Genomic DNA, 55,145 nt, shown 5'->3' on the forward strand with positions numbered 1-55,145 from the left:
CGGCGAGACCGGCCTTGACCAGGGCGAACGTCCGCCCCTTCGTGCCCTTCTTGAACTTTCCGGCCTTCCAGGGCTTCACGATCCACTGATAGGTCGCCCCGGCCGCGAGCCCCGCGTTCGCCACGAACCGCGTCTTGGCGAGCCGCTGCCGCTCGACGGTCGGTGTGGGGCTCGGGTCACCGGCGGCGACAGCGGCGGCCACGGTGTCCTGTGCGGCGCTCTTCCCGCTGCTCGAACACGCGGTCCCGCCCACCAGCAGGGCACAACACACGCTGAGCGCCATGAGAAGGCGCCGTATCGGTACGGCCACGGGGTCCTCCGGGATGTGTGGACTTCCCCCCGAACTGTCCCGGCCAGCCTCACCCGGCGGACGCTGGTCCGCCACCCGGGGAGGCTCACACCGGGTGATACACGCAGGTCAGACGCGTCAGGTTTCATCGCCGGGCGACGGGATACCCGTACCGCATGTCTTCAGATCGCAAGGGCAGCGGCGTCGGGTCGCTGGTCGCGGGAGTCGCCGACATCCTCGCCCTCGTGCTGGCCCTGTGGATCGCGCTGGATCTCCTCGACGCGAACCACGCGAACAAGTTCGTGCAGTTCGTGCACGACGCGGCGAACTGGCTGGCGGGCTGGTCCCGCGACCTGTTCACGTTCGACGACCGGTGGGCGCGGGTCGTCGCCGGGTACGGGCTCGCGGCGGTCGTGTACCTGGTGCTGGGGCACGCCGTCGCGAACCTCGGACGGCGCCATTAGGAGCTAACAGCAGTCAGCTAACAGCAGTCGGGGTCCAGCCCCACCGGCAACTGCTCCCCGCCGAACACCGCGCACGTCGCCTCGTGGCCGCCGAGCGCCGCGACCGCGAGCAGCAGCGAGCCCGCCGTCCACGTCGTCAACTCCCGTGGCCAGACGGCGTCGTCGGCGAAGACGTACCCCGTCCAGTACAGCCCGCTCTCCGCGTCCCGCAGGTGCTGGATCGACTGGAGGATCTCCAGCGCCCGGTCCGACTCGCCCATCGCCCAGAGCGTCAGGGCGAGTTCGGCGGACTCGCCGCCGGTGACCCAGGGGTTCGGCACGACGCAGCGCACCCCGAAGCCGGGTACGACGAACCGCTCCCAGCCCTCCTCCACCCGGGACTTGGCCTCCTGGCCGGTCAACGCGCCGCCCAGCACCGGGTAGTACCAGTCCATGGAGTAGCGGCCCTTGTCGAGGAACCGCTCCGGGTGGCGCCGGATCGCGTGCCGCAGTGCGCCGACCGCCAACTCCCAGTCGGGCTGCGGCTCTTCACGCTGCTCGGCGATGGCCAGCGCGCACCGCAGCGCGTGGTGGACCGACGAACTCCCGGTCAGCAGCGCGTCGTTGGTCGGCGTCCCGTCGTCCTCGCGGCGCCAGCCGATCTCGCCGCCCGGCTGCTGGAGCCGCAGCACCCACTCCACAGCCGCGTACACGACGGGCCACATCCGGTCCAGGAACGTGTCGTCGCCGGTGGCGAGGTAGTGGTGCCAGACGCCTACGGCGACGTACGCGACGAAGTTGGACTCGCGGGCCCGGTCGGTGACGTCGTCGTACGCGCCGTCGGCGTACGCGGCGTACCAGGAGCCGTCCTCGGTCTGGTGGCGCGCGAGCCACAGGTACGCGCGCTCCGCCGCCTCGTGCTCACCGGCCGCGTCCAGCGCCATCGCGGCCTCGGTGTGGTCCCACGGGTCGAGGTGGTGGCCCCGGAACCACGGGATCGCGCCGTCCTCGCGCTGCGCGCCGAGGATGCCGCGCACGGTCGCCACGGCCTGCTCGGCGGTGAGGACCCCGGGCAGGACGAGGTGTTCTGTCCGGGGAGTGGTCACTTGGCGTCCAGCCGGGGGAGGTGGGGCTTGGTCGCGTACGCCACGAAGCTCTTGCCGATCAGCGGGTTCAGGGCCTGTTCGGCGACCCGGGTGGCCAGCGGTTTCTTCATGATGTCCCACACCAGCAGCTTGTGGTACGCCTTCACCGGGAGCACCTGGTCGTTGTCCACGCCGAACGCGCACTTCAGCCACCAGTACGGGGAGTGCAGGGCGTGCGCGTGGTGCGTGCCGTACGGCTTGAGACCGGCCTCGCGGATCTTGGCGAGGAGTTCGTCGGCCTTGTAGATGCGGATGTGGCCGCCCTCGACCTCGTGGTAGGCGTCGGACAGCGTCCAGCACACCTTCTCCGGGCCGTACCGGGGGACGGTGATCGCGATCCGGCCGCCGGGCCTCAACACCCGTACCATCTCGGCGAGTACGCCCTTGTCGTCCGGGATGTGCTCCATGACCTCGGAGATGATGACGACGTCGAAGGACTCGTCCGGGAACGGCAGCGCGAGCGCGTCCCCCTCCATGGCGGTCGCGGTGGCCCCCTCCGGCGCCTCCCCGGCCTCCTTCATCGCCGCGAACCACTTGGCGACCTCGCGGATCTCCTCGCCGTTCTGGTCCAGCGCGACGACCTGCGCTCCCCGCCGGTAACACTCGAAGGCGTGCCGTCCGGCTCCACATCCGAGGTCCAGCACACGGTCCCCCGGGGCGAGCGGGAACCTGGAGAAGTCGACGGTCAGCACGTGGCCCTGCTTTCGGGGGAGCTTTCGGGGGAGGTGGAACGGGGGGAGGGAAGGCCGGTGGGCAGGGGGCCGAGGGTGGCCGGGTCCCGCGCGTCCGCGCGCTCGTCCGGGGCGGTACGAGGGGCTCCGCCGGTCGGCTCAGCTGTCCCGGCTTGCGCCGTGGCGTCGCTTCCGGGGCGCTCGGGTCCTGCCGGCCGTACGCCTGCGCCGGGGCGCGTCGCGGACGTACCGCTCCTGCCCCCGCTTCTCTCGATCGCCTCGCGGTATCGCTCGACCGTCCCCTCGGCCGCCCTCGCCCAGGTGAAGCGGGACAGGACGCGCTCTCTGCCGGCCGCGCCCAGGCGTGCCCGCAGCTCCGGGTCGCCCAGCAGTCGGCTCAGACCGGCGGCCAGCGCTCCCGCGTCGCCCGGTGGTACCGCCACGCACGTCTCGCCGTCGGGGCCCGCCACCTCGGGGATCGCGCCGCCCGTCGTCGCGACCAGCGGGGTGCCGGTCGCCATCGCCTCGGCCGCCGGGAGGGAGAAGCCCTCGTACAGGGACGGCACGCAGGCGACCTCCGCCGAGCGGACCAGGGCGACCAGTTCCTCGTCCGAGATGCCCTTCACGAACTCGACGGCGCCCTGGAGGCCGTACCGCTCGATCGCCCGCGCGACCGGGCCCTCGGTGGGCTGCTTGCCCACGACGACGAGATGCGCGTCGTCGTGTTCCGTACGGACCTTCGCGAGCGCCTCGACGAGGTACACCAGGCCCTTGAGGGGGACGTCCGCGCTGGACGTCGTGACGATGCGGCCCGGGACGACCGGGACGGAGGCGTCCGGCGCGAACAGGTCCGTGTCGGCGCCGATGTGGACGACGTGGATGCGGTCGTCGCGGACGCCGAGGTGGTCGACGATCTCCTGGCGGGACGTGCCGGAGACGGTGAGGACGGACGGGAGGCGGCGGGCGACCCGCTTCTGCATCCGCGTGAACCCGTACCACCGGCGCACCGAGTACCGCTTCTGCCAGCCCTGCGCCGCGTCCAGCTCCAACTGGCGGTCCACGGTGATGGGGTGGTGGATCGTCGTGACCAGCGGCGCGCCGACGTCGCCCAACAGGCCGTACCCGAGCGTCTGGTTGTCGTGCACGACGTCGAACTCGCCGCGCCGCTCGCGCAGATGGCGGCGGGCCCGCAGCGAGAAGGTCAGCGGCTCCGGGAAGCCGCCGGTCCACATCGTGCCGACCTCCAGCGCGTCGATCCAGTCGCGGTACTCGTCGCGTTTGGGGGTGCGGAAGGGGTCCGGGTGGCGGTACAGGTCGAGGCTGGGGAGCTCGGTGAGGGTGACGCGGTCGCCGGTGTTTTTGTCTTCGTCGAGCACGGGGTACGGCTGCGAGCCGATCACTTCGACGCGGTGGCCCAGGCGGGCGAGTTCGCGAGAGAGGTGCCGTACATAGACGCCCTGGCCGCCGCAGAACGGGTTCCCCTTGTACGTGAGCAACGCGATCGCGAGCGGGTGCTTACCGTCCGTGGCCGGTTCGGCCCCACTGGCCTCAGCGGTCACTCCGGGCCCCCTTCTGCCTGCGCGAGACGGCGAGACTACGCCGGGCGCTAATCTAGAACAAGTTTCAGACTTGGTCGTCCGGGAGGCTTTGAATCTACCGGCAGGTAGGGGGCCCGTGAGCAGTGGATCAGGTGATTCACGCCACGGCCGCGCACCGCACGATCACCCGGCCCCACGGACGGTACCCATGCCCCCGGAACCACCCTCCCCCTCCCTCACGGAACGCCAGCAGGCCCGCCGCAGCAGGATCCTCCACACCACCGCCCAACTCGCGAGCCGCGGCGGCTTCGACGCGGTCCAGATGAGGGAGGTCGCGGAGTCGTCCCAGGTGGCGCTGGGGACGCTGTACCGCTACTTCCCGTCGAAGGTCCATCTGTTGGTGGCGACGATGCAGGACCAACTGGCGCAGATGCACGGCACGTTGAAGAAGAAGCCGCCGACGGGTGACTCCCCCGGTACGCGCGTGGCGGAGACTCTGATGCGCGCTTTCCGAGCACTCCAACGCGAACCGCATTTGGCCGACGCGATGGTCCGAGCGCTGACTTTCGCGGACCGCAGCGTAAGTCCCGAGGTGGACCAGGTCTCCCGCCAGACGACCTCGATCATCCTGGACGCGATGGGAGAGCCCGACCCGACTCCCGCGCAGCTCTCAGCAGTCCGGGTGATCGAACACACCTGGCACTCGGCCCTGATCACCTGGCTCTCGGGCCGTGCGTCCATCGCGCAGGTGAAAATCGACATCGAGACGGTCTGCAAACTGATCGACACGCCGACTATTGACAGGCAGTAGCTTCGAACTCCTCCATGGAGGTGGTCACTACGGCATCCTCGCCCTGGTACCGAACCTCCCCGGTCCGAATACGATCCCGCAGGCTGAACGAAACGTCCGCCGCCGACCAAGAATTGTCCTCGGTCCATCCGTAGAGCGTGTAAGTGACCCCGGCGAAAAGAGGGGTGGACAACCCGCTTCCACTCCACCCGGCGGCAGGGGTTTCGAGAGGCCAGGTGACGAGCCCAGGAGCAAGAGGCTGGTCAGCACTCCACCTCCCCACTCTCCTGCCATCGCTGGTGCCATCGCTACTCACATAAAGAGTCGCACCGTCGATGTGATGCCCACACACCAATATGACCCCGATCAACTTCCCATCAGCACCGACGGAAACCACGACGAACCCGCCCCCAACCGACGACAGTCCCCACCACCAAGGGGCGCGGAGAACTGCGCGAGAAACCACAACGAACCCGCACTCTACTGACGACAGCACCACCCCCAGGGGCGCGGGGAACTGCGCGACCAGCCACAACGGACCCGCACCCGCCCCCCAGACCCCCTACTCCTCCGGCGGAAACACCGCCTCCCCGCTCCCCGCCAGCGTGATCGAGATCGCCTCCACCGGGCAGTTCTCCGCCGCCTCCAGGACCCCCTCGTTCGCGTCGGTCTCCGTCTCGGACGGCCGGGACTGGCGGTCGGTGTCGAGTTGGAAGAAGCCCTGGGTCCGGTGGACGCACTGGGCGGAGCCGATGCACAGGGACCGGTCCACGTCGAGCCGCCAGCGGTCGCCCATGGTCAGGCCCCGGCCGGCAGGTGGATCATTTTGTGTTCGAGGTATTCCCCGAAGCCTTCGGGACCGAACTCCCGCCCCAGGCCACTGTTCTTGTAGCCCCCGAAGGGCCCCAGCATGTCGAGGCTGAACGTATTCACGTTGTACGTCCCGGTCCGAACCCGCCGAGCGATATCGATCCCGCGCTCGACATCCCCGGTCCACACGCTCCCGCTCAACCCGTACTCGGAGTCATTGGCGATCCGCACGGCCTCGTCCTCGTCACCGTAGGGCAATAGGCAGATCACCGGCCCGAATATCTCCTCCCGGGCGACCCGCATACTGTTGTCGACGTCGCCGAGAAGCGTGGGAGCGACGTACCACCCGCGTTCGAGCCCCTCAGGACGCCCGCCCCCGATCAGAACCTTGGCCCCTTCTTCCTGACCGATCCGGATGTACTCGAAGCTCCGTTCCTGCTGCCGCCGGGCGACAAGCGGACCGATCTGGGTAGCAGGGTCGAGCGGATCGCCGACTTTCAACGCACGGACGGCGGAAACAAACGCCTCGGCAAACTCGTCGTACCGCTCCCGGGGCAACAGAATCCGAGTCTGCGCGACACATGCCTGCCCATTGTTCATCCACGCGGCGGGCCCGATCCCCCCGACCGCGGCATCAACATCGGCATCGGGCAACACAATGGCCGCAGATTTCCCCCCCAATTCCAAAGTAACCCGGGTCACATTCCGAGCGGCAACCTCCATGACCCGCTTCCCGGCAGCCACAGACCCGGTGAACGCCACTTTGTCGACCCCGGAATGCCCGACGAGATACTCCCCCGTCTCCCGATCCGCGGGCAGCACCGACAACACCCCTTCGGGCAACCCGGCATCCCGGCAGATCTCGGCGAGCACGTACGAGTCGAGCGGAGCCTCGGGCGACGGCTTGAGCACGACCGAGCAGCCACTCAACAGCGCCGGCGCCAACTTGGACGCGGCGACGAACTGAGGCGTGTTCCAGGGAATGACAGCGGCGACCACCCCCATGGGCTCACGCCGCACCAGGATCTTCCCCAGCACCCCGTCCCGCCGCTCCTCGAACACGAACCCCCGGGCAACGGTGATCGCGGAGTCCCACACCATCATGGAAGCGAGCGCCTGCCCGAGCACACTCCACGAGTAAGGCGACCCGTTCTCGGAGGAGATGACCCGGGCCAACTCCTCGTGCCGCGCGGCGACCCCGTCCTTGATCCGCGTGACAACGGCGATCCGCTCCTCCAACGACAGCCGAGGCCAAGGCCCTTCGTCGAAGGCCCGCCGAGCCACCCCGACAGCCCGATCGACGTCCTCGAAGGACGCGTGAGGCACCCGCCCGATCACTTCCTCGGTATGCGGCGAGACGACCTCGATGACCCCGTCCCCGAGCGGCTCGACCAACTCCCCGCCGATGACCAACTGTCCGTACTCCACGACGCCCATCGCCACCACACCCTCGGTATCGGCACCGGTTTCTGACGGTGTTTCAGGAACTGATACCAGTTCTAGTTATAGTGAGCAATGGCCACGGCGCGGCGGCATGCGGAGGGCACATGGCGGGGACCGGCACGAAGACGTACGACCACGGCGGCGGCGTCCGCTCCCTCCAAGTCCCCATCCCGGAGAACCCGTTGGGCCACACGCTGGTGTACGTCGTCGACACGGACGCCGGACCGGTACTCGTGGACACGGGCTGGGACGACCCGGCGTCGTGGGACACCCTCGTCCAGGGCCTCACCGACTGCGGCACGTCGGTGGAGGAGTTGACCGGCGTCGTCGTCACCCACCACCACCCCGACCATCACGGCCTCTCCGGCAAGGTGCGGGACGCGTCGGGTGCGTGGATCGCGATGCACGAGGCGGACGCGGCGATAGTCCGCCGTACACGGGAGACGCGGCCGGAGCGCTGGTACGCGTACATGTCCGCGAAGCTGACGGCGGCGGGCGCGCCCGAGGAACACGTGGCGCCTCTCCGCGAGGCCCCGCGCCGGCCGCTCCCGGGCTTCTCCCCGGCGATCCCGGACCGGGAGATCGTCCCCGGCGAGCTTCTCCCCCTGCCCGGTCGCCGTCTGCGCGCGATCTGGACGCCGGGCCACACGCCCGGTCACGTCTGCCTGCACCTGGAGGAGACCCACCCGCACAACCTCCCCGGCACGGGCCGCCTCTTCTCCGGCGACCACCTCCTCCCCGGGATCACTCCCCACATCGGCCTGTACGAGGACCCGGACGACGCGACCGTCACGGACCCGCTGGGCGACTACCTCGACTCCCTGGAGCGCATAGCCCGCCTCACCCCCTCCGAGGTCCTCCCCGCTCACCAGCACTCGTTCACCGACGCCCCGGCCCGCGTGCAGGCCCTGCTGGACCACCACGACCAGCGGCTTTCAGCGTTGCACGCCCTACTGACAACGCCCCTCACGCCGTGGCGGCTCGCGGTGCGGATGGAGTGGAACCGGCCGTGGGCGGAGATCCCGTACGGCTCGCGGAACATCGCGGTGTCGGAGGCGGAAGCGCACGTCAGGCGCCTGGTGAAGCTGGGCCGCGTGGAGGCGGTGCCGGGGAGCGACCCGGTGACGTACGTGGCCGTCGCGGAGTAAACGTACGGAACGCGGTCCTTCGTACGAGTGAGTACCGGCATGACCCCGTTCACCCTGGGCAGGTCTGCGGCCACAGCGCTCATCACTCTCCGCAGCTTCATGCCTCCCATGAGTCACGGAGAGGCCGGGCCGCACGGACTCCGCGACCGCGCCGGCGCCACGGTCCGGAGGCGAGCGCACCGAGTTCCTGTCGGTGATTTTCAGCTAGAAAGCACCGAAAAGGGCCGTTGACCGGTGAACCACCCCACATGACCCATGTCACCTACGAAGCCGCTTCGTAGCCCCAGACGTGGGCCATGCCCACGCCAATCAGACCCCTGACCTGCGGTTTGAGACCCAGGTCACACAGGGCTCGACCACCCCGAATGCGACCAAAACTAGTAAAGGGGGTGTTTGCGGGCACCGCCCCCTGCCTGCTTACCTGATGGACGTCGCACGGCGCCGACAACCCCCACGGGCTCGGCGCCGACGCTTTGCCGGAGGTGAGACTCCCCCGGCGCGAGCGACCGCCCTGTCCCCGAAGAAACAAGGTTCCCGTGTCTTTCGCCGCCGTCCGCCGCATCGCCCAGTCCCCGAAGAAGGCCCTCACGACCGCCGCCGTGGCCACCGCCGCCGTCGGCATGGCCCTCACCGCGGCCCCCGCCCACGCGGCGACCGCGTCCACGGACTCCGCCTCCGAGGCGCGGACGATCGCGAAGCAGCTGATCCCGGACACGGCGCAGTACAACGCGTTCGCGCACATCGTCGAGCACGAGTCCGGCTGGGACGTCGACGCGACGAACTCCTCCTCCGGCGCGTACGGCCTCGTCCAGGCGCTCCCCGGCTCGAAGATGGCGTCCGCCGGCTCGGACTGGAAGACCAACGCCGCCACGCAGATCAAGTGGGGCCTGGAGTACATGAATTCGCGGTACGGCAGCCCGGCCGCCGCGTGGAACTTCTGGCAGTCCAACGGCTGGTACTGAGTTTTCCGGTCAACCGGCGCTGACTCGCAGCTCCTTGACGCCGTTGATCCACGCCGACCTCAACCGCCGAGGGTCCTCGACCAGCCGGATTCCCGGCATCGCGTCGGCGACGGCGTTGAAGATCAGGTCGATCTCCAGTACGGCCAGCGACTTGCCCAAGCAGTAGTGCGGACCCCCGCCTCCGAATCCGAGGTGGGGGTTCGGGTCTCTCATGACGTCGAACTGGTCGGGATTCTCGAAGACTTCGGGGTCGTGATTGGCGGAGGCGTAGAAAAGCCCCACCCGCGCCCCCTTCTTGATCTGCTTCCCGCCCAACTCCGTGTCCTGCGTGGCCGTTCGCTGGAACGACACGACGGGGGTGGCCCAGCGGACGACCTCCTCGGCCATGGTCGAGGGACGTTCGCGGCAGTACAGCTCCCACTGCTCGGGGTGGGTCAGGAACGCGTGCATCCCGTGCGTGATCGCGTTGCGCGTCGTCTCGTTCCCGGCGACGGCCAGCATCAGCACGAAGAACCCGAACTCGTCGGAGTTCAGGTTCCCTTCGTCCTCGGCGGCGACCAGCGTCGAGACGATGTCCTTCGCCGGGCACTTCTTCCGCTCACCGGCCATGTCCATCGCGTAGGCGATGATCTCGGCGGCGGACTGCTGGCCGACCTCTTCCGTCACGGCGAACTCGGGGTCGTCGTAGGCGATCATCTTGTTGGACCAGTCGAAGACCCGCGCCCGGTCGTCCTGGGGAATGCCGATCAGTTCGGCGATCGCCTGGAGGGGGAGTTCGCAGGCGACCTGGGTGACGAAGTCGAAGGGGTCCTCATGGCCTCGTACGATCTCGACGATGTCGTGCGCGCGATTGCGCAGCCTCTCTTCGAGTGCCCGAATCGACCTCGGCGTGAAGCCGCGCTGGACGATCTGCCGGACCCTCGTGTGCTCCGGCGGGTCCATGTTCAGCATGATCAGGCGCTGCGCCTCGATGGACGCGCGGTCGATGTGGTCGTTGAAGCGGATGATCGCGGTGTTGACGGAGGACGAGAAGAGTTCGGGGTGGGTCGAGACGTACCGGACGTCGGCGTGCCGGGTCACGGCCCAGTACCCCTCGTCCTGGAAACCGGCCACGTTGTCCGACTGCGGTATCCAGCGCACCGGTTCGACGCTGCGCAGATCGGCGAACTCCGGGAGGGGGACTCGGTGTTGCAGCAGGTCGGGGTCGGTGAAGTCGAAGCCTTCGGGAAGCTCTGGACAGGGCATGGGACAGCTCCCGCCATCTGACGGCTCATCAGAAATAGGTGCGGCGACCGTAGTTCAGCGGGCTTGAGGCTGCAAGACCCTTGCGGTGACGTACGCCACATCCGCAGACTGGCAGCCGGAACTAGAACACGTACTAGTTACTCGGCCCCGGAAGGAATCCGCACCCATGGCCGCCGAACCCGTGATCGTGGAAGCTGTCCGCACCCCCATCGGCAAGCGCGGTGGCGCGCTCGCCAACCTCCACCCCGCCTATCTGCTCGGCGAGACGTACCGTGAACTCCTCGGCCGTACCGGCATTCCCGCCGACGCGGTCGAGCAGATCGTCGGCGGCGCGGTGACCCAGGCCGGCGAGCAGTCCGCCAACCCCGCGCGGACCGCCTGGCTGACCATGGGCCTGCCGTACGAGACCGCCGCGACGACCGTCAACTGCCAGTGCGGGTCCTCCCAGCAGGCCGCGCACATGACCGCGAACATGATCGCGGCCGGGGTCATCGACGTCGGGGTGAGCTGTGGCGTCGAGGCCATGTCCCGCGTGCCGCTGGGCTCCGCGTCCAAGCACGGTCCGGGGAAGCCGTTCCCCGACGAGTGGAACGTCGACCTTCCCAACCAGTTCGAGGCCGCCGAACGCATCGCCCGGCGGCGGGAGTTGACCCGTGAGGACGTCGACGAGCTGGGAGTGCTGTCCCAACAGCGCGCGGGGGACGCGTGGTTGGAGGAGCGGTTCAAGCGGGAGACGTTCGGTGTGCAGGTGCCGACGACCGAGGAGGAGCAGGCCGCCGGGCAGGGGATGTGGCGGCTGGTGGACCGGGACGAGGGGCTGCGCGACACGTCCCTTGAGGGGCTCGCGCGGCTGAAGCCCATCATGCCGACGGCCGTTCACACGGCGGGGAACTCCTCGCAGATCAGCGATGGTGCCGCCGCGATCATGTGGGCGTCCAAACGGATGGCCCGCGCGCTGAAGTTGAAGCCCCGGGCCCGGATCGTGGCGCAGGCGTTGGTCGGTGCCGACCCGCACTACCACCTCGACGGGCCGATCGACGCGACGCACGCGGTGCTGGGCAAGGCGGGGATGTCACTGAAGGACATCGACCTCGTCGAGATCAACGAGGCGTTCGCGTCAGTGGTGTTGAGCTGGACGCGGGTGTTCGGCCAGGACCTGGCGAAGGTGAACGTCAACGGGGGTGCGATCGCCCTCGGGCATCCGGTGGGGGCGACCGGGGCGCGGCTCATCACTACGGCGCTGCATGAACTGGAGCGCTCGGACAAGGAGTTCGCGTTGGTGGTGATGTGTGCCGGGGGTGCGCTGGCCACCGGGACGATTCTTCAGCGGCTCTGAGTCCAGGTGAGGAACTCCGAGAACGCCGTGGGGTGGAGGGCGAGTTGGGGGCCTGCGGGGTTCTTGGAGTCACGGACGGCGATGTGGGTGAAGGGAGTTGAGGCGACCTGCACGCAATCGCCGCCCTGGTCACTGCTGTACGAGGAGGTGCGCCAGGTCAACTCGACGCAATCGCCGCCCCGGTCGCCGCTGTAGCTGGACTTACGCCACAGAATCTCCGCGCCCTGTGCCATAGCGTTCCTCCATCACCCGCCGGATCAACTCCGCCGAGTCCTTGATGGAGTGTGCGGCGGCTTGGAGATGATCGTAACGGAGCGAGCAGTCCTTGACGGTGTCCGGGTTGGCGGTGGGATGCCCGTTGCCGTATCCCTCCGTGTAGACGATGTCGGGGTCGTCGACGAAGCGGTAGACGTTGAACGACCCCGTCAGTCCCGCGTGCGCACCGGCCGCGAACGGCAGGATCTGGATGTTGACCCGAGGGTTGTCCTCGAAGGCCAACAGATGCGCCAGTTGCTCTCGCATGACCTCCGGGCCGCCGATTTCCTGGTAGAGCGCGGCTTCGCTGACGATCGCCCAGAAGACCGGCGGCTCCGGCTTCTCCAGGACGCACTGACGGGCGAGCCGGGCGGTCGTACGGTTGTCGAGGTCGACCTGGTCCATCGTGCCGAGCGTGGCGCGCGCGTACGCCGGGGTCTGGAGGAGCCCGTGGATCATGCCGATCTGGAACGTGAGGATCTCGACGGCACGCGCCTCCAGCTCCGCCACCTGCTGAAACCACGACGGCAGTTGGGAGCGCAGGACAAGAATGACCAGCCGCGAAAAGAAACCGTCCGTGTTCAGCGCCGCATCGATCCGCTGGCTGAACTCCAGCGTGGGGACCTTCCGCGCGTTCTCGATCTGGCCGATGAGGGAACCCGTGTAGTTGATGATGTCGCCCAGCTGACCCTGCGTCATCCCGGACGACTCACGGAATCGCCGCAGCTCGAAGCCGTAGTAGTCGAGCGGCGACGCACCCGGGTCGAGAACGTTGATGTGGGTCACCCAAGTCCCCTCTCTGGCAAGAAGTTTCGAAAACCCGCGAACAACCCGACGGGTTGTATTCACTTGGTAGCCCAGAGTAGGTAAGAGGGTCCACGCTCGTACCGTGAACGAACACTTTCCCCCCTTCCTGGTGGGTCCCCTCTTCCCCACGTACTGCCTGATCCTCAAGGTCGGCGACCACTCGCCGCGCCACATCCGCCGCATCACGCGCACGCTGCTGAAGGAGTGGCGGACGGAAGAGGTAGCGGACGCGGTGGAGTTGGCCCTCACGGAGCTGGTCACGAACGTCCACCGCCACGTCCCGGACGGCCGCTGCCAGATACTGATCCTCCGTCAACCGAACGCGATCCGCGTGGAGGTGACCGACCCCAGCCCGAAACTCCCCGCCCCGATCCCCGACTTGCCCCTGGACGCCGAGTCGGGCCGCGGCCTGATCCTGGTGAACGCCCTCACCGACAAGTGGGGAGTCGACCCGGTCGGCGCTCTCGGCAAGACGGTGTGGTTCGAGTGCGCGACGCCGATGGACCTGTGACCCCTGCCTCACGACGGGAGCCGGGCTCGGCACCTACGAGATGAGCCCGGCGCACCCGTCAGCTGGGAGAAGGCGCAGCAACCGTTTTCTGCGGTTCTCTGTCCTGTTCCTCGGACGCGGCCTTCGTGATCGTCCGCGCCCGGGGGCCCATGAACACGTACGACAACCCGAACCCGCCGAGAACCACGGCCGCGCCGCCGACCGCGTCCAGGACCCAGTGGTTGCCCGTCGCGACGATCGCCGAGACCGTGAAGAAGGGGTGCAGCAGGCCCAGGGCCTTCATCCACCACTTCGGCGCGACGATGGCGATGACGAGGCCGCACCACAGGGACCAGCCGAAGTGGAGGGACGGCATCGCGGCGTACTGGTTCGTGAGAGCCGTGAGGGTGCCGTAGTCCGGTTTCGAGAAGTCCTGGACACCGTGGACGGTGTCGATGACGCCGAGGGCGGGCATGAGGCGCGGGGGCGCCAGCGGGTAGAGCCAGAAGCCGACCAGGGCCAGGAGCGTCGCGAAGCCGAGGGACGCGCGCGCCCAGCGGTAGTCGACCGGGCGGCGCCAGTAGAGGACCGCCAGCAGCGTCAGCGGGACGACGAAGTGGAACGACTCGTAGTAGAAGTCGAAGAAGTTCCGCAGCCAGGAGACGCCGACGACCCAGTGGTTGACGGCGTGCTCGATGTCGATGTGCAGGAAGCGCTCGATGTCGAGGATCTGCTGCCCGTGCTCCTCCGCGCGCACGCGCCCGCCGGAGTTCGTCCCGCCGGTCGCCGCGAGGCGGACCTTCTGGTACGCCGCGTAGGTGACGCGGATGAGCAGCAGTTCGAGGAGGAGGTTCGGCCGGGACAGCACCCGCCGCAGGAACGGCAGCAGCGGCACCCAGGAGAAGCGCGCGGGCACGGGCGCGGCGTACTCCGTGGGCGTCGGCGCGGCGTACAGCGGGTCCTTGCGGGACAGGAACGGCAGGAACGTGGCGGCGGCGATCGCGGCGAACAGCACGATGTTGTCGCGGACGGGATACAGCGCGGCCATGTTCGGCAGCATCATCTTCGCGGGCAACGTCATCACCAGGATGACGGCGACGGGCCACACGTACCGGTCGGAGGCCCGCTTCCCGACCCGCCCGACGACGGCGAGCAGCACCCACAGCAGCTGGTGCTGCCACGTGGTGGGCGATACGGCGATGGCGGCGCACCCGGTGATCGCGACGGCGAGCAGCAACTGGCCGTCCCGCGCGTAGCGCACGGCACGCCGCACGCCGAGGACGGCGACGACCGCGCCGAGCGCAAGGAACAAGCCGATTTCGAGCGGACCGTTCACCCCGAGGCGCAGGAGCGCGCCGTGCAGGGACTGGTTCGCGAGGCCGTCGGCCTCGCCGCCGAGTCCGGTGCCGGCGATGTGGTGGACCCAGTACGTGTACGAGTCGTGCGGCATCACCGCCCAGGCGAGCAGCGTGGCCGCACCGAACGTCCCTACGGCCGTCACGGCGGCCCGGCGCCTGCGCGTGAACCACAGCAGCGCGGCGAAGAGCAGGACGGTCGGCTGGAGGGCGGCGGCGACGCCGATCAGCGCGCCACCGGCGTACCGGCCTCGGACGACGAAGCAGCCGAGGAGGACGAGCAGCACCGGGATGATGCTGGTCTGGCCGAGCCACAGGGTGTTGCGGACGGGCAGGGAGAGCATCAGGAGGCTGATGGCGACAGGGGCCGCGAGGAGGGCCGTACGGCGGCTCACGGGCTGCGGGAGGGCGCGAGCCGCTACGACGCCGAGGGCGGCGACCAGGAGCAGCGTGCCGAACGTCCAGCCCCAGCCGAGGGCCTGTTCGGCGGCCTTCGTGAGGGGCTTGAGGACGAGGCCGCCGAAGGGGGTGCCGGTGAACTGCGTGGAGTCGTACAGCGAGCCGTTGACGTGCAGCACGCCGTTCTGGCCGACCCATGTCTCCAGGTCGGTCAGGCGCTCCCCGCGCGGGGTCGACAGGACGGACGCGACCTGCCGTACCGCGAGGACCGCCGCGAGCAGCCACAGGCCGATGCGGGCCGCGCGCAGACGCGCCTGTCGTGCGTCCACGGGGTCGGCGGTGGTCGCCCCGAAGGGTTCCCCCGGTCGCCCGCTGTGCTCCGCATTCGCCACGGCTGGTAGGCCTCCCGCCCCGTTCGTTCGATCCCGCTTGTCTGGTGGTTCTCCCGGAGGCCCACCAGGGGTTTCCTCCGGACGAACCCTACGGGGCACGCCTCTCCCCCTGACAGAGACGCAGGTCACCCCTGCTTCACCTGGCAGCCCATCTCCTTTTGTCCGGAAGACGATAGTGCGTGTCCGGGCAGGTCGCGTCCTCGGGGGCTGTTTTCGCCCGTCTCATGGGCGGGATTTGGAACGGCGCCGAACGGAACCCCCGCTCCGCCCGTACCGTCGTAGACCCGCGCGGGTCACAGCACTACGAGTAGTGACGGATGACTACGGAGGGCTTCGAGCATGGTGGTCGGTTTTCCGTGGAGACGACCGGAAGCGGCGAAAGGTTCATTCACCTCCTTACGTGCGCGTGCGCTGACCGCTCTCCTGCTGCCGGCCGTCCTCCTGCCGGTGGCCCCCGCGTACGCGGGCGGGGCGTTGATCGCCGGGGACGACCGGCGCGCGGCGGTCACCCGGGAGGTCTCCGTCGTCCGGTGGGACGGCGCACGGGAGCAGATCGTGACCCGACTGACCGTCGCGGGCGACGCGCCGGACGCGGGGTGGTTGTTGCCGGTCCCCGCGAGGGCGTCGGTGGAGCTGGGTGATCCCGCTCTGCTCGATCAGCTGGCGGCGGCCACCGTCCCCTCGTACCGCACCCGGCAGCACTTCTGGCCGCAGGACGGCGACTGGCCCCTCACGTCCGGTGCCGATCGGGGGCCTCTCCCGCCGGGTCCGCGTCCCGGCGTCGGTGTCGTCGCCGACCAGCGGCTCGGCCCGTTCACCGTGACGCACCTCTCCGCCACCGACCCCGCCGCGCTCTCCGCGTGGCTGCGCGCGGGCGGCTTCGCCCTCCCCGCTGGCCTCCAGGACGCCCTGAGGCCGTACGTGACGCTGCGCTGGCAGTACGTCGCGATCAAGCTGGCCCCGGCCGCGTACGGCACCCTCAGGGGCGCCCTGGACCCGCTCCACGTCACGTTCGCCGCGCAGGCGCCGGTGTACCCGATGCGGCTGGCCTCGACGCCGGTGTCCCTGTCGCTGTACGTCCTCGCGGCGCACCGCATGGAGCCGGTCTCCGCGATCGGCGGCTCGCGCCCACGCGTGACGTACGCGGGACGGGTGCCGACGACCGACGGCCCTCTGTCGGCGTTCTCCCGCGAAACCCCCTACCTGACGGCGATCGCCGTCGATCTCCCCGCGCCCGCCACCACCGACCCCGTACTCCGCCGCGCCGCCTCCGACACGCCTGTCCGGCAAGTCGTCTACGCCGACCGCCTCCGCACCCTCGCCGGCATCCCCGCGTGGCTCCTCACGGTGACCGCCGTGATCCTCGCGCTGGCCGCGACCGCGATCCACCTCGCGGTGCGCGGCAACCGCGCGCGTACGGGGACCCGCCGACGCGGGCTTCTGACCACCTCACCTGAAGGGAGCACGCCAGCAATGACCGGCACGACGGAGGAGACCCCGCTGACCGGCATCACCGCGCGCGTGGCCGACGCGTTGGCGGCACTTCGCGCGCGTGTGGGGGGCAGTGGGGGTGGGATTCCGCCGATGCCTAAGGAGGCGCCCACAGTGGGAGGGCCGGCGGGGCCGGGGACGGGTGCGGTTCCGGCGGAGCCGGGGGCAGGCGGGATTCCACCGATGCCGAGGACGGCGCCGCCGGGTGGGGCGGCTCCGGGGGACGGGATTCCGCCGATGCCGAGGGCAGCGCCGGCTGTAGGTGCCGACTTTGCCGTGGGAGGGGCGGCGTCGGCCGGGAGCCCCTGGTGGCCCGAGCAGGCGCCCGGGCGTGGGGGTGCTTCGGCGTCGTACGGCGACGGGGTGCCTGTCCTCCCGGAGGAGGCTCCGGCGACCGTGATTCCGCGCAGGCCGAGGACGGCACCGGACGGGGCGTCATGGGGTGACGTGACGGAACGGACGTCCGGTGCTGGGGTCCCGCCGGTGCCGGACGCCGCCCCGACGGTCGGCGTTCCGCCGTTCCCGGAGATGCCCGTCGCGGAGGATGTGTCGGCGGGCGCGGGCCACGGCGTGTACGACGCGCCGCCGGTCCCCCGGTCCGCGCCTCGTGTGCCGCCGATGCCGAGTGTTCCGCCGTACGCGCCTCCTACGCCGACGACGGACGGCGGTACGGCGCACCTCTTCGCGTCTCCCGGGGACGCTCCCCGTGCCGGTGCGTCGGCGGGGCTTCACAAGTACCCCTTCTGCGCGCCGCCGTTGAACCAGAACACGTTCGGTACGCGCCACAAGCACCGCCGTGTGCAGCAGGTGCCGAGGCAGGGCAGGTGAACTCGGCGGACGGGCAGGGCAGTTCGGGAGGCGGGGCGGCCGGGCCGTTCGGCGTCCATGTACGCCGAACGGGTGAAAGCTTCCGATCGGAGAGGCGGGTCGGGAACCTCGGCGACCGTGGCAGCCGTTGGTCGGGGCAGACAGCGTGGAGAGGCAGGGGACTATGAGCGACGAGCAGCTCTGGGCATCGGTGGACGGGTACTTCGAGGAGGAACTGGGGCTGAGGGACGAGGTGTTGACGGCAGCGCTGCGGGAGAACGAGGCGGCGGGGCTGCCGCCGATCAGCGTGTCGGCCGGTCAGGGGAAGCTGCTCCAGCTCCTCGCCGAGATCCAGGGAGCCCGGCGGGTCCTGGAGATCGGGACGCTGGGGGGTTACAGCACGATCTGCCTGGCGCGGGCGCTCCCCGAGGACGGCCGCCTCGTCACGCTGGAGTACAGCCAAAAGCACGCGGACGTCGCCGAGCGGAACATCGCGCGAGCCGGCCTCGACAAGATCGTGGAGGTCCGCGTGGGCGAGGCCCTGACGTCCCTCCCCCTGCTGGCCGACGAGAACCCGCCGCCCTTCGACCTGGTCTTCATCGACGCGGACAAGGCGAACAACCCGCACTACGTCGAGTGGGCCCTGAAGCTCACCGGCGCGGGCGCCCTGATCATCGTCGACAACGTGGTGAGGGGCGGCCGAGTGATCGACGCGGACAACCCGGCCGGCGACATCCAGGGCACCCGCGCGGCCCTCCACCTCATCGCCACCCACCCCCGCCTGACCGGCACGGCGATCCAAACAGTGGGCACAAAGGGCTACGACGGCTTCGCCCTGGCAAGGGTCCTACCCTGAGGAACCGCCCCGGGGCGCGTGGCAAGCCACCCGGTCCACCCACCACACGGACACCCACCGACCTGCTGACCAGCCTCACGCCCTGGCGGAACCCCCGGCGGACGCCCCTCGATGCGGCCCCTTGGCGAACCCCCCGCCGGGCGGGACCCGGCACACCACCCTGGCGGAACCCCATCCGGGCGGCCCTCGGCACGGCACCCTGGCAAAGCCTCCGGCACGCGGCGCTCGGCCCGGCACCTTGGCAGAACCTTCGGTGGAAGGTCCTCGACGCGGCGCCCTGGCGGAACCCCATCCGAGCCGCCCTCGGCACAGCCCCGTTGCGGAACCCCGGGCGGACAGCCCTCAGCCCGGCACCTTGGCGGAGCCTCCGGCTCGCAGCCCTCGGTACAGCAAAGGCGTTCGGCGCGACGAAGGCCCCCGCTGCCGTGAAAACCCTCATCACCTCCGAGGCCCCAGCCGCCGCGAACCCCCTCGCCACCCCCGACCCAACACCCCCCGCCTCAGCGAAACCCCCCGTTCACCGCGATCGTCTGCCCCGTGACGAACGCCGCGTCGTCCCCGGCGAGAAAAGCCACCACCCCCGCGATGTCCGCCCCGCGTCCGAGCCGCCGCAGAGGGGTCACGGCGGCGAGGGCCTCCCGGGCCCGCTCCCCGTGCAGCGCGCGCAGCATGTCCGTGTCGACCGTGCCCGGCGAGATCGCGTTGACGGTGATCCCCCGGGGCCCGAGTTCGTGCGCGGCGGTGGTCGTGAACCGTTCGAGCGCGGCCTTGCTCCCGGCGTACACGGCGGCACCGGGCGCCGACAGCGACGTGGCGATGCTGGAGATGTTGATGATGCGCCCGCCTTCGCCGAGCACCGCCTGGGCGCACTGCATGATGAAGAAGGGTGCCCGCGCGTTGACGGCCATGACGCGCTCGTAGTGCGTGTCGTCGGCGTCGGCGATGGCGACCTGCTCGGACTCGGCGGCGTTGTTGACGACGATGTCCAGCCCGCCCAGCAGCTCCCCGGCGCGGGTCATGAAGGCGCGGACCTGCTCCAGGTCGGCGAGGTCGGCGCCGACGGTGTGCGCCGTTCCCCCGGCCGCCCGGATCTCCTCGGCGCAGGACTTCGCGGCGGACTCGCTCTGGTGGTAGCCGACCACGACGGCCGCCCCGTCGGCGGCGAGCCGCAGCGCGATCGCCCTGCCGACGCCCCGGGAGGCCCCGGTGACGACGGCCTTCCTGCCGTTCAACGCACTCATTCAGTTCCTCCGGTCGAGCGGGACGATGGTGTCGCCGTCCACCAGGTCGGGCAGAGCGGCGAGTTGTTCGTCGAAGACGGCGTTGTCCCCGAGGTGGCCGCTGATGCTGCGCAGCCGGTGCACGCGCCTGAGGACGGCGGCGCGTTCCACGTCGGCGCGCGGAGCACCGTCCCCGTACCCGGCGGTGAACGCGTCCCACAGGACGCCGTAGTCGAGGTTGCCCGGCGCCCGGTGCGCGCCCCGGCAGGCGACGGCGACGGACGTGGACAGGGCCTCGGCGAGGGTGCCGAGGTCGAGCGCGGGAGCGCCGTATCCGGCCTCGGCGCTGACGAGGACGTGCGCGGTCCGGTCGCGCCGGTCGACGACGATCACCCCGGGCGACAGCGTCCCGAGCAGCACCCCGCCCGGCACGGCCGGACAAGCCGCCCACTGCGCGAGCCGCGTGAAGCGCTCCTCGCCGATCCGGCGCAGCAGGCGCGCCGCCACCGGGTCGGGCCGCTCGGCGAGCCAGCGGGCCAGCCCGTCGAGCCAGGGCACGGTCCCGTAAGCCCCCTCGGCGCCCGCGTGCAGGCCGCGCACCGCACCGCCCACGCGCCGGACGACGTCCGCGTACTCCCTGGGCAGAGCGCTCCCCGCGAGCAGGTGCCAGCCGATGCTGACGGCGTCGGGCAGGACCTGCGCGAACCCGCCCTCAGGTACAGGCTCGGGCACGGCGAACCGGACGCCCCCGGTGCCCGCCCGGGCGAAGACGTCCCGCAGCCCGTCCGGCACCGTACCGGCCGCCTTGATCGCGCTCTCCCCGGGCACCCGGTGCCAGCGGAAGCTGTGCGGGCCCTGCCGCAGGACGTGTGTGGTCGACGCGGGGGTGCCGTACGAGACGACGACCTGTCCGGACATGCCGGTGCCTTTCGTCGGGTGGTGCTCCGGGGCCCGGCGCGGACCGGGCCCCGGAGCGTGTGCCGGCTCCGACTAGCAGTCGAAGATCAGCGTGGTGGTGGTGATGACGGGCGTCGCGGTGGTGATGGACGCCGTCGTCTCCGGGCCCTCGACGCCCGCGACCTGGGCGACCTGGTCGCCGTCGGTGTAGGTGCGGTAGCCGCGGACCAGGTTCTCGGCGGGGTTCTCGATCTTCATGGTGGTTTCCTCCGTCGGTTTTCCGGTTCTCCCTCCCGCCGAGGTCCGGCGGGAGGGAAGTCACAGGGCGGGGCAGGGGCTGTCGAGGTTGCGGTGGGGCAGCGCCGGGTCCGCGCCGGCGGCCCGCAGCGCCCGCGCGACGGCGTCGGCGACGGGGATGCCGTACCGCGCGTGGTCGACGAGACCGTCGGCGCAGGCGCGCGCCCGGTGCTGGCCGAAGCTCGGCCGGCGGGCCGCGCCCGCGCGCGGGGCGGGGTCCCAGGCGAGGGAGAGGCCCGGCGCGAGGGCCCGCGTGAACGGCGAGACCGGGCCGGCCAGGTCGAGCGGGGCGCGGGCGACGGTGTCGACGGCGCGCTCCACCTCGTCGGTGACGTAGACGACCATGGCGTCCCTGCGGGGGTACCGGTCCGGGTGGGAGAGGATCTTCGCCCGGTACGGCAGCCCCGCGTCCTCCAGCCCGCGCAGCACCGTGCCCCACACCGCCGGGGCGGCCCCCGCGTCGGGCACGTGCAGGTAGATCCGCAGGACGGGACCGCCCTGCGCGCGGGGCAGCCGCGACCCCACCACGGACAGGAAGCCGGGGGACAACGACGGCCGGTACGGCGGCAGTTCGACGGTGACACCGTCCTCCGTACGCACCCGCGCACGCGGGACCCGCACCCGGACCCCGGCCAGGACGACGGTCACCTCCTCGCCGTCCTCGGACAGCAGGCGGGTGGGGACGCGGACGGCCGGGTGCGGGACGGCGGCCTTCAGCGCCGCCTCCAGCGCCGGGTCCACGAGGTCGCGGGGGTGCACGGCGGCCGGGCGCGCGCCTTGGTGGAACGTCCGGTACAGCTCGTCGGCGAGCCGGGCGCTCAGTTCGTTCAGGGTGCGCGCGCCGATCTCGGTGCCGGCGACGCGCACGGTGAGGTTCGGTACGTCGACGTCGGTCACGCCGGTGACGGTGGCGAGGGGGCCGGTCACAGCGCCTCCAGGCCCAGGACGCCGACGTACGCGGCGGGGCGCGCCAGCGCCGTACGGCCCACGCCGACCGCCGCGCGGTGCACGGGCGTGAGTTCGGCGCCGTACGCCGCCGCGGCCATCACCCGGTCGAGGAGGTGCCAGCCGGCGAAGGCGACCGCGCGGCGAGCCAGGTCGCGGTCGCGGCCGGGGCGTACCGCGCGGTAGCCCCGGGTGAACGCCTCCAGCGTGGGGAGCGCCTCCTGGAGGTTGCGGACGCCCCTCGCGACGATCTCGTCGTCCGCGCCGTCCGTGTCGATCTCCTCGGCGGCGATGCCGACGACGCTGCGGTGCAGGAACTCGCCGGCCGTGGTGCCGAGGTCGCGCGCGGCGTCGCCGTACCGGAATTCCTCCCAGTCCGTGACGATCAGTTCCCCGTCGGCGACGAGTATCTGGTCCAGGCGGAGATCGGCGTGGATGGGAACCTGGGGCGCCGCTTTCTCGTCTTTCCTGAGATTCGCGACCGCTTCTTTCAGGTGGTCGTCGCCCTGGAGAATGCGCCAGAGTTCGATGAGGCCGCCGCTGCTTTCCAGGTACTGGGCCGCCGACAGGGCGGAGAAGACGCGGACCGAGGGCATCGGGAGCGGGCGGCGGTCGAGGTGGTCCGGGGTGAAACGGGCCGCGTGGAGTTCGCCGAGCGCGGCGCCCAGGGCGTGGGCGAGGGCGTCCGGGAATTCCCCGGCGGTCACCGCGTCGGCCGCCGTGCGGGCGTCGCGGACCCAGCGGGTCAGGTGGACACGGCGGTCCGGGTCGGCCGCCAGGACGGCCGGCCAGCGCAGGTGGTGCCAGGTCAGGGCCGGTCCGAGGTCCTCCAGGCGGGCGCCGTGCCCGGTGTGCGGGCCGGCGACGCGCTTGGCGAACACGTCGGTCCCGCTGGTCGTGCGTCCCGCCATGTTCGGATTGCGGCCTGGATAGGTCACCACGGTGTCCGAGACGAATTCCCCGTACCCCCGCTGTCTCACGAATTCTGCTATCTCCGCGTCGGGCATGGCTCGACTCTCGCAAATGCCTTTCGGTGCGGACAAGCATTTCGAAGATCTTCGAAAAGTCTTGTGGCCGCAACCGGCGGAGTTCGTTCCGCGTCTGATCACATGCAAACGAACGGGGGGTTCGATGACCACGTATTCCCAGCTCTGTCTCGGTGACGTGTCCGAGATCCGCATGCAATTCGTGCCGCATCCGGGGGCGAGCCTGCTTTCCCTGACGGCGGACCTGTACGGCGACCGCCGTCACGCCGTGCCGCCGGCGGCGCGCGACGCCGTACGGCGCGAGGTGCCCGCGCATGTGCGCGAGACGCTGCGTCCGCTGTTCGCGCCCGGGCATCCGGCGATCCCCGACTGTCTGACGCCGACCGCGTCCATGTCGCGCGATGGCGCCGAGCACCATCTGGAACAGCTCCTCGACCTGCCCGCCGACCGTCTTCTCGCGGCCCTGGAGGAGGAGTTCGCGGGGGCGCCGCCCGAGCAGTGGCGTCCGGTCGTCGACCGGCCCGGGCGGTGGCTGGACCGGTACGGGGCGGTGATGCGGGCGCTGTGGGAGGCGGTACGGCCGGTGTGGCGGGCGGCGCAGGAGGGGCTGCGGCGGGAGGCCGAGCGGGTGGGCGGCGCGATGGTCCTGGGGCGCCCGGACACGGTGCTGGCCACGCTCAGCCCCCGCTACCGCTACACCGACTCCGTCCTCCACCTGCCCGACGGCCACCCCGAACGCTTCGCGCTGGACGGCCGTCGCATCATCCTCGTCCCCGTCGTCTCGGGCGGCTCGGCGTCCCTGTTCGCCTTCGACCACCCGGACTTCGCCTGGGTCGGCTACCCGCTGCCCGGCCTGCGCACCCTGTGGTCACCCGCCGCCCCACCCGCGCCCTCGCCCACCGACCCCGCCCGCCTGCTCCTCGGCGACGCCCGCTCCGCCATCCTCCGCGCGACCACCCGCCCCACAGTCATGGGCGACCTCGCGACCGCCCTGCGCTACGCCCCGGCGACCCTGTCCCACCACTGCGCCCGCCTGGAGAACGCGGGCCTCCTCCAGCGCCGCCGCGAGGGCCAGTACGTCGTGGTCCACCGCTCGACGCTGGGGAGCGAACTCCTCGACCTGCTGAGCGCGTAGCCGCCGCGCTCAACCCTCGTGGTAGAAGCCCACGTTCACGCTGCGCGGGCTCGTGCGGTCCGTGATGACGATTTCGCCGGAGCCGCCCCGGGGGAGGGTGACGGTGCTGCCGTAGGGGATCGGCTGGGCGTACTGGCCGGAGATCAGGCGGACTTCGGAGGAGGGGTCGTCCTGGGAGCCGCGGAGCCAGGTGACCTGCCAGGTGGATTCGGGGCCGCAGAGGAATTCGAGGTGGACACGGGAGACGAAGAGCCAGTCCTGGGGGGTCGCGAGGCGGCAGACGGTGGTGTCGCGGCCCACCCGCAGCACCGCCCCCGGCTCGCTGTCCGCGTCGGCCATGAGCATCCCTGCCGTGGCCCCCTCCTCCACCGCGGAGACGGAGGCCATGGTGAGTTCGAGCACGTGCGTTCCCCTTGTGTCCGCCGGACGTCCGCCCGGCATGTCCCAGACCCCCCGGACAGTCACAGCGTCCGAAACGGCATTGCACAGCGGCGGAAATGATAAATCGCCCGGCGACACCGCGTCCGGCACAATGGACGCATGACCGAGCGAAAGCCACCGGGCGTGCCGTTCAACTCCTGGGTGGACAAGCAGATCCAGGACGCGCAGGCGCGCGGGGAGTTCGACGGGCTGACGGGCGCGGGCAAGCCGCTCCCCGCCGAGGTGGACTCCTCGTACGACGAACTCTGGTGGATCAAGCGGAAGATGGCCCGCGAGGGCTGGTCCGTGCTCCCGCCCGCGCTCGCCCTGCGCAAGGAGGCGGAGGACGCGCTCGCGGCGGCGCTGGAGGCGCCCTCGGAGTACGCGGCCCGCAAGATCCTCACCGAAGTCAACGCGAAGATCCGGGACATGATGTTCCGTCCGCCGCCGGGACCACCGCTCGGCAAGAAGCCGTACGACGTGGAGGCGGTCGTCGAGGAGTGGCGCGCGCGGCGCAACACGAACGCCCCGCGTCCTGAGGGGACTTGAGAGGGCACCGGGCCCGTGTACGACGGTCCCGGCGCCCAACTCCCCTCACACGTGCAGCAACCGTTCGCACAACTCCCGGTAGTCCCGCAGCGCGAGCCGCAGTTGCTCGGTGTCGCCCGGCGCCGAAGTCCCGCCGTCCCCCGTCTGCCAGGCCCCGCGTACGGTCCGGCGCCTGCGTGTGATCGCCTCGGTGAACCGCGCCGTCAGCTCCTCCAGCACCTGATCGGCCTCGGCGACGGCCTCCTTCGGGTCGTCGACGAACCCGGCGAGCGCGTGCCGCATCTTGAGCTCCAGCTTGTCGCCCTCGTCCTGGGCGATCAGCGGTGAGCCGTGACGGTAACCGCTCTCACCGGTTTTCACCGGCGGCGGCGTGGACGTGCCCGCAGGCATGCCCGTGGGCGCCTTCGCGGGTACGGCCGTGGCCGCCGGCGGATCCCCGGCACCCGTAGCTCCTTGAGGCGTCCCCTTCCGAGGCGTCCCCATCTCCTCACTCATCCCTCACCCCTCCTTGCTGGGCCCTCACTTGGCCTGAATCCGCTGGAACACCGCCGGTACACGACTGCTCCGACCGGCCCGTGCCTTGTCCGTGTCGCGCGAGGCGGCGCGAGGTGCGCGTGCCAGTGCCTTCGACTCGCCGACCAACTCCCGGAACAGCGCCCGGGCTTCGAGTACGGCCTTGCGCGCGTCCTCCGTGTCCTCACCTCCCTCGCCGACCACGTGCCGCACATGCCGGTACCCGTCGACGTGCCCGGCATGGTGCACGGCCAGCGCCGCGACCTGCTCGTCGAAGTCCTCGGCCCGCGGATACCCCCGCGCCCCCGCCAACTCCCCGAGCAACTGGTCCACTTCGGCGGCGGCCTCCCGGGGCGACTCCACGAACCGCTCCTGCGCGGCCCGCCACCGCTCCTGGAACTTCTCCTGTTCCCCGGCTTCGAGGGGCCGCTCGCGCAAGCCCCCGTGGCGTTCGACGAGAGCCGTCAACTCCCGTTCGGCGGCCCGGACATCCCCGTCGTGCCGGGCCACGGCCCGCCCGTACTCGGGCCCGAACCGCCGCTTCAAGGACCCCCCGCCCTGGGTGCGGCGCACTCCGAGGAAACCCGCCGCCGCGACGACGAGCACGCCGACGACGATCAGAACGACGATCACGCCTGTGGACATGGCTGCCTTCCGGTGTCTCGGCCCAACGGGCCGGTTCTCCTTCCGAGTTGCCCGGAACCCGGCATGCAAACAGCCGCTCCGTATATCGCTTGCGCCACCGCCCGGCCGGGTCCGGAAAATGTCCCATGCCCTGGACGATCACCCCGGAACTCCCCGACTCCCCCGCCGCGCGGGCGCTGTGGCGCGCGTACTACACGGAGGTGAGCGACCGCTGGTACCTCCTCCACGAGAACCGCACCACCGACCCGGCCGAGCTGGAACGCGAGATCCACGCCCACACCGGCGCCGAACTCGCCCCGCCCCAGGGGACGTTGCTGGTGGGCCGGTACGACGGTGAGGCGGCCGGGACGGCGGGGGTGCGCTTCCGGGCGCCGGACACGGCCGAGTTGACCCGCGTCTTCGTGCTGCCGGGGCTGCGGGGCAAGGGCGGGGCGGCGCTTCTGGTGGGCGCGGCGGAGGACGCCGCACGGGAGGCGGGGGCCGCGCGCATGATCCTGGACACGCGGAGCGACCTGGTGGAGGCGAGGGCGTTGTACGCGCGGCTGGGGTACACGGAGACGGAGCGGCACAACGACGACATCTACGCGGAGCACTGGTTCACGAAGTCCCTCACCTGAAGCCCGGCAACCCGGCAACCCGGCAAGGGGCCGACTCACCTCGTTCTCAAGCCTGTTGAGGCTGCTCCCGCACCGATCCGCACAGCTCCCCGTTCAACTCCTTCACCAGCCGCACCAGATCGGTCGGCCGGTCCGGCCCCCACCAGTCCCCCAGCATCTCCGCGAGCGACTCCTCCCGCGCCTCGGCGAGCCGCTCGGCGGCCTCGCGTCCCCGCGCGGTGAGGCGCAGCTCCACCCCCTCCCGGCGAGCCAGTCCGTTCTCCTCGATCTGCCGGGCCCCCTCGATGATCACGGCGAGCGGGACGGGGCTCTGGTCCGCGAGCCTCCCCGGCTCGACGCTGCCGTACTTCCTGATCCGCAGCAGGATCCAACTCGCCGCCGGCAGCAGGTCGTAGCCCGCGCGGGCGGTGATCGTCCGGTACACCTCCCGGCGCCCCTCGCGCGTGCCGAGGACGGACAGCGCCCGGCACACCTCGTCGTACGAGGACCGCTCGACGGGGTTGCTGGCGAGGGTCTGGGTGACGTCCGGCGCGGTCACCGAGGAGCGCAGCTTGTCCTCCTTGAGGAACCAGGCGAGCACGAAGCCGAGAAGGGCGACGGGCGCGGCGTACAGAAAGACGTCGGTGATGGAGGAGGCGTAGGCGTGCAGGGCGGGTGGCCGTAGCGCGGGCGGGAGTTGGGTGATGCCGCGTGGGTCGGACTTCAGGGTGTCGGCGTCGAACCCTGCCGGGAGACCCTCGACTCCCCTGAAGGCCGAGGCGAGTTTGTCGGAGAGGCGGCTCGCGAAGACCGTGCCGAACACGGCGACGCCGAACGACGCGCCGATCGAGCGGAAGAAGGTCGCGCCGGACGTGGCGACGCCCAGGTCCTCGTAGGAAACCGAGTTCTGGACGATCAGGACGAGCACCTGCATGACCAGGCCGAGTCCGAGGCCGAAGACGAAGAAGTACGCGCTCATCTCGCCGGTCGGGCTGCCCTCGTCGAGGCGGTGCAGGAGCAGCAGGCCGAGGGTGGTGACGGCGGTCCCGGCGACGGGGAACACCTTCCAGCGGCCGGTGCGGCTGACGATCTGGCCGGAGAGCGTGGAGGAGATCAGCAGCCCGGCGACCATCGGCAGCATGTGGACGCCGGACATGGTCGGCGAGACACCCTGGACGACCTGGAGGAACGTCGGCAGGTAGGTCATCGCGCCGAACATCGCGAACCCGACGATGAAGCTGATGACGGCGGAGAGGGTGAAGGTGCGGATACCGAACAGCTTGAGCGGCAACACCGGTTCGGCGGCCCGGCGTTCGACCACGACGAAGGCGGCGGCGAGCACAACTCCCAGCACCAGCAGGCCGATCACCTGGAACGAGCCCCACGCCCACGTCGTACCGCCGAGGGAGGCGACCAGGACGAGGCAGGTGGCGACGGAGGCGATCAGGAGGGTGCCGAGGTAGTCGATGACGTGCCGGGTGGTGCGGCGCGGGATGTGCAGGACGGCCGCGATGACGGCGAGCGCGACGGCGCCGACGGGGAGGTTGACGTAGAACACCCAGCGCCAGCTGAGGTGTTCGGTGAAGACGCCGCCGAGCAGCGGGCCGAGGACGCTCGTCGCGCCGAAGACCGCGCCGAACAGGCCCTGGTAGCGCCCGCGTTCACGGGGCGGGACGAGGTCGCCGACGATCGCCATCGACAGGACCATCAACCCGCCGCCGCCCAGGCCCTGGAGCGCCCGGAAAGCGATCAACTGCGGCATGTTCTGGGCCGTTCCGCAGAGAGCGGAACCGATCAGAAAGAGCACGATCGCCGTCTGGAACAGTCGTTTTCGGCCGTACTGGTCACCGAGCTTTCCCCACAAGGGGGTTGCCGCGGTGGAGGCGAGGAGGTAGGCGGTCACGACCCACGAGAGGTGTTCCAGGCCGCCGAGGTCGCTGACGATCGTGGGGAGCGCCGTGGAGACGATCGTCTGGTCGAGGGCCGCGAGCAGCATGCCCAGCAGCAGGGCTCCGATCGACACCATGACGTTTCCGCCAACATGCTCGCGGTGCGGATCTTCCGCGGCCGTCCGCGCGTCCAAGGCCATGGAGACCTCCTTCGGCTCTCGTGTCCCTCCCATGGTGGTCGGTGTCACCCGGAACGGCCTGTCGAGGCGTACGGGAGAGCATTTCCGGCCATCTCGCGGCCTGTGACGTGTGGTGCGATGGGGGCGTGCCATGAGTGTGGAGGATCTGCATAATTTCCGGAGTTCCCACGGGGAGGGGTGAAGGCGTGAACGAGCCGACGGAGCGCGAGGGACCCACCGGGCCGCAGGGGCCGTACGGGCACCCCTGCCCGGAGTGCGGGGCCCTGCGTGCCGCCGACAGCACGCCGTCCTGCGACTGCGCGCAGCGGGCCGCCGAGACGCTGAAGGAGGCGCGGCTCGCGGAGGCCGCCGCCGCGGAGGACTTCGATCCGCTGCGGATACGTCCCTATGTGGAGCTGGCGGGTACGGCGGGGGCGCCGGTCGCCGGGGGCAGGCCGCCCGGGGTGCCGGCCGACGCGACGATGCCGTTGCGGGCTGTTCCCGCCGCTGCCGAATCGTTTCCGGACGCGACGGCTACGGCTCCGCTGCCGAGGGTTCCGGGTGGACGTACCGGTGCTCGGGGTGGCTCTGGAGGGGTAGGGGTACCGGGGTATGACGGGGTGGCGAGGGGGGCGGGGCCGGGGAGCGTAGGACCCCTGGACGGCGTAAGACCTGCGGGGGATGCGGGATCGCTGGGCGACGTACGGCCGCTGCGTGACCCGGACGACGTCCCGGAACCCGGCAGCCGTCGTCGCCGGACGATTCTCCTCGCGACCAGCGGCGCTGTCGTCGCCATCCTCGCCGCCGCCGGTTTCGCGAGCGGGCTCTTCGCGTACGACGCGCCCGCGCGCGACGACTCGCCGCCGGAGGACATCCGCGCGGCGGTCCCGGCGCCGTCCCGGACCGCGGCGGCGTCCGTCGAGGCGCCGGCCGAGCGGTCCGCCGCGCCCGCGCCCGCGTCCGAGGCGGCGACCCCGTCCGAGAGCGCGGCGCCCTCGCCCTCCCCGACGCCCTCCCGCTCCTCCCCCTCGCCCTCGTCCTCCGCGAGCGGCTCCCCCTCCGCCGAGGTGTCCCCCTCCGGCGGGGCCGCCGACGACCAGCGCCAGGTCCCGAGCCTCACGGTCGCGGTGCTGCGGCGCGGGGACACGGGTCCGGAGGTGCGGGAACTTCAGCTGCGGCTCAAGGAGTTGTCCCTGTACGCCGAGGACGCGGACGGGGTCTTCGACGAGCAGGTCGAGAGCGCGCTCAAGAACTACCAGTGGTCGCGGAACATCACCGGCGACGAGCTGGGGGTGTACGGGGCGGCGACACGGGAGCGGTTGGAGAAGGAGACGAAGGAACCTTGAAGGGGAGAGCCGGGGCCTTCGGCGTCGGAGGGGGCGAGCGAGGGTACGGAGCACGGTGACTTTCGCGGTGCCGAGAGGTACGGCGGGATCAGCGACGCAGGTCGCGCGGCGGGGAGCAGCGGCCTCAACGCCGGGTCGGAGCGCGCGGAGCGGGGGTGGACGGCTCGGTGACGGGTGCCGGTTCGCGGGGCCTGGGGCGTTGGCGGACGCCGTGGCGTGTGACGCCGGTTCGCAGCGCAGACGGCGTAAGCGCCCCCCGGCGTCAAACGCCGGTTCGCGAGCCCAGCGCCGTAAGTGAACCCCTCAGTATCAGACGCGGGTTCGCAGGGCCGGGGTCGTTGGCGGACGCCTCGGCGTGACGCGGATTCGCAGCGCCGGCCTCGTAAGCGAACCCCTCGGCGTCAGACGCCGGTTCGCGAATCCAGCGCCGTAGGCGAACCCCTTGATGTCAGACGCCGGTTCACAGGGCCGGCGTCGTCAGCGGACCCCTCGGCGTCAAGCGCCGGTTCGCGGCGTCAGCGTCGTACGTATGGCCCCCGCCTCAGGCCCCCGCGCCCCACACATGCAGCCGTACCCCGTCCTCCGTGATCTCCACCGCGATCTCTCGCAGGTCCCGGACGACGACGTCCGCGGCGTGTGCGGACGCCCGTTCGCCCACGCCCACGACTCGCATTCCGGCCGCCTTGCCCGCCTGGATGCCCGCGCCGGAGTCCTCGAAGACGACGCAGTCGGCGGGGGCGACGCCCAGTTCCGCCGCGGCCTTCAGGAAGCCCTCGGGGTCGGGCTTGCTGGCGCCGACGGACTCGGCGGTGATGCGCAGGGCGGGCAGTGGGAGGCCGGCGGCGGCCATGCGGGCGGTGGAGAGGGGGACGTCCGCGGAGGTGACGAGCGCGTGCGGGACGCCGGCGAGGGCGGTGAGGAAGCCGGGGGCGCCAGGGATCGGTACGACGCCGTCCATGTCGGCGGTCTCCTGCGCGAGCATCCGCGCATTGTCCGCGAGGTTCTGCTCGACGGGGCGGTCGGGGAGGAGTACGGCCATGGAGGCGTGGCCCTGGCGTCCGTGGACGACCGGCATGACCTCGTCGCCGTCCAGCCCGTGCGCCTCGGCCCAGCGCCGCCAGATCCGCTCCACCACCGCGTCCGAGTTGACGAGCGTTCCGTCCATGTCGAGCAGAAGAGCACGAGCGTCGATGACAACAGGCTCGGCGACCGACATGCGCACTCCAGACACCCGGCTTCAGAGACCAAGGTGGCCCCGCCCGCCGGTCAGGGAAAACGAGCGGGAACCACTTTGTTCACCCACGGTACAAAACGAACGCCGTCCCCGCCAGCTCCTGCCGGAAACTTCACCGGCTGTTCAGGGGGGCTCACCACATGTTCGGCGCGATGACGTCCCGCCGGGTGGCGCGGCCGGTCAAGCTGTCGGCCCCCCGGGGGGCGACCCGGACCACCGCCGCCGGAGGCCCGCACCGAGGCCCGCCGGGCCGGGACGAAGATGACCGCACCGCACCACGCACCCCGCGACGGCGTCCCGCCGGGTGACACGGCCGGTCAAACCGCCGAGCCTCCGGGCCACGACCCGGACCACCGCCGCCGGAGGCCCGCCGGGCCGGGCCAGGCCGGCGATGGCGATGGCGATCCGGGGCGCGGCCCGCACCCCGCCGCACCACGCGACGGCGCCCCGCCGAGTGACGCCAGCCGGTCAAACCGCCGAACCCCCGGGCCACGACCCGGACCACCCTCACCGGAAGCCCGCACCGAGGCCCGCCGGGCCGGGGCGGCGATGGCCGCACCGGACCCCGGCACCGAGTGGCACCCCGGCACCACACCGCGCCCCGGCACTACACCCCCACCGAGCCGCACCCGTCCGCCCGCCCGCCCGCCCGCCCGCCCGCCCGCGGACAGTCCCGCCGGTGCGGGTGAGCGAAACGCCCCCCAGCCCCACCGAACCCGCCCCGCCGCCCGACCCCCCCGCCCCCGGTCTCAGCCCGCGATCGCCTCCCAGAGGCTCCACACCCCCAGCCCCAGCATCAGCATCGCCGCGACCTTCGTGATCAGGCTCAGCGGCACCCTCTTCATCAGCGCCTTCCCCCCGACGATCCCCAGCCCCGCGACCGCCCACAGCGCGAGGACCGCGCCGAGGCCGACGGAGAGGGGGTCGTCGTAGCGGGCCGCGAGGTTGGCCGTCATGATCTGGGTCAGGTCACCGAACTCGGCGACGAGGATGAGCATGAACCCGGCGCCCGCGACCTTGAGGAAGGACTGGTCCTCGGGGCGGCGGACCTCCTCCTCGTCCTCGTCCTTCTTGAGGAGCAGCATCGCGGCGCCGCCGAGGAAGAGGACGCCGGTGAGGGCGTGGACGAGCTGCTGCGGGAGGAGGGTGAGGACGCTGCCCGCCGCGACCGCGAGGACGACGTGCACGAGGAACGCCGCGGCGACCCCGGCGAACACGTACGACGCCCGGTAGCGCGTCCCGAGCACGAGCCCGGCGAGCGCCGTCTTGTCCGGCAGCTCCGCGAGGAAGACGACGCCGAAGACGAGCGCCGTCACGCTGATGCTGATCAAGGGTTCCTCAATCGGTAGGGGCCGCCCCACCGAGAGTGCTGAGCCTTCAGGACACCTCGGCAGGACAGCACACGAAGAGCCCGCGTCGTACGACACGGACGTGCACTGCTTGCCGAAGGTCTCGCTGGCGGGTACACGAACCCCGCCTCCGGGCGCCGGCTCAGACGAGCTGAGCAGTATGTCGACGGTCCGGCGAAGAGCTACTCCCCTTCTGCGCCGTCCATCGTACGCGACGCCACCGACATCGTCGTAGGGACGAAAGTCCCCCCGCCTTCTTCCCGGCTCCGCCGCCTTCCCCTTTGCCGCAGACCTTGTCTTGCCATGTCCGCGTCACTAACTTCTTACCGCTCGCACACCTCACCGCAACACACCCCCGCGAGCATTCCAACGCCCCCCACTCCAACGCCCCCACACCCCACGGGAGTTCGCATGCGAAAGTTCTACGCGCGTGGACGGCTCAGCATACTCGCCGCCCTTACCGGACTCATAGCCTCCGTCGGTGTCCTCAACGGCCCGACCGCGTCCGCCGCGCTCCCCACGCCCGTCAGCGCCGCCACCGCCCGCAGCTACCTGTCCCAGCTCACCGTGGCCACCGAGAACCGGACGGGCTACGACCGGGACCTGTTCCCGCACTGGATCACCATCTCCGGTACCTGCAACACGCGTGAGACCGTCCTCAAGAGGGACGGGTCCAACGTCGTCACCGACTCCGCCTGCGCGTCCACGAGCGGCAGCTGGTACTCCCCCTACGACGGGGCTACCTGGACGGCCGCGTCCGACCTCGACATCGACCACCTCGTCCCGCTGGCCGAGGCGTGGGACTCCGGCGCGAGCGCCTGGACGACCGCGCAGCGGCAGGCGTTCGCCAACGACCTCACCCGCCCGCAGCTCATCGCGGTCACCGACAACGTCAACCAGGCCAAGAGCGACCAGGACCCGGCCGAGTGGATGCCGTCGGTCACCTCGTACCGCTGCACGTACGTCCGCGCGTGGGTGCAGGTGAAGTACTACTACGACCTGTCCGTCGACTCCGCCGAGAAGTCCGCGCTGACGAGCTACCTCGCGGGCTGCTGATCTTCTGCCGGGAGATGTCACAGCGCGGGGCCCTGTCTCGTCCGTAGGGAACGGAGCACTTTCCCTTACGGAGGAGAAGACGATGGACCTCGCGCTGTGGATCTCGGCCGGACTGCTCGCGTTCGTGGCGCTCGCCGGGGGTGCCACGAGACGTTCGTCCCCCGGGAGAAGCTCGCCGCCGCGCACGGCGGGGGCTGGACCGGGGACGCGAGCAGCGCTTCAGCGAAGTCCCTCGGGATCCTCGAACTCCTCACCGCGGCGGGCCTGTTGCCGCCGGTCGCGCTGGACACGGCGCTGGTCCCGGTCACCGCCGTCTGCTGGACTCTCCTCATGGCCGGCGCGACGATCGCCCACGGACGCCGTGGCGAGTCCGCGCCGGTCGCCCTGACCCTGGTCCACCTCGCGCTCGCGCCGCTCACCGGCCGAGGGGGACGCAGCTGAGCGCGGCACCAACCCGGAAAGCCCCGCGAGCACCCGAAGAGCCACCGAGGACGCCGTCCAGGAGACCTGGCCGCGCTACGACGCCACCCCGGCCGCACCCCGCTCCGCGCGGGCGTTCCTGTCCACCACGGTCACCCGCGCCGCGATCGACGCCCCGCGCTCAGCTCGCGTCCACAGCGAGGCATACGCCAGTCCCCGAGCCCCCGCTCACGGACCCGTACGAAGACCCGGCGCGGACGGCGGAGTTGGCCGACTCCGTGCCGCCGGCCGCGCTGCCACTCCTGGAACGGCCGACCCCGCTGGAGTGTGCCGTGTCCGTGCTGAGGGAGGTCTTGGACTTCCCGTTCCCCGAAGTCGCCGAGCCGTCGCGCCGCCAACTCGCCGTACGCGCCCGGCGTCACCTGCCGGCTGACGGCGTGACCGTGCTGAGCGACAGCGACAGCGACAAGGCGGCCCGCCAGGCCCGCCCGGTCGAGGGCGCGGCGTCCGCGTCCCGCCTCTTCGGCGCCGTCTCCCCGAAGAGGCCCGGGATCGGTGTGACGGCCGAGCCGGGCACCCTGAACAGCGGCCCCGGCGTGGTCTTCCGGGACGCCGGGGAAGGGTCCTGCACACCATGGGTCTGGACGTCGGAGGTGACCGGATCACGGCGATCCGGTTGACCGTCATCCCCGACAAGCTGTGTCATATCGTCACGATGGCTGACACATGGGCGGTCGGCCGGACATTGCGCCGCACCGGACGCGGCCGACCAACCGGGACCGGCGGCGCCGCCCACAGGAACTCGCCACTCTTTTGCCGCCGACATATTCACACGTCCATGACGATCCTTTTCGGTGCATTTGGTTGCGGATCCCCATGGACGTGTTAATTTACGGCGCCGCAACTGGAACCCCCCGTCCGGCATTTCAGGAGCCGGTGCTGTTCCAGTCGGGCGTGTATACGACGACTTCGGAAACGTCACCGGCGCGGACGGCGGAGTGGGTGGTTCCGGCCACGCCGAGGGCGACGGCGAGGGCCACCGCGAAGAGGGCCGCGAGTACGACGGCGCGAAGCAGCATGTTCTTCGACTCGATTGTCTGGTAAGGCATTCGGGTATTCCCATCGCTCAAGATCCGGCTGTCGGGAACACTCTGGCCGGAGCCCGTCAGTGGAGGATCAGTGGACGATGGACGGGAGATGGACGCGCACCACAGTCCGGGCAATTCACCCCGCACCTCGGGATTCCGAGCAGAAGGTGTTCATGTGTTCATGCGTTCCGCCCGGCGGTAATCCCACCGCCAATCGCGTTCAGAAAATGAAAACGTCCGGCTGCGGCTGCTTGAAGCTGCAAGTTCTCGGCTAGGATGGCCCCGCGCTGCGCTCGGTTCGACCAGAGAGGTGACCCGGTGGCGGTCCTCCATGTGTCCCTTCTCGGTCTGCTCGAAGTACGCCGCGACGCGACCGATCTGGACCTGGGAAACCCCCAGCAGCAGGCCCTGTTCACCGCCCTCCTGCTGCGCCGGGGGAGAACCGCGTCGGCGGCGGACCTGATGGAGGCGATCTGGGGCGAGGAGGTCCCCGCCTCGGCACTCACGACCCTGCGCACCTATGCCTGGCGGCTGCGGAAGATTCTGGAAACCAACAGCAAGTCCCCGGAGTTTCTGGTCTCGGTCGGCGACGGATACCGGCTGGTCGTCCGGGACGAACACATCGACTGGTACGAGGCGGAACGGCTCGGCCGCGAAGCACTCGACGCCAATGGTCCACACCAGGCCCTGGACGCCTTGGAACGAGCTCTCGGCCTGTGGAAAGGGGAACCTCTCGCCGGGATTCCCGGCCCGTACGCGGCACTTCAGCGCGACCGCATCGACGAGACCCGGCTCGCCCTTGAGGAAGAGCGCCTCCACACGGTGATCTCACTCGGCCAAGGGCAGTTGTGCATTCCCGAGTTGGTGGAACTGGTCGGCCGTTATCCCTTAAGGGAGCGACTGTACGCCCTGTTGATGCGGGCGCAGGCCGGATCCGGCCGCCGGGCCGACGCGCTGACGACCTATCACGACGCGCGCCGGCTGCTCGTCGACGAACTCGGGGTCGACCCCGGCGCCGAACTCACCTCCGTACACCGCCGGATACTCAGCGGCGAACTGGACTCCGTACCGGACCCGCACGACAGCCCCGACGAGCGGGCGGACCGGGCGCTCGTGCTGCCGCCCGCCCAACTGCCGCCGGAGCCCGCTGACTTCATCGGGCGGGCGCATGTCGCGCAGGCGCTCACCTCGGCGATGAACGCGGAGAGCCGGCCGACGCTCCCGGTGGTCGTGCTGGCCGGGATGGGCGGCGTCGGCAAGTCCTCGCTGGCGCTGCACGTGGCGCACCGGGTGCGCGAGGCGTACCCGGACGGGCAGTTGTACGCCGACCTGGGCGCGATGGCCGCCCCGGAGGCCGCCCTGACGGGTTTCCTGCGGGCGCTCGGCGCGCGCCCCGAGGACGTGCCGGAGTCGCTGGAGGCGCGGACGGCGCTGCTGCGGACGATGCTGAGCGGGCGCAGGGTGCTGATCGTGCTGGACGACGCGCGCGACGCGGCGCAGGTCCAGCCGCTGCTGCCGGGCAGCGCGCACTGCGGGGTGCTGATCACGAGCCGGACCCGGCTCGGCGGCCTCCCGGCCTCCCTCCAGGTCGAGTTGGAGGCGTTCTACCTCGACGAGGCGCTCGAATTACTGACCCACGCGATCGGCGCCGAGCGGGTGCGCGCGGAGCCGGAGGCCGCCGCCGCGCTGATGGAGTCGTGCGCCTGTCTGCCGCTGGCCGTACGGATCGTGGCGGCCCGGCTCGCGGCCCGGCCGCGCTGGTCGATCCGCTCGCTGGCCGCGCGGCTCGCCGACGAGCGGCGCAGGCTCAGCGAGTTGAAGGCGGGCGACCTGACCGTGTCGGCCGTCTTCGACGTGACGTTCCGTCAACTGCCCGCGGACCAGGCGCACGCGCTGTGCCTGCTGTCCTGCGTGAGCAGTCCGGACCTGTCGCTGGCGAGCGCGTCGGCGCTGCTCGGCACGGGCGAGGAGGAGGCGGAGGAGTTCCTGGAGTCGCTGGTGGACGCGGCGGTCCTGGAGACGCCGTCGGCGGGCCGGTACCGGTTCCACAGCCTGCTGCGCACGTTCGCCCGGGAGAAGCTGCCGGCGAGCGCGTACGTCGAGCCGTTCCAGCGGCTCCTGCACTCGCTGCTGGCGTCCGCGGTGGACGCCTTCCGGCACGCGGTGCCCGGCGATCCGATCGAGGACGCCCTGACGCCGGCCAGGATGCCGGGGCGGCGGTTCGGCGGGCTCGGCCAGGCGCGGGCGTGGGCGGTCGCGGAGGCGCCGACGGCGCTCGCGGTGGCGGCGCAGATCGCCCGGGAGTGGACGCGGACGCGGCCCGGCGAGTACCACCACCAGGAGTGGCTGCCCTCGGCGACGGACCTGCTGATCGCGCTGAGCGCCTACTGGGGTGACACGAGCCACGTGGCGTGGAACAGCACGCTCGACGCCCTGACGCAGGCCGCGGTGCTGACCGGGGACGAACGGACCGAGGGGCGGGCGCGGTTCCTCAGGGGCAACATCCACCTCGCCCGCGCCCGGCTCGCCGCGGCCGTCGAGCACTCCACGCTCGCGGTCGCCCTGACCCGGCACACCGGGGACCTCGTGATCCTCCGCCAGGCCCTCAACGACCTCGGTCTCGCCCACCAGTTGAGGGGCGAGTTCCAGGAGGCCGGCGCCTGTTACGACGAGGCGATCGTGCTGGCCCGCAGCCTCGGCCACGCCACCGGCGAGGTCGCCACGACCCTCAACTCGGCGCTCCTGCACGTCAACGCGGGCGACCCGGCGCGGGCGATCGGTGTCTGCGAGCGGCTGCTGGCCGACACCCCGGCGCTGCTGTGCGCGAACCCGGGGGGCGCGGCGTACGCGTTCTACGTCCTCGGGTTCGCGCACCACACGCTGGAGGACCACCTGGCGGCCGTGTCCTGGTACGAGCGCTGCCTGTCCGTCGCGGTGGAGGCGGGCCTGACGAGCCGGGAGGCATGTGCCCGGTTCCGGCTCGCGGACTCGCTGCGCGCCCTCGGGCACCCCGAGCCGGCGGCGGCGGAGGTGCTGCGGTCCGTCGAGATGTGCGAACGGGCGGGCGACGTCCGCAACTTGGCGCAGGCGCTGCTGGTCCTCGGCCGGGTACGGCTCGCTCTCGGCGAGCAGGACGCCGCGCGCTCGGCGCTCACCGACGCCCGGCGGATGATGGCCGAACTGCGGCTGCCGGACGAGGGCCAGGCGGCCCGGCTGCTGCTCGCCGTACCGGTCACCGGGTCACGGTGAGGCGGCCGGGCGGGTGGCCACCGCTAGGAGGTTGGCGCCGCGCGCGCCGGAGTCCGGGTCGATGAGCAACTCCCGTTCCATCTTGAGGACATCGGCGAAGGTGGCCTCCCCGTGCGGGAACCGTCCGGAGAAGCTGGAGGCGGGCAGGACCAGGCCGGGGAAGCCGGTCAGGGCGTCCACCCGCAGGTCGAGCGCCCGGCACAGCAGCCGGATCTGGCCGGGCGTGAAGAGGTGCGCGTGCGGGGCGCCGGGGCCGCCCGGGTCGTGTCCGGCGAGGCTGTGCAGGGCCGCCTGGAGGTCGCCGCAGCCGAGGTACTCGTGGGCGGTGTGCCAACGGCTCGGCAGGAACGACACCATGAGCCCGCCGGGCGCCATCAGGGCCGCCAACTCCCGCAATCCCGCCTCTGGTTGGGAGAAGGCGCTGAGGTACGAGCAGTCGTGGAAGACCAGGTCGTGACCGTGCTCGCCCAGCAGGCCCGCCAACTCGCCCGGCCGCGCGGCGAGATGGCGTACGCGGGGGCCGTGCCCGGCGCGGGCCGAGCGGGCGCCGGCCTCGGCGGCGGCCTCCGGGGTCGGGGCGATGTGGACGCCGGTGCTGTGCGGGTGCTCCGCGGCGATCCGGCGCGCCCAGCGGCCGGCGCGGGCCGAGGCGTCGACGTACGTGAAGGAGGGCGGCAGACGGGAGAAGACCGACTGTTCGAGGGCCGTCCACAGCAACGCGTCCGTGAGCCGGCCGTAGAGGCGGCCGGGGGCGCCCTCCTCGTCCCTCGTGCGGACTGTCCCGTCGTGCTGCGCTGAACTGGTCACTGTGGCCTCTCGGTTCACGTCACCTCGGACCTTTCAGGGCTCGTTCCGTCAGGCCGCCGAGGGCGCGCGGCCCGGCGGACGGCGGGGCGCGGGGGCCCGGTCGGCGGACGGTGGCTGGGGTGCGCCGGAGCGGTCCGGGACGCGCAGCCGGGAGCCGAGCACCATCCCCAGCTGGAAGCGGTTGTCGACGCCGAGCCGGTCCATGAGCGCGCGCAGGATGTTGGTGACCGTCCGGGGGCTGACCCCGAGCCGGTGGGCGGCGCTCGTGTCGGTGTGCCCGGCGTACAGCAGGGAGATGAGCTTGCGCTGCCGGTCGTCGAGGTCGAAGGCCGCGGGCGCGCGGAGCCGGTTCGCCTGCGGGTGGACGGGCCTGACGGCCGCCGGGAACTCGGGAGCTGCCATGGGTACGTGCCTCTTCCCCTCGGGTCCGGTCGTCTTCCCCCCACTCTGACAAGCCACGATCGCGCCACGATCAGCGTGGGATCAGCGGGAGTTCGGCAAAGGTTTCGCCCTCGCCCGCGTGTGGGGGAACTGTGACCGGAGGGGTCCGCGTTGGCTTCCGTGACGGGCGGGGGCAATGATGAGGCGGCCGTCCGTTCCCCCGAACGGGTGTCCGTCCCCTTCCGGGGGCGTCTTTGCCCACTGCGCCCCCACACGCCTGGGAGTCCACCTTTGTCCACTGTGTTCTCTGTGCCGCAGCAACGGGCGAGCGCCGGCCCGGCGCCGCTCTCGGTCGCCCTCGTCGGCGCCGGCCCGCGCGGCACCAGCGTCCTCGAACGCCTCTGCGCCTCGGCGCCGGAGCTGCTCGCCCCGGGCGTACGGCTGACCGTGCACGTCGTCGACCCGGCGCCGCCCGGCCCCGGGCGCGTCTGGCGCACCGCGCAGCCCGAGGACCTGCTGATGAACACGGTCGCCTCGCAGGTGACCCTGTTCACGGACGACAGCGTGAACTGCTCGGGCCCGATCCTGGCCGGACCGAGCCTGCACGAGTGGGCGGACGGCGCGATAGGCCCCGACGACTATCCGACGCGGGCGCTGTACGGCCGGTACCTGGAGTGGGTGTTCGCGCGCACGCTGCGCCACGCGCCGCCTTCGGTGCGCGTCGAGACCCACCGGGCGCGCGCGACCCGCCTCGACGACACGGCGGACGGCCGCCAGCACCTCGTCCTCGACAACGGCCGTACGCTGACCGGGCTTTCGGCGGTCGTCCTCGCGCAGGGGCACCTGCCGGTACGGCCTTCCGCGGCCGGCCTGCGGGACGCCGAGCACGCCGGGCGGCACGCGCTGCGGCACATACCCCCCGCGAACCCGGCGGACGTCGACCTCTCCGTGGTGCGGCCCGGCGAGGCCGTGCTGTTGCGCGGGCTCGGGCTCAACTTCTTCGACCACATGGCCCTGTTGACGACCGGCCGGGGCGGTGCGTACGTCCGTGCGGGCGGCGCGCTGCGGTACGTGCCGTCCGGCCGAGAGCCGCGTGTGTACGCCGGGTCGCGGCGCGGGCTGCCCTACCAGGCGCGCGGCGACAACGCGAAGGGGCCGTACGGGCGGCACCTGCCCGAGGTCCTCACGCCCGAGGCGGTCTCGGCGCTGCGCAAGCGCGCGGACTCCGGGGAGGCGCCCGACTTCCTGCGCGACATATGGCCGTTGGTCGCCAAGGAGGTCGAGACCGTCTACTACACGGCGCTCGTGCGGCACCCCGAGTTCGCGCCGCGCTATCTGGCCGTGCCGTACGGCGATCCCCAGGAAGCCGCGCTGCTCTCGGAGTTCGGGGTGGCGGACGCGGAGCGGTGGGACTGGGAGCGGGTCTCCCGGCCTTACGCGCAGCGGGAGTTCGGGCATCGCGGGGAGTGGCGTCAGTGGCTGCTCGACCACCTCCGGGCGGACGCGGCCGAGGCGCTGCGGGGGAACGTCGACGGTCCGCTGAAGGCCGCTCTCGACGTACTGCGGGATCTGCGCAACGAGTTGCGGCTCGTCGTCGACCATCGCGGGCTGCCGGGGGACTCGCGGCGCGACCATCTCGACCGCTGGTACACGCCGTTGAACGCGTTCCTGTCCATCGGGCCGCCCCGGCGCCGCATCGAGGAGCTGACCGCGCTGATGGAGGCGGGGGTCGTGGAGGTGCTGGGGCCTCGGCTCGAAGTGACGCGGGAGGAGGGGGCCTGGCTCGCCCGCTCCCCCGACGTGCCCGGGTCGGCGGTGCGGGTGACGACGCTGATCGAGGCGCGGCTCCCTGAGCCCGATCTGGGGGAGAGCGCCGATGCGTTGCTGGTGCATCTACGGGAGACCGGGCAGTGCCGGGCGCATGTGGTGGACGGGTACACCACGGGGGGTGTCGATGTCTCCGCCCGGCCGTATCACCTCGTCGACCGGGAGGGGGTGCCTCATCCTCGGCGGTTCGCGTTCGGGGTGCCTACCGAGGGGGTGCACTGGGTGACCGCTGCGGGGGCCCGTCCCGGGGTGGACTCGGTGACATTGTCCGACGCGGACGCGGTGGCCCGGGCGGTGCTGCGGGTGGCGGCGGAGGGGCGGTCGGTGGTGGGTGGCTCCGAGGTAGTACGGGTCTGACGTACTGGGGTGCTACGGGGGTGCTACTACGGGGGTGCTATGGGGGTGTGCCTGCTCAGCTCGCGTCGGTCCAGCCGAACGGCACCGTGAAGCAGCCCACGCGGGCGCCCTTCGTCCCGGGCTCGTCGTGGATCACCACGGACGCCGCCTCGCCCTGCCGGAAGGTCCAGGTGTGCGTGGCGACACCCACGCCGGAGCCCTCGTCGCCGGTCGTGAAGTCCAGCCACACCTCGTTGTCCTCGTTGACGTGCTCGGGTCCCGTGCCCGGCACGTGCTGGTAGTGCCCGCCGGCCGCCGCCGGGTCGGCCCCGCACGCCTTCTGGTGCACATGCGCGCCGAACGCGTGACCGGAGGGGAAACCGCTCACCCGGAGCGTTACGACGGTGGCGCCGCCGGACGTAGTCCGCTGGACGACCTCGATCGACGAGCCCGCGGGGACGAGATCCTGGTCGTACGTGACGGCGTCCGACGGGACGAAGGCGGTCGGCGGCGCGAACCGGGCGTCGGCCCGCAGGACGACGTCACGGGCCGTACCGGGCCCGGCTGCGAGGGCCGCGGCGACGGCTCCCGCACAGATGGCTGCCAGCATGGATACTCACCCTTTCCACTGCCCCCCTTGATCCGCCGATAAGGGACGTTAGGGGACCCGGGACGCGAGCACCGCTCGAAACGTGCCGTTCGAGTGAACATTCCGTGCGCGTCGTACGTACCCCCCTTGGATCTTCTGTCACCCCCTGGGCGTACGCTGTCTGGCTGTCAACGGGGGAGTCACGGGAGTCGTGGTGCTGGAAAGTATGGGGTCGCTGACCGGCGGTCCATGGATCTATGCGGTTGTGGCCCTGTCCGTGCTGTTCGACGTCTTCCTGCCGGTGCTGCCGAGCGGCGTCCTCGTCATCACGGCGGCGACGGCGGCTGCCGCCGGGTCCGGCGCGGCGGTCGCCGGACAAGTGCCCGAGCACGTGCCCGACATCCTCTTCCTGATGCTCTCCGCGACGACCGCGTCCGTCCTCGGCGACCTCGTCGCCTACCGCCTCGCCTGGCGCGGCGGCGAACGCCTCGACCGCGCCATCGCCCGCTCCCGCCGCCTCACCACGGCGCAGGAACGTCTCGGCGAGGCCCTGGCCCGAGGCGGCGGCCCCCTCATGATCCTCGCCCGCTTCGCCCCCGCCGGCCGCTCCGCCGTCTCCTTCCTCTCCGGCGCGTCCCACCGCCGCGTCCGCGACTTCCTCCCCTGGTCGGTCCTCGCGGGGGTCGCCTGGGCGGGGTACAGCGTGGCTCTCGGGTACTACGGCGCGCACTGGCTGGGGGCGAGCTGGCTGTCGACGGGGGTGTCGGTGGGGGCGTTGTTCGTGGCGGGGTCGGGAGCGGCGTACCTGATGCGCCCACCGAAGACGACCTGAGCCTCGCGTACTTCAGGGGTAGAGCGCCTGTCTTACAAGCAGGATGTCGGCGGTTCGAAACCGTCCGCGCCCACGCAGATCGAAGGCTCCTCGGCGCTGGTCGGAGGGCCTTTGTGCTGCTCGCTGAGACCCTCTCGTCAGCCCTTCACCGACGAGAGGTGCCCCGCCTCCACCGCGGTGGACGCGGTTGTCGATGGCGGTGGTGTGGCCGCCGCGCGCGGTCGCTTCCTGGCCGAGGCGGGCGTACTCGTCGCACGTGTCGACGACGGGCGGGGCAGTGGTCGGGGTTGTCACGAACAGTCCCCTCCGGGTTCAGCGATCGCGGCACAGCCGTAGCCGGGCGGGCACCGGTGCACCTCGACGCTCATGTCGTGGCAGCCCATGTGCCCCTCGGCGCGGCCAGCGGGTGCGGCCAGGACGTGGAGCGGGAAGTGCCGGCCGCACCACACGCACGCCCAGCCGGAGTAGCGGGCCTTGGGGAGGGTGGCGGCGTCGGGGAGTTCGCGGGTCACCGCCGGTCCGCCTGCGGGACCAGGCCGTAGAGGTCGCGGCAGCCTCCACACGCGTACAGGACGTAGGACGCACTCTGTCCTTCTCTGACGAGGCTGATCACCCGCACTCCGTACGCGTACGCCCGGTGCCAGGTGCACCAGCCGTAGATGCCCGGCCGTTCGGAAGCCCGCCTGTTCACGGACGGCCTTCTCGGTGTGGGTCCCTGATCAGGCACCACAGGGCGGTCGCTGTCTCGCACCGGGTGCTGTCGTCGACGCACTGCTCGCACATGCCCGCGTGCGACCGAAACGCCTGCGTGGCGGCGTCATGAACGCATGGGCGGCAGGCCCGGGGAAACGTCGAGTAGTGGCTGTGCCGCCGCTCCCCGAGGTCTGCCGCCGTCGCGGTCGTGAGCGGTGTCCCGCACCAGACGCACCCGACACCCCGAGCCTTTGGCTGCGGCAGGTCGTCGAGGTTCGGCAGGTCCAGCAGGGTGCGCGCGTCGACAGGAGGGACGGTCTCAGGTGGCATGTCACGCCTCCACGGTCACGATGATCCGTTTCACATCGCGACCGTAGGTGCGTCCGTGCGGAGTCGAGGACCGGAATCCGGTCCCTATGCCGAGAGGAGACCGATCTTCACCGCGAGCTCAGACGCACGGCGGCGCCTCGGAGCCTGCTTCGACTCGACCTCTTCCAGGATGATCCGCTTCGCATAGCCGTTGTAGCGGATCGTGTCCGGCGCGTCCTTGGCCGCCTCCTCCAGCGTCGCGATCGCCACATCCGGCTGATTGTCGAGCTGGTAGCCGCGCGCCTCCTCGATCCGGTGCCGTGCTCTCCTCGGATTCGACTTGATGACGGTCTCGTCGGCTTTCGCGGCCTGCCGTACGGACTCCCCACCCTGATGCAGTTCGACCGCGACTGTCACCGCGTGGGCACCGATGACGGCCCGTGAGAACGACGTGACCGGATGGAAGTAGTCGACAGGCAAGCGACCGGCCATCTCGCGCGCCTTGTCCCAGTGCCTCCACGCGGCGCCGTTGTCCCGGCGGCGGGAGGCCGTGTAGCCGAGTTCGAACTCCAACGCCCCCGCGATGGCGAGGACGTCATCCGAGGCATCGGGAAGAAGCGGTTCGAGGAGACGGATCGCCGCGCGGTTGACCGTGTCGGCGGCGTCGTAGTGGCGCGGTCCGGAGTCGCGGTGGGCCTGCGCGAGGAGCCACGCTGCGACGCCCATCGCATGCGGATCGCCCGAGTCCTGCGCGGCGACCATGCCCCGCTCCGCAACCCGCCAAAGAAGAGAGGCGTCGGGCTGATAAGCGATGAAGAACTGCGACAGCGAGTACGTTTCCGCGAGAAGGGATTGTGCGTGGCGCCGTTCGTTGCCCGAGTCGGCCTGCCGTACGAGGCACTGCGCGTCCCGCACCAGGTTCGGCAGTAGCTCGCCGATGACCTCTCGGTGGTTCTTTGCCCTGTGTCGTGCCTTCCACGCGGAGTGGAGCCGGGCCTCCAGGTGTGCGATCGGCGGCGGCTCGACACTGACTCCGAGGGAGAAGTCGTCGATGGCGGCGCGTACGGCGGCAAGGCGCGGATGGCCGGGGCCGGCGAACAGGTCCACGTCCATCTGCGGGAGACCAGTCAGGTCGGCGAGGTTCCGGACTCGGAGGGCCTCGGCAATCCGCAGTACCGTCTCGAGGCCGGGGGCCTGTTGCTGCCCGTTCTCGATCTTCTTCAGGGTATGCGGGGACATGCCGAGGAAGTCGGCAAGCTGCGGACGGCTCATGCCCCGCTGCTCGCGAGCGATCTGGACCCGCTGGCCGAAGGCAGGCATGGGGGCGTTCGGGTCCGGGACAGCACCAGACGGCATGGCCTTGCCTCTCTTTGAACAGCTCGACACTGCCAGAGTAGGGGCGAGGCCCTTTGTGTGTGAGGGCTCAGGCAGACAGCGCCCGATCCCTATCGAAGAAGGGGGCGCATGATCACTCGTAGTGCCGTCCCTGCGGATCTAGCCCGACAGCCTGCGGACACCCACCCGACGGCACACCAGTGCATCCGGATCGGGCAACACTCAACTCAAAGCCGGTACCGGGCACTTGCCTTAGAGGTCGCGCAGATAGGCGGCCGGCAGACGGGGACAGGCACGGTTCCGTGATCGTGGAGTTGTGACGCGCTGTGACCGCCGGAGATTCTGTGCCTGCGCTGCCATCATGGCTGACCGAACCGCTGTGGTGGTGGCGTCCCGGCGGTGGCCGCGGGCGTCGACGCGTCGTAGCCGGGAGCGGCTGCTCGAAGGGCGGCGGTCAGATAGCGGTGAACGATGTCCAGTTCGCCCGGGGTGAAGTCCTCGGCCGCCTCGACCAGGTTGGCGATGAGCGGGCCGAAGAAGGACCGGCCCAGCTCCACGGCTTTCTGTTCCACCGTCAGCACGACGCGTCGTCGGTCGCTTTCGTCGCGCCTGCGGCGGACGAGCCCCAGGCGCTCCAGCCGGTCGAGCAGGGCAGTGGTGCCGGCCGAGTTGAGCCGCAGCGCCGTACCGAGTCGTCCCGGGGTGACGTCGGTGCCCGCCCGGTCGGCGTCAAGCAGGTGGATGAGGGCCCGCAGATCGGTCGGGTGCAGGCCGTTTCGCGCGGCGAACTCAACGCCGCGCAGGTCGAATTCCACGGTCACTGCGCGCAGCAGGTGGACCAGCCGCATCGCGGGGTTGCCGTCATCACTCACCGGGCTAGTATCTCGCCGAGCGAGATACTTGGTCAACGAGACGATTCCCGGGGGTTCACCGTGTCCTCATCCCAAGAGTTCTTCGCCGCTTACGACGCACTGCTCGCCCGCTGGCCCACCGGTACCGCCGAGATCGACATTCCCACCCCGTACGGGACCACCCGTGTCCATGCCTACGGCCCCGCTGACGCCACTCCGGTCCTCCTTCTGCACGGCGGCGGTTCCACCGGCGCGGTCTGGTTCGCCAATGCCCCGGTTCTTGGCACGCACCACCGGGTGCTGGCCGTCGACATCCTGGGCGATGCGGGACGCAGCGTCCCCGGCGGGCGCCCGCTGCGCACAACCACCGACCTGATGGCCTGGTTGGACGCGCTGCTCGACGGCCTCACCGTGTCCCGCACGCACCTGCTGGGCCACTCCTACGGCGGCTGGATCGCCCTGACCTATGCCCTGCACGCCGCGCGGCGGGTCGATCGGCTGGTACTGCTCGACCCGACCCAGTGCTTCGCCAACTTCCGCCCCGGTTTCCTGCTGCGCTCGCTGCCGGTACTGCTCCGCCCGACGCGAGCCCGCGCACACGCCTACCTGGACCGCGAGACCGCAGGCACCGCCACCGACCTGGGCTGGAAGCGGCTCTATGCCTTGGCGGTCTCGGGCTTCGCGAACCGGAAACTGGTCGTCGGCCGCCGCCCGGACCCCACAGCACTGAGCGTTCCGCTCCTGGTCCTTCTCGCTGGCCGCAGCGACGCCCACGACGCCGCCAAAGTCGCAGCCTGCGCCCGCAAGGCCGTACCGGACGCCCGGATCGAGATCCTCGCCGAACTCACCCACTTCGCTATGCCCACCGCCGTGCCCACCCGCACGAACCACCGGATCACCGACTTCCTGGCAGACAGCCAGGAGAGTTCGTAGCAGCCTGCAAGCCTGCCTGAGAGGCCCTGCACCCCAGGGGAGAGAGCTCTCCAGCAGAGGGGCGTGGGGATACTCAGGTATCAGATACTGGGTACCCCCACGGGGGATGCACAGTCGCCCCCTAGGATGACGTACGTGACCCGACCCGAGCCGCGTGCCGTGCGGTCGCCCCTGTGGGGGTGGCCGTCGTTGGTGTGCGTGCTCGGGGTGCTGGTGGGGCTGCTCGCGATGCATGGGCTCGCGCCGGGTGGGCTGCATGCGGTCGGGCACGACCGTACGGCTGGGAGGGCGGCTTCTGTCGCCGCTCCGGCGATGCCCGGAGGCGGGGCCGGGGCTGAGGTCCGGTCCGGGGCCGGGGTGCACGTCGATGTGACCGCCGGTGGGTGTTCCGAGGACGGGCACTGTGGTGGCCATGCCCGGCATGCCGATGCGACGTGTGCCGCGGCCAAGGTGAGCGGGGCGCCGGAGTTGACGGGGCCCGTCGCCGATCCGGTCGCCGTCGTCGTACCCGGTGAGGCCCTTCACTCCGTCGTCTGCGGCGGTTCCGAGGCGGCGCGTGCCCCGCCGTCCCTCGCCGAGCTTCAACTCCTGCGGATCTAGAGGCGCCCGCACGCCATGCCGTACGCCGGTGTGGGGTGCCGCCGCGTCCAACAGACCCTCCGTACGCAGGAGTTCACGCACATGAACAGCACCATTCGCCGTATTCGGCCTGTCCGGGTCGCCGTCGCCGCGACCGCCGCGCTTCTTCTCGCCGGGTGCGGCGGGAGCGGGGACAGCGAAGGGAAGCAGGCAAGCGGGTCGGCGTCGTCCGCGTCGCCCTCCGTGTCCGCCGGCACCTCCGAGGGCGCGCACAACGCGCAGGACGTCTCCTTCGCGCAGGGGATGATCCCGCATCACCGGCAGGCCGTCGAGATGGCCGCGCTGGCTGCCGACCGGGCTTCGTCGCCGCAGGTCAAGGCGTTGGCCACGCGGATCAAGGGGGCTCAGGACCCGGAGATCAGGACCATGAGCGGGTGGCTCACGGCGTGGGGCGAGGACGTCCCCGCCGAGGGCGGCATGGACCACTCCGGGATGGCCGGGATGGAGGGGATGGCCGGGATGATGTCCGGCGCCGACATGACGGCGCTGGAGAAGGCGTCCGGCGCGACGTTCGACACCGAGTTCACGCGGATGATGATCGAACACCACGAGGGCGCGGTCGAGATGGCCGGCACCGAGAAGGCGAAGGGTCAGTACGCGCCCGCGCTCACCATGGCCGACGCGATCATCACGGCGCAGAAGGCCGAGATCGCGGAGATGAAGGGCTTCCTCGGCACGAAGTAGCTCTCAGGGTGGAGGCTCGCGTTTCAACCGCATACGGGCCTCCACCCGCTCCCCCTTCTCCACCTCCGCCCAGAACCGGTGCCCCGTCACGAACACCGCCAGCTCGTGCTCCCGGCGGCGCAGTTTCTCCACCTCCGCCTGCTCGTCCTCCGTCCACCCCGGGGACGCCGGCCGCTCCACCGGCCGCCACCTCTCCGTGTCACTGAACCCGTCCAGGGGCGCGACCGACCAGGGCAGCCGCTTCAGCAGGGCCGACAGCTCGGCCCGGACCTGATGCAGCTCCTCCTGACCGGCGCGCAGGTCCCTCGGAAAGTCGTAGGTCTCAGCCACATCGGCAATGGTACGCCTGTTCGATTTCGTGCAGCGAGTTCCTCACGGGGTTCACACGAACGAGGTAGTCGTACGTCCGTACGATTTCCAGATCGCCCCCTCCTCTGCGGGACCTACGCCCCCAGCTCCCCCACCACCCGCTCCGCCACCGGCGCCCCCACCCCGTACGTCCCCGCCGCCCTCAGCAACGCCCCGCCGATCGCGTCGAGTTCGAGCGGCCGGCCGGACTCCGCGTCGCGCTGCATGGACGACTTCATGCCGCCCGGCAGCGCGTCGTAGCGGGCGAGGATCCGGGCGGGGTCCGCCGCGGACCCGGCGGCCGTGCTGATCGCCGCGACCTCCGTGACCAGGGCGGTGAGTTCGTCGCGGTGGGCGGTGCGGAGGTCGCCGACGGGCAGGGCGTACCGCGTGGTGAGCAGCGCGAAGGGGGCCAGGAACGCGAGCTTCGCCCAGAGTGCCTGCGTCTCGCTGCCCAGGACCCGCGTCCTCGGGCCCGCCTCGTTCAGGACAACGGCCAGCGCCTCCAGGCGAGTCGGGTCGACGGGGTCGCCGGAGAGGTCGATCTCCGTGAACGGGCTCGCGTGCTCGATCACCCCGGGCGCCGTACGCGTGGACTCGACCCGGATCACCCCGGGCGCGACCAGCTCGGGACGGTGGTGCGCGCGGAGGGCCTCGGGGTGTTCGACGCCGTTCAGGAACGGCACGAGGAGGGCGTCGCCGAGCACCTCGGCGGGGACGCGCGCCAGTGCGTCGTCCAGAGCCGTCTGCTTGACGGCGATCAGTACGGCGTCGGCGGGGGCCCTGAGTTCCGTGTCCGCCTCGACGCGGGCCGTGAAGGTGCCGAACTGTGCGCTGCGGACCTGGATGCCGTCCGTGCGCAGCGCCGTCGCGGTGTCCTCGCGCGCGAGGCAGATCACCCGGTGCCCGGCCTTGGCGAGCAGCGCGGCGAGCAGTCCGCCGACCCCGCCGGGGCCGAGGACTGCGACGGTGAGCTTGTCGTACGTCATGACGTGATTCCTTTCGCCGGTCGGCCCCGGATCTCCGGTGGCCGCCACGACGGTGATCATGCCAAGGCGCGGCGGCACTGCCAAGGGCCAGCGGGATGCGCCCGGGAGAGGGACACTGGCCCCATGTGCCGCAGCATCAAGACCCTCCGCCCGCCGTCCCTCCCGCACGACGCCACCGGCGAGGACTTCCACGCCGCCGCACTCCAGTACGTCCGCAAGGTCTCCGGCTTCCGCGCGCCGGCCGCGCACAACCAGGAGGTGTTCGACCGTGCGGTGGCGGCGATCGAGGCGGCCACGGCGGAGCTGATGGCGGGGCTTGAGGTACGGGGGGTACCCCGGGACATGGAAAAGACCCCCTAGGTATCACCTGGAGGGTCCGACCTGTGGGCGCGGACGGTTTCGAACCGCCGACATCCTGCTTGTAAGGCAGGCGCTCTACCCCTGAGCTACGCACCCGTTTCCCGAGGCTCGCGCGTTCGGGACGAGTCGACAGCGTACCTTGCCCGGGGTGCTGTCCTGCAAACCCGTATGCCCGTAGAGGGTCTCCCGGGGGTTATCCCCACCCCGGATGAGGGAGGGAGCCGGATCGAGTACGGCGGCCCCCGGGCCTAGCCTCGTAGTACCGATCCGGTTCGTCTCAGGGGGACTTCGCCATGGCCCGCACCTCAGGTACTACCCGTCTCATACTCAGCGGTGTGGTTCTCGTCGCCGTGTTCGCGACGGCCTGCTCGGACGCCTCCGAGGACACCGACCCGGAGTCGCGGGCGTTCGGCCTGAAGGGGTCGACGCTGACGATCGACGCGCAGGACACGGCGCTGGAGATCGTCGCGGCGGAGGGGAACAAGGCGGGCCGGGTGGAGGTGACGCGCTGGTTCGACGGTTCCGTGGCGGTCGGCGAGGGCCCGAAGCCGACCTGGTCGATGTCGGAGGACGGCCGGCTGAAGCTGCGGATGAAGTGCAGCGGCCTCGTCGCGGACTGCTCCGCGCGGCACCGGGTCGAGATCCCCCGGGGCGTCGCGGTGAAGGTCGTCTCGAACGACGGCGGCGTGAAGGTGAGCGGCCTGCGGGACGCGCTCAGCGTCAAGGCGGGCGACGGATCCGTACGGATCACCGACACCTCGGGCCCGCTGGACCTGGACACGAACGACGGCTCGGTCCGCGCGGACGTCTCCTCGCGGACGGTCACCTCCCACTCCGGGGACGGCTCGGTCCGGCTCAACCTCTCCGTCGTACCGGACCGGATCGAGGCGAAGGCGAACGACGGGAACGTCACGATCGAGGTGCCGAAGGGGACGTACAAGGTGTCGACGAAGGTGAACGACGGCGACACCCGGGTCTCGGTGCCGCGCGCGGACGACAGTGCGCACGAGATCACGGCGCGGGTCTCGGACGGCCACCTGACCATCCGCACCACGAGCTGAGGCGGCGCGCGAACCGACCGCCCCGTGTGTTCGTCCTTCACCGGTGGGAGAATGGAAACCGGGCCAGGCAGGACGGACGACAGCGCGGGAGAGGGACGTGACGGCGACACCTTCACAAGAGAGTCGACCGGACCGGCCCGTGCGGCGCGCGCCCGCACTCCGTGGTTCCCGTAGCTCCCTGGTACTACGCGACACTCTCACCCTCACCGCCGCCCTCCCCCTCCTCGCCGCCCTCGCCCTCCCCGCCGCGTTCGCCGGCGGCGGCACCCGGCGCTGGTTCGGCGGCCGGTCGGAGGGGATGCGGGTCGAGGCGCAGGCGGCGAAGGACGCGGCGGCGGCGGCGTTCTACGAACTGGACACCGCGCAGCGGGACTTGAGGATCTCGATCGAGACCATCACGGCGGTGGACGACTCCCCGGCCGCGCGCCGGGCGGTCGGCGCGTTCGAGGAGATCGGCCGCCGGATCGACGAGGTGAGCCAGCAGTACATCACCGCCGTCGACGCGCACGACCTCGACCGGGACGACCTGGAGACGTCGGCGGCGGCGCAGGCGCGCACGCAGCTGACCCGCGCGAAGGACGAACTCACCAAGGCGAAGCAGGACTTGGACCGCTTCGCGAGCAGCCTGGGCCCCCTCCTCGGCAAGGCGGAGACGCAGCTCGCCCGCCTCGCCCCGGCGGTGGAGCGGGCCCGCCAGGCCCTGCTGGCGGCCTCCGACGCGCTGGACGCCGTGCGGCGGACCGGCCTCAAGGCGGACGACCTCGCGGCCCGACTCGCGGCGCTGGCACCGGAGTTGACGAAGCTGAACCAGGGCGCGGGCCAGCACGGCGTGCCGGAGACGCTGGAGCGCGCGGAGCGGGTCGCGCGGGAGGCGGAGACGATCCGTACGGAGGCGTCCCGGCTGCCGGAGAAGGCCGCCGAGATCGACCACCGGCTGGTGTCACTGCGCACGCGCGCGCAGGCGCTGACGACCCGCGCGGAGCAAGTCGACCCGATCCTCAGTGAGTTGCGGCGCCGGTTCGCGGCGGCCTGCTGGCAGGACCTCCAGCGGGTGCCGGAGCAGGCGGCGGAGAACGTCCGGCAGGCCGAGGCGAAGCTCCGGGAGGCGCGGTCCGCGCGGGAGGAGCAGCGCTGGCCGGACGCGGCGTCGCTGCTGTCGACGGTACGGGCGCTGCTGAACGCGACGGACGAGTCGGTGTCGGCCGCCGGTGACCGGCTGACCAGGCTGAACGCGGTCCAGAAGGACCCGCAGCAGGAGATCGACCGGACGCGTTTCGCGATCCGTGACGCGCAGCGCCTGGCGATGACCGGCCGGACGACCCCGGACCCCCGGCACGCCCGCCCGCTGGACGAGTCGGTGGCCCGCCTGGACCGCGCGATCGCGGGTCTGGAGGGCCGGCACCCCGACTACTGGCACTTCCTGACGGAGACGGAGGCGGTGCGGCAGTCGGTGGCGCGGGTGGTGTCGCAGATCCGCGAGGAGCGGGGCACGGCGCACTGAACACACAGGGCCCGTCACCCTGGAGGGTGACGGGCCTCGTCGTACCTGAGGGGTGGATCAGGTGCGGTACGCGTAGTAGTACGAGTTCGGGTACGACGCGAGGACACTCGACAGCGAACGCCGGTAGGTGTTCGAGGAGTGGTACGTCAGGTAGGGCATACCGTTCGCGACGTAGGACACGATCATCGTGTGGTCCTTGGAGCCGTCCCGGTCGAAGTCGACCTGGAGGACGTCGCCGACCTGCATCTGGTAGACGTTCGCGAGCGGCGTGGAGCGCTTGGCGTTCTGGGTGAACCAGGACCACTCGTTGACGCCGACGAACGAGTACGACTGGATCTCGTTGTTGCCGAACCACTTCGTGTAGTCGTACACGTAGCCCGGCGCGTGCTTCCAGCCGCCCGCCTTCAGGGACTGGCTGACGAAGTTGGTGCAGTCACCGCCCGCGCCCTGCCCGTTGAAGTTCGGGTAGTCGGGGTTGTAGTTGCTCCAGTACTTCTCGGCGTAGGCCGCCATCGCCTTGTAGTCGTACGTCCCGCCGGTGAGGACCTTGGGGACGGCGGCGGGGCCCCGCGTGGTCGCGGCGCGCGGGGCGGCCGGGGTGTCGGTCGCGGCGGCGGCCGGCTTGACGGTGGTGACGGCGGGCGCGGCGACCTGGTTGACGGTGGTGCCGCCCTGGTCGGTCGAACGGACGCCGGAGAGCTGCCAGTTGCCGCTCTGGTCGGCCTTGAAGGTCAGCTCGTGGTGGGCCTGGAAGCCGGTGGTGTTCGGCTCCTTGGCGCTGGTCCTCTCGTAGGTGAGGACCGTGGTCTCGGTGACCTGGGCCTTGGCGGTGCGGCCGGTCACCTTGATGGTGTCGAGGCTGACGCCGGTGGTGCCCTTGCTGTACTTCTCACCGAGCTTCGCCAGCGTGTTCTTGCGCTGGGTCAGGGAGTTGAGGGTGCTGCTCTCGGTGCTGTTCTGCTTCGAGGACATCTTGACGCGCCCGGAGAAGCCCTTGGTCGTGGGCTTCTTGCGGTCGCCGTCGACGAGCGCGTCGGTGCGGTCGGTGAAGACCGCGTCGGCGAGCTTCTGGAAGGTCGCCCGGGTCTTGGCGTCCACCGTGGGGTCGCTCGGGGTGGCGGCTCCCGCCGACCAGTTCGGCAGCAGCGCGACGCCCGCGGCGACCGACGCGGCGGTCGCCGTGAGTATCGTGACGCGGCGCCGCGAACGGCTCAATTTCCTTGACTTCACTGATAGTTCCCCTCTGGCCCGGCGGGGGAGGGATGCCGGGTAGCGGAATCCTCGCACGCCATGTGTGGCTGTTGTGAAGGGGGTTACCTTCGGTGCGGCAAGCTGTTATGAGACCGTCACTGGACGACGGTTGACCAGTCCGGGCTCTGGGCAGGATCAAGGGTTCGGAGCCGGTCGAGGGTCTTCGGGTCCTGGACGTCCATCCAGTCCGCCAACTCCTTGAAGGACACGCACTTCACGTCCTTCTTGGTGCAGATGTCCTTGATCGCCTGGTCGACGGCCTTCATGTAGATGCCGCCGTTCCAGTCCTCGAAGTGGTTGCCGATGAACATCGGCGCGCGGCTGCCGTAGTAGACCCGGTTGAAGCCCGCCATGTAGGTGTCGAGGGTCTCCCGCTCCCACTGCGGGTACTTGGCGGGGTCGCCGTTCACCTCGCCGTTGGACTGGTTGTAGAGGAAGTTGAAGTCCATCGACAGCCCTTGGTACCTGCCGCCTTCGTAGGGGAGCATCTGGAGCGGGAAGTCCCAGATGCCGTCCTTCTTGTCGGGCCACACCTGGAACTTGCCGGGCGAGCTGGCGTCGTAGCGCCAGCCGTAACTCTTCGCCGCCTTCAGCAGGTTGGGCTGGCCCTCCAGGCAGGGTGCGCGTCCGCCGGTGACCTCCTTGCGGAAGTCGAAGGGCAGCGGGTCCATCTCCTTGAAGCCGGTGTTGGTCTTCCACTTCTCCGCGAACGCGTAGAACTGGTCGATCTCGCT

The 55,145-nt window shown here is 71.1% G+C and carries 57 protein-coding genes and 1 tRNA gene (2 of these 58 cut by a window edge); 24 read left to right on the plus strand and 34 right to left on the minus strand.

Annotation, left to right across the window (positions count from 1 at the left end; all coding sequences use genetic code 11):
• A protein-coding gene (locus tag ACQCO7_RS12635; RefSeq protein ID WP_464071909.1) for a hypothetical protein crosses the window boundary here: on the minus strand, positions 1–310 show its 5' portion. 254 nt of this gene lie to the left of the window's left edge; only the first 310 of its 564 coding nucleotides appear in the window; its start codon is at positions 308–310; the stop codon falls past the left edge of the window.
• Positions 311–465: 155 nt separating this feature from the next.
• Between ACQCO7_RS12635 and ACQCO7_RS12640 the strand changes: the two genes are divergently transcribed.
• A complete protein-coding gene (locus tag ACQCO7_RS12640; RefSeq protein ID WP_464071910.1) occupies positions 466–753 on the plus strand; it encodes a hypothetical protein in 288 nt (95 codons plus the stop codon).
• Positions 754–770: 17 nt separating this feature from the next.
• Here the strand turns inward: ACQCO7_RS12640 and ACQCO7_RS12645 are convergent, their stop codons facing one another.
• From ACQCO7_RS12645 to ACQCO7_RS12655, 3 genes are read right to left on the minus strand one after another with little or no spacing between them, the layout of a single operon-like run.
• On the minus strand, positions 771–1,838 hold the full coding sequence (locus tag ACQCO7_RS12645) for a prenyltransferase/squalene oxidase repeat-containing protein (RefSeq protein ID WP_464071911.1): 1,068 nt from the start codon (positions 1,836–1,838) through the stop codon (positions 771–773).
• Positions 1,835–2,569 (minus strand): class I SAM-dependent methyltransferase, encoded by a 735-nt coding sequence (locus ACQCO7_RS12650; RefSeq protein WP_464071912.1) that lies wholly within the window; start codon positions 2,567–2,569, stop codon positions 1,835–1,837. Before ACQCO7_RS12650 ends, ACQCO7_RS12645 begins: the two co-directional genes overlap by 4 nt.
• Positions 2,563–4,107 (minus strand): glycosyltransferase family 4 protein, encoded by a 1,545-nt coding sequence (locus ACQCO7_RS12655; protein WP_464071913.1) that lies wholly within the window; start codon positions 4,105–4,107, stop codon positions 2,563–2,565. The genes ACQCO7_RS12650 and ACQCO7_RS12655 overlap by 7 nt, the downstream gene beginning before the upstream one ends.
• A 187-nt stretch (positions 4,108–4,294) precedes the next feature.
• Between ACQCO7_RS12655 and ACQCO7_RS12660 the strand changes: the two genes are divergently transcribed.
• Positions 4,295–4,897 (plus strand): TetR family transcriptional regulator, encoded by a 603-nt coding sequence (locus ACQCO7_RS12660; protein WP_464071914.1) that lies wholly within the window; start codon positions 4,295–4,297, stop codon positions 4,895–4,897.
• A 541-nt stretch (positions 4,898–5,438) separates the two neighbouring features.
• Here ACQCO7_RS12660 and ACQCO7_RS12665 read toward each other — a convergent pair.
• Positions 5,439–5,672, minus strand: a complete 234-nt coding sequence (locus tag ACQCO7_RS12665) for a ferredoxin (RefSeq protein WP_464071915.1) — start codon at positions 5,670–5,672, stop codon at positions 5,439–5,441.
• Positions 5,673–5,674: 2 nt separating this feature from the next.
• Positions 5,675–7,123 carry an aldehyde dehydrogenase gene (locus ACQCO7_RS12670; RefSeq protein ID WP_464071916.1) on the minus strand — a complete coding sequence of 483 codons (1,449 nt, stop codon included), beginning with the start codon at positions 7,121–7,123 and terminating at the stop codon, positions 5,675–5,677.
• Between the two features lie 110 nt (positions 7,124–7,233).
• On the opposite strand from ACQCO7_RS12670, the gene ACQCO7_RS12675 reads away from it, so the two are divergent.
• Both ACQCO7_RS12675 and ACQCO7_RS12680 read left to right on the plus strand, forming a co-directional pair.
• Positions 7,234–8,277, plus strand: a complete 1,044-nt coding sequence (locus ACQCO7_RS12675; protein WP_464071917.1) for an MBL fold metallo-hydrolase — start codon at positions 7,234–7,236, stop codon at positions 8,275–8,277.
• A gap of 536 nt (positions 8,278–8,813) precedes the next feature.
• On the plus strand, positions 8,814–9,239 hold the full coding sequence (locus ACQCO7_RS12680; RefSeq protein ID WP_464071918.1) for an aggregation-promoting factor C-terminal-like domain-containing protein: 426 nt from the start codon (positions 8,814–8,816) through the stop codon (positions 9,237–9,239).
• A 9-nt stretch (positions 9,240–9,248) separates the two neighbouring features.
• Here ACQCO7_RS12680 and ACQCO7_RS12685 read toward each other — a convergent pair whose 3' ends face one another.
• Entirely contained in the window at positions 9,249–10,484 is a 1,236-nt protein-coding gene (locus ACQCO7_RS12685; protein ID WP_464071919.1) for a cytochrome P450, read from the minus strand.
• 166 nt (positions 10,485–10,650) lie between these two features.
• Between ACQCO7_RS12685 and ACQCO7_RS12690 the strand changes: the two genes are divergently transcribed.
• A complete protein-coding gene (locus ACQCO7_RS12690; protein WP_464071920.1) occupies positions 10,651–11,820 on the plus strand; it encodes a steroid 3-ketoacyl-CoA thiolase in 1,170 nt (389 codons plus the stop codon).
• Here the strand turns inward: ACQCO7_RS12690 and ACQCO7_RS12695 are convergent.
• Positions 11,808–12,053 (minus strand): DUF397 domain-containing protein, encoded by a 246-nt coding sequence (locus tag ACQCO7_RS12695; RefSeq protein ID WP_464071921.1) that lies wholly within the window; start codon positions 12,051–12,053, stop codon positions 11,808–11,810. The genes ACQCO7_RS12690 and ACQCO7_RS12695 overlap by 13 nt on opposite strands.
• Positions 12,022–12,861 (minus strand): helix-turn-helix domain-containing protein, encoded by an 840-nt coding sequence (locus tag ACQCO7_RS12700; protein WP_464071922.1) that lies wholly within the window; start codon positions 12,859–12,861, stop codon positions 12,022–12,024. Before ACQCO7_RS12700 ends, ACQCO7_RS12695 begins: the two co-directional genes overlap by 32 nt.
• Positions 12,862–12,964: 103 nt before the next feature.
• Here ACQCO7_RS12700 and ACQCO7_RS12705 point away from each other — a divergent pair, with 103 nt between their 5' ends.
• Positions 12,965–13,393 (plus strand): ATP-binding protein, encoded by a 429-nt coding sequence (locus ACQCO7_RS12705; RefSeq protein WP_464071923.1) that lies wholly within the window; start codon positions 12,965–12,967, stop codon positions 13,391–13,393.
• A 58-nt stretch (positions 13,394–13,451) separates the two neighbouring features.
• Here ACQCO7_RS12705 and ACQCO7_RS12710 read toward each other — a convergent pair whose 3' ends face one another.
• Positions 13,452–15,518, minus strand: a complete 2,067-nt coding sequence (locus ACQCO7_RS12710) for a bifunctional glycosyltransferase 87/phosphatase PAP2 family protein (RefSeq protein WP_464071924.1) — start codon at positions 15,516–15,518, stop codon at positions 13,452–13,454.
• A 339-nt stretch (positions 15,519–15,857) separates the two neighbouring features.
• On the opposite strand from ACQCO7_RS12710, the gene ACQCO7_RS12715 reads away from it, so the two are divergent.
• The gene (locus tag ACQCO7_RS12715; protein WP_464071925.1) at positions 15,858–17,837 is read left to right on the plus strand and encodes a DUF2330 domain-containing protein; all 1,980 of its coding nucleotides are present in this window, start codon (positions 15,858–15,860) and stop codon (positions 17,835–17,837) included.
• 163 nt (positions 17,838–18,000) lie between these two features.
• Positions 18,001–18,672 (plus strand): O-methyltransferase, encoded by a 672-nt coding sequence (locus ACQCO7_RS12720; RefSeq protein ID WP_464071926.1) that lies wholly within the window; start codon positions 18,001–18,003, stop codon positions 18,670–18,672.
• Positions 18,673–19,172: 500 nt separating this feature from the next.
• On the opposite strand, the gene ACQCO7_RS12725 is transcribed toward ACQCO7_RS12720, so the two are convergent.
• The 5 genes from ACQCO7_RS12725 to lxmK all read right to left on the minus strand — a co-directional run bounded on the left by ACQCO7_RS12725 (position 19,173) and on the right by lxmK (position 23,038).
• Complete coding sequence (locus tag ACQCO7_RS12725) at positions 19,173–19,913, minus strand: glucose 1-dehydrogenase (RefSeq protein ID WP_464071927.1); 741 nt, start codon at positions 19,911–19,913, stop codon at positions 19,173–19,175.
• Positions 19,914–20,810, minus strand: coding sequence for an aminoglycoside phosphotransferase/kinase family protein (locus ACQCO7_RS12730; protein WP_464071928.1), 897 nt, complete (start codon positions 20,808–20,810; stop codon positions 19,914–19,916). It abuts the gene before it with no gap.
• 72 nt (positions 20,811–20,882) lie between these two features.
• Entirely contained in the window at positions 20,883–21,047 is a 165-nt protein-coding gene (locus tag ACQCO7_RS12735) for a hypothetical protein (protein ID WP_159031256.1), read from the minus strand.
• 60 nt (positions 21,048–21,107) lie between these two features.
• Positions 21,108–22,013 carry a T3SS effector HopA1 family protein gene (locus ACQCO7_RS12740; protein ID WP_464071929.1) on the minus strand — a complete coding sequence of 302 codons (906 nt, stop codon included), beginning with the start codon at positions 22,011–22,013 and terminating at the stop codon, positions 21,108–21,110.
• Positions 22,010–23,038, minus strand: coding sequence for a class V lanthionine synthetase subunit LxmK (gene lxmK, locus ACQCO7_RS12745; RefSeq protein WP_464071930.1), 1,029 nt, complete (start codon positions 23,036–23,038; stop codon positions 22,010–22,012). Before lxmK ends, ACQCO7_RS12740 begins: the two co-directional genes overlap by 4 nt.
• 124 nt (positions 23,039–23,162) lie before the next feature.
• On the opposite strand from lxmK, the gene ACQCO7_RS12750 reads away from it, so the two are divergent.
• Entirely contained in the window at positions 23,163–24,152 is a 990-nt protein-coding gene (locus ACQCO7_RS12750) for an ArsR/SmtB family transcription factor (RefSeq protein ID WP_464071931.1), read from the plus strand.
• Positions 24,153–24,161: 9 nt separating this feature from the next.
• Here the strand turns inward: ACQCO7_RS12750 and ACQCO7_RS12755 are convergent, their stop codons facing one another.
• Positions 24,162–24,554: a hypothetical protein gene (locus tag ACQCO7_RS12755; RefSeq protein ID WP_464071932.1), complete on the minus strand. Its 393-nt coding sequence runs from the start codon at positions 24,552–24,554 to the stop codon at positions 24,162–24,164.
• 138 nt (positions 24,555–24,692) lie between these two features.
• Here ACQCO7_RS12755 and ACQCO7_RS12760 point away from each other — a divergent pair, with 138 nt between their 5' ends.
• Positions 24,693–25,121, plus strand: a complete 429-nt coding sequence (locus ACQCO7_RS12760; RefSeq protein ID WP_464071933.1) for a DnaJ family domain-containing protein — start codon at positions 24,693–24,695, stop codon at positions 25,119–25,121.
• Between the two features lie 45 nt (positions 25,122–25,166).
• Here ACQCO7_RS12760 and ACQCO7_RS12765 read toward each other — a convergent pair whose 3' ends face one another.
• Both ACQCO7_RS12765 and ACQCO7_RS12770 read right to left on the minus strand, forming a co-directional pair.
• Positions 25,167–25,616, minus strand: coding sequence for a hypothetical protein (locus tag ACQCO7_RS12765; protein WP_464071934.1), 450 nt, complete (start codon positions 25,614–25,616; stop codon positions 25,167–25,169).
• A gap of 24 nt (positions 25,617–25,640) precedes the next feature.
• Positions 25,641–26,279 carry a hypothetical protein gene (locus ACQCO7_RS12770; protein ID WP_464071935.1) on the minus strand — a complete coding sequence of 213 codons (639 nt, stop codon included), beginning with the start codon at positions 26,277–26,279 and terminating at the stop codon, positions 25,641–25,643.
• Between the two features lie 125 nt (positions 26,280–26,404).
• Here ACQCO7_RS12770 and ACQCO7_RS12775 point away from each other — a divergent pair, with 125 nt between their 5' ends.
• Positions 26,405–26,896, plus strand: a complete 492-nt coding sequence (locus ACQCO7_RS12775) for a GNAT family N-acetyltransferase (protein WP_464071936.1) — start codon at positions 26,405–26,407, stop codon at positions 26,894–26,896.
• Between the two features lie 46 nt (positions 26,897–26,942).
• Here the strand turns inward: ACQCO7_RS12775 and ACQCO7_RS12780 are convergent, their stop codons facing one another.
• The gene (locus tag ACQCO7_RS12780) at positions 26,943–28,964 is read right to left on the minus strand and encodes an MDR family MFS transporter (protein WP_464071937.1); all 2,022 of its coding nucleotides are present in this window, start codon (positions 28,962–28,964) and stop codon (positions 26,943–26,945) included.
• A gap of 185 nt (positions 28,965–29,149) precedes the next feature.
• Here ACQCO7_RS12780 and ACQCO7_RS12785 point away from each other — a divergent pair, with 185 nt between their 5' ends.
• Complete coding sequence (locus ACQCO7_RS12785) at positions 29,150–30,289, plus strand: peptidoglycan-binding domain-containing protein (protein WP_464071938.1); 1,140 nt, start codon at positions 29,150–29,152, stop codon at positions 30,287–30,289.
• A 541-nt stretch (positions 30,290–30,830) separates the two neighbouring features.
• Here the strand turns inward: ACQCO7_RS12785 and ACQCO7_RS12790 are convergent.
• Together ACQCO7_RS12790 and ACQCO7_RS12795 are read right to left on the minus strand one after the other, a co-directional pair.
• Positions 30,831–31,505 (minus strand): HAD-IA family hydrolase, encoded by a 675-nt coding sequence (locus tag ACQCO7_RS12790; protein ID WP_464071939.1) that lies wholly within the window; start codon positions 31,503–31,505, stop codon positions 30,831–30,833.
• A 767-nt stretch (positions 31,506–32,272) separates the two neighbouring features.
• A complete protein-coding gene (locus tag ACQCO7_RS12795) occupies positions 32,273–32,854 on the minus strand; it encodes a TMEM165/GDT1 family protein (RefSeq protein ID WP_464071940.1) in 582 nt (193 codons plus the stop codon).
• Positions 32,855–33,283: 429 nt separating this feature from the next.
• On the opposite strand from ACQCO7_RS12795, the gene ACQCO7_RS12800 reads away from it, so the two are divergent.
• From ACQCO7_RS12800 to ACQCO7_RS12810, 3 genes are all read left to right on the plus strand, one after another.
• Entirely contained in the window at positions 33,284–33,928 is a 645-nt protein-coding gene (locus ACQCO7_RS12800; RefSeq protein ID WP_464071941.1) for an HNH endonuclease family protein, read from the plus strand.
• A 96-nt stretch (positions 33,929–34,024) separates the two neighbouring features.
• Positions 34,025–34,369 carry a DoxX family protein gene (locus ACQCO7_RS12805; RefSeq protein WP_464071942.1) on the plus strand — a complete coding sequence of 115 codons (345 nt, stop codon included), beginning with the start codon at positions 34,025–34,027 and terminating at the stop codon, positions 34,367–34,369.
• 311 nt (positions 34,370–34,680) lie between these two features.
• Positions 34,681–35,028, plus strand: a complete 348-nt coding sequence (locus tag ACQCO7_RS12810; RefSeq protein ID WP_464071943.1) for a hypothetical protein — start codon at positions 34,681–34,683, stop codon at positions 35,026–35,028.
• Positions 35,029–35,274: 246 nt separating this feature from the next.
• Here the strand turns inward: ACQCO7_RS12810 and ACQCO7_RS12815 are convergent, their stop codons facing one another.
• The gene (locus tag ACQCO7_RS12815) at positions 35,275–35,457 is read right to left on the minus strand and encodes a hypothetical protein (protein WP_464071944.1); all 183 of its coding nucleotides are present in this window, start codon (positions 35,455–35,457) and stop codon (positions 35,275–35,277) included.
• 297 nt (positions 35,458–35,754) lie between these two features.
• On the opposite strand from ACQCO7_RS12815, the gene ACQCO7_RS12820 reads away from it, so the two are divergent.
• Positions 35,755–38,685 carry an AfsR/SARP family transcriptional regulator gene (locus ACQCO7_RS12820; RefSeq protein ID WP_464071945.1) on the plus strand — a complete coding sequence of 977 codons (2,931 nt, stop codon included), beginning with the start codon at positions 35,755–35,757 and terminating at the stop codon, positions 38,683–38,685.
• Here ACQCO7_RS12820 and ACQCO7_RS12825 read toward each other — a convergent pair.
• Together ACQCO7_RS12825 and ACQCO7_RS12830 are read right to left on the minus strand one after the other, a co-directional pair.
• Positions 38,677–39,492: a hypothetical protein gene (locus tag ACQCO7_RS12825; protein WP_464071946.1), complete on the minus strand. Its 816-nt coding sequence runs from the start codon at positions 39,490–39,492 to the stop codon at positions 38,677–38,679. The genes ACQCO7_RS12820 and ACQCO7_RS12825 overlap by 9 nt on opposite strands.
• A gap of 48 nt (positions 39,493–39,540) precedes the next feature.
• The gene (locus ACQCO7_RS12830) at positions 39,541–39,894 is read right to left on the minus strand and encodes a helix-turn-helix domain-containing protein (protein ID WP_464071947.1); all 354 of its coding nucleotides are present in this window, start codon (positions 39,892–39,894) and stop codon (positions 39,541–39,543) included.
• Positions 39,895–40,182: 288 nt separating this feature from the next.
• On the opposite strand from ACQCO7_RS12830, the gene ACQCO7_RS12835 reads away from it, so the two are divergent.
• Complete coding sequence (locus ACQCO7_RS12835; RefSeq protein WP_464071948.1) at positions 40,183–42,057, plus strand: FAD/NAD(P)-binding protein; 1,875 nt, start codon at positions 40,183–40,185, stop codon at positions 42,055–42,057.
• 55 nt (positions 42,058–42,112) lie between these two features.
• On the opposite strand, the gene ACQCO7_RS12840 is transcribed toward ACQCO7_RS12835, so the two are convergent.
• Positions 42,113–42,646, minus strand: coding sequence for a superoxide dismutase family protein (locus tag ACQCO7_RS12840; protein ID WP_464071949.1), 534 nt, complete (start codon positions 42,644–42,646; stop codon positions 42,113–42,115).
• A gap of 193 nt (positions 42,647–42,839) precedes the next feature.
• Here ACQCO7_RS12840 and ACQCO7_RS12845 point away from each other — a divergent pair, with 193 nt between their 5' ends.
• Positions 42,840–43,457 (plus strand): DedA family protein, encoded by a 618-nt coding sequence (locus ACQCO7_RS12845; protein WP_464077202.1) that lies wholly within the window; start codon positions 42,840–42,842, stop codon positions 43,455–43,457.
• Between the two features lie 290 nt (positions 43,458–43,747).
• Here ACQCO7_RS12845 and ACQCO7_RS12850 read toward each other — a convergent pair whose 3' ends face one another.
• The 4 genes from ACQCO7_RS12850 to ACQCO7_RS12865 form a co-directional block, all read right to left on the minus strand.
• Positions 43,748–43,969: a hypothetical protein gene (locus ACQCO7_RS12850; protein WP_464071950.1), complete on the minus strand. Its 222-nt coding sequence runs from the start codon at positions 43,967–43,969 to the stop codon at positions 43,748–43,750.
• Positions 43,966–44,148 (minus strand): hypothetical protein, encoded by a 183-nt coding sequence (locus tag ACQCO7_RS12855; RefSeq protein ID WP_464071951.1) that lies wholly within the window; start codon positions 44,146–44,148, stop codon positions 43,966–43,968. The genes ACQCO7_RS12850 and ACQCO7_RS12855 overlap by 4 nt, the downstream gene beginning before the upstream one ends.
• 416 nt (positions 44,149–44,564) lie before the next feature.
• Positions 44,565–45,815 (minus strand): helix-turn-helix domain-containing protein, encoded by a 1,251-nt coding sequence (locus tag ACQCO7_RS12860; RefSeq protein WP_464071952.1) that lies wholly within the window; start codon positions 45,813–45,815, stop codon positions 44,565–44,567.
• A 338-nt stretch (positions 45,816–46,153) separates the two neighbouring features.
• Positions 46,154–46,642: a MarR family winged helix-turn-helix transcriptional regulator gene (locus ACQCO7_RS12865; protein WP_464077203.1), complete on the minus strand. Its 489-nt coding sequence runs from the start codon at positions 46,640–46,642 to the stop codon at positions 46,154–46,156.
• Between the two features lie 84 nt (positions 46,643–46,726).
• Between ACQCO7_RS12865 and ACQCO7_RS12870 the strand changes: the two genes are divergently transcribed.
• The 3 genes from ACQCO7_RS12870 to ACQCO7_RS12880 all read left to right on the plus strand — a co-directional run bounded on the left by ACQCO7_RS12870 (position 46,727) and on the right by ACQCO7_RS12880 (position 48,901).
• A complete protein-coding gene (locus ACQCO7_RS12870; RefSeq protein ID WP_464071953.1) occupies positions 46,727–47,578 on the plus strand; it encodes an alpha/beta fold hydrolase in 852 nt (283 codons plus the stop codon).
• Positions 47,579–47,704: 126 nt separating this feature from the next.
• Entirely contained in the window at positions 47,705–48,178 is a 474-nt protein-coding gene (locus ACQCO7_RS12875) for a DUF6153 family protein (RefSeq protein ID WP_464071954.1), read from the plus strand.
• 81 nt (positions 48,179–48,259) lie between these two features.
• Complete coding sequence (locus ACQCO7_RS12880; RefSeq protein WP_464071955.1) at positions 48,260–48,901, plus strand: DUF305 domain-containing protein; 642 nt, start codon at positions 48,260–48,262, stop codon at positions 48,899–48,901.
• Positions 48,902–48,904: 3 nt separating this feature from the next.
• Here the strand turns inward: ACQCO7_RS12880 and ACQCO7_RS12885 are convergent, their stop codons facing one another.
• Together ACQCO7_RS12885 and ACQCO7_RS12890 are read right to left on the minus strand one after the other, a co-directional pair.
• Complete coding sequence (locus ACQCO7_RS12885) at positions 48,905–49,231, minus strand: hypothetical protein (RefSeq protein WP_464071956.1); 327 nt, start codon at positions 49,229–49,231, stop codon at positions 48,905–48,907.
• 113 nt (positions 49,232–49,344) lie between these two features.
• The gene (locus tag ACQCO7_RS12890) at positions 49,345–50,238 is read right to left on the minus strand and encodes a ketopantoate reductase family protein (RefSeq protein ID WP_464071957.1); all 894 of its coding nucleotides are present in this window, start codon (positions 50,236–50,238) and stop codon (positions 49,345–49,347) included.
• 123 nt (positions 50,239–50,361) lie between these two features.
• Between ACQCO7_RS12890 and ACQCO7_RS12895 the strand changes: the two genes are divergently transcribed.
• Positions 50,362–50,598: a DUF2277 domain-containing protein gene (locus ACQCO7_RS12895; RefSeq protein ID WP_338683265.1), complete on the plus strand. Its 237-nt coding sequence runs from the start codon at positions 50,362–50,364 to the stop codon at positions 50,596–50,598.
• A gap of 24 nt (positions 50,599–50,622) precedes the next feature.
• On the opposite strand, the gene ACQCO7_RS12900 is transcribed toward ACQCO7_RS12895, so the two are convergent.
• Positions 50,623–50,694: transfer RNA gene (locus ACQCO7_RS12900), tRNA-Val, on the minus strand.
• Positions 50,695–50,891: 197 nt separating this feature from the next.
• Between ACQCO7_RS12900 and ACQCO7_RS12905 the strand changes: the two genes are divergently transcribed.
• Together ACQCO7_RS12905 and ACQCO7_RS12910 are read left to right on the plus strand one after the other, a co-directional pair.
• On the plus strand, positions 50,892–51,659 hold the full coding sequence (locus ACQCO7_RS12905) for a DUF4097 family beta strand repeat-containing protein (protein ID WP_464071958.1): 768 nt from the start codon (positions 50,892–50,894) through the stop codon (positions 51,657–51,659).
• Between the two features lie 97 nt (positions 51,660–51,756).
• Positions 51,757–53,160, plus strand: coding sequence for a hypothetical protein (locus ACQCO7_RS12910; RefSeq protein ID WP_464071959.1), 1,404 nt, complete (start codon positions 51,757–51,759; stop codon positions 53,158–53,160).
• A 57-nt stretch (positions 53,161–53,217) separates the two neighbouring features.
• On the opposite strand, the gene ACQCO7_RS12915 is transcribed toward ACQCO7_RS12910, so the two are convergent.
• On the minus strand, positions 53,218–54,375 hold the full coding sequence (locus ACQCO7_RS12915) for an amidase domain-containing protein (protein ID WP_464071960.1): 1,158 nt from the start codon (positions 54,373–54,375) through the stop codon (positions 53,218–53,220).
• 131 nt (positions 54,376–54,506) lie between these two features.
• Positions 54,507–55,145 carry the 3' portion of a polysaccharide deacetylase family protein gene (locus ACQCO7_RS12920; RefSeq protein WP_464071961.1) on the minus strand. Its footprint extends 651 nt past the window's final position, so the window shows 639 of its 1,290 coding nt (coding positions 652–1,290); its start codon lies beyond the right edge, outside the window — the gene reads right to left on this strand; its stop codon occupies positions 54,507–54,509.

Source organism: Streptomyces saintjeani (genome assembly GCF_055409605.1).

Excerpts from the sequence above, each read along its gene's own strand:
- ACQCO7_RS12775 (WP_464071936.1), top strand. The coding sequence starts at position 26,405 with ATGCCCTGGACGATCACCCCGGAACTCCCCGACTCCCCCGCCGCGCGG.
- ACQCO7_RS12840 (WP_464071949.1), bottom strand. The coding sequence starts at position 42,646 with ATGCTGGCAGCCATCTGTGCGGGAGCCGTCGCCGCGGCCCTCGCAGCC.
- ACQCO7_RS12875 (WP_464071954.1), top strand. The coding sequence starts at position 47,705 with ATGACGTACGTGACCCGACCCGAGCCGCGTGCCGTGCGGTCGCCCCTG.
- ACQCO7_RS12890 (WP_464071957.1), bottom strand. The coding sequence starts at position 50,238 with ATGACGTACGACAAGCTCACCGTCGCAGTCCTCGGCCCCGGCGGGGTC.
- ACQCO7_RS12660 (WP_464071914.1), top strand. The coding sequence starts at position 4,295 with ATGCCCCCGGAACCACCCTCCCCCTCCCTCACGGAACGCCAGCAGGCC.
- ACQCO7_RS12815 (WP_464071944.1), bottom strand. The coding sequence starts at position 35,457 with ATGCCTTACCAGACAATCGAGTCGAAGAACATGCTGCTTCGCGCCGTC.
- ACQCO7_RS12880 (WP_464071955.1), top strand. The coding sequence starts at position 48,260 with ATGAACAGCACCATTCGCCGTATTCGGCCTGTCCGGGTCGCCGTCGCC.
- ACQCO7_RS12790 (WP_464071939.1), bottom strand. The coding sequence starts at position 31,505 with ATGTCGGTCGCCGAGCCTGTTGTCATCGACGCTCGTGCTCTTCTGCTC.
- ACQCO7_RS12670 (WP_464071916.1), bottom strand. The coding sequence starts at position 7,123 with ATGGGCGTCGTGGAGTACGGACAGTTGGTCATCGGCGGGGAGTTGGTC.
- ACQCO7_RS12800 (WP_464071941.1), top strand. The coding sequence starts at position 33,284 with ATGCGAAAGTTCTACGCGCGTGGACGGCTCAGCATACTCGCCGCCCTT.
- ACQCO7_RS12725 (WP_464071927.1), bottom strand. The coding sequence starts at position 19,913 with ATGAGTGCGTTGAACGGCAGGAAGGCCGTCGTCACCGGGGCCTCCCGG.
- ACQCO7_RS12860 (WP_464071952.1), bottom strand. The coding sequence starts at position 45,815 with ATGCCGTCTGGTGCTGTCCCGGACCCGAACGCCCCCATGCCTGCCTTC.
- lxmK (WP_464071930.1), bottom strand. The coding sequence starts at position 23,038 with ATGCCCGACGCGGAGATAGCAGAATTCGTGAGACAGCGGGGGTACGGG.
- ACQCO7_RS12665 (WP_464071915.1), bottom strand. The coding sequence starts at position 5,672 with ATGGGCGACCGCTGGCGGCTCGACGTGGACCGGTCCCTGTGCATCGGC.
- ACQCO7_RS12675 (WP_464071917.1), top strand. The coding sequence starts at position 7,234 with ATGGCGGGGACCGGCACGAAGACGTACGACCACGGCGGCGGCGTCCGC.
- ACQCO7_RS12690 (WP_464071920.1), top strand. The coding sequence starts at position 10,651 with ATGGCCGCCGAACCCGTGATCGTGGAAGCTGTCCGCACCCCCATCGGC.
- ACQCO7_RS12770 (WP_464071935.1), bottom strand. The coding sequence starts at position 26,279 with ATGTCCACAGGCGTGATCGTCGTTCTGATCGTCGTCGGCGTGCTCGTC.
- ACQCO7_RS12830 (WP_464071947.1), bottom strand. The coding sequence starts at position 39,894 with ATGGCAGCTCCCGAGTTCCCGGCGGCCGTCAGGCCCGTCCACCCGCAG.
- ACQCO7_RS12895 (WP_338683265.1), top strand. The coding sequence starts at position 50,362 with ATGTGCCGCAGCATCAAGACCCTCCGCCCGCCGTCCCTCCCGCACGAC.
- ACQCO7_RS12780 (WP_464071937.1), bottom strand. The coding sequence starts at position 28,964 with ATGGCCTTGGACGCGCGGACGGCCGCGGAAGATCCGCACCGCGAGCAT.
- ACQCO7_RS12865 (WP_464077203.1), bottom strand. The coding sequence starts at position 46,642 with ATGCGGCTGGTCCACCTGCTGCGCGCAGTGACCGTGGAATTCGACCTG.
- ACQCO7_RS12730 (WP_464071928.1), bottom strand. The coding sequence starts at position 20,810 with ATGTCCGGACAGGTCGTCGTCTCGTACGGCACCCCCGCGTCGACCACA.
- ACQCO7_RS12685 (WP_464071919.1), bottom strand. The coding sequence starts at position 10,484 with ATGCCCTGTCCAGAGCTTCCCGAAGGCTTCGACTTCACCGACCCCGAC.
- ACQCO7_RS12695 (WP_464071921.1), bottom strand. The coding sequence starts at position 12,053 with ATGGCACAGGGCGCGGAGATTCTGTGGCGTAAGTCCAGCTACAGCGGC.
- ACQCO7_RS12905 (WP_464071958.1), top strand. The coding sequence starts at position 50,892 with ATGGCCCGCACCTCAGGTACTACCCGTCTCATACTCAGCGGTGTGGTT.
- ACQCO7_RS12715 (WP_464071925.1), top strand. The coding sequence starts at position 15,858 with ATGGTGGTCGGTTTTCCGTGGAGACGACCGGAAGCGGCGAAAGGTTCA.
- ACQCO7_RS12765 (WP_464071934.1), bottom strand. The coding sequence starts at position 25,616 with ATGAGTGAGGAGATGGGGACGCCTCGGAAGGGGACGCCTCAAGGAGCT.
- ACQCO7_RS12760 (WP_464071933.1), top strand. The coding sequence starts at position 24,693 with ATGACCGAGCGAAAGCCACCGGGCGTGCCGTTCAACTCCTGGGTGGAC.
- ACQCO7_RS12640 (WP_464071910.1), top strand. The coding sequence starts at position 466 with ATGTCTTCAGATCGCAAGGGCAGCGGCGTCGGGTCGCTGGTCGCGGGA.
- ACQCO7_RS12750 (WP_464071931.1), top strand. The coding sequence starts at position 23,163 with ATGACCACGTATTCCCAGCTCTGTCTCGGTGACGTGTCCGAGATCCGC.
- ACQCO7_RS12720 (WP_464071926.1), top strand. The coding sequence starts at position 18,001 with ATGAGCGACGAGCAGCTCTGGGCATCGGTGGACGGGTACTTCGAGGAG.
- ACQCO7_RS12735 (WP_159031256.1), bottom strand. The coding sequence starts at position 21,047 with ATGAAGATCGAGAACCCCGCCGAGAACCTGGTCCGCGGCTACCGCACC.